The 57,671-nt window shown below is 64.2% G+C and carries 47 protein-coding genes (2 of these 47 cut by a window edge); 22 read left to right on the top strand and 25 right to left on the bottom strand.

All coding sequences use genetic code 11. The annotated features are described in order from the left end of the window. The 6 genes in view from ACMQ11_RS11665 to ACMQ11_RS11640 are tightly spaced (at most 17 nt apart) and all read left to right on the top strand, a layout consistent with a single transcriptional unit that may run on beyond the window. Positions 1-1,264 carry the 3' end of a hypothetical protein gene (locus ACMQ11_RS11665; RefSeq protein ID WP_418992949.1) on the top strand. It extends 1,517 nt beyond the left edge of the window, so the window shows 1,264 of its 2,781 coding nt (coding positions 1,518-2,781); the start codon falls outside the window, past its left edge; its stop codon occupies positions 1,262-1,264. Between the two features lie 3 nt (positions 1,265-1,267). Further along, the gene (locus tag ACMQ11_RS11660) at positions 1,268-2,938 is read left to right on the top strand and encodes a sodium:solute symporter family protein (protein WP_418992948.1); all 1,671 of its coding nucleotides are present in this window, start codon (positions 1,268-1,270) and stop codon (positions 2,936-2,938) included. After that, the gene (locus ACMQ11_RS11655) at positions 2,935-5,214 is read left to right on the top strand and encodes an FAD-dependent oxidoreductase (protein ID WP_418992947.1); all 2,280 of its coding nucleotides are present in this window, start codon (positions 2,935-2,937) and stop codon (positions 5,212-5,214) included. The genes ACMQ11_RS11660 and ACMQ11_RS11655 overlap by 4 nt, the downstream gene beginning before the upstream one ends. A gap of 17 nt (positions 5,215-5,231) precedes the next feature. Beyond that, a complete protein-coding gene (locus ACMQ11_RS11650) occupies positions 5,232-8,099 on the top strand; it encodes a hypothetical protein (protein ID WP_418992946.1) in 2,868 nt (955 codons plus the stop codon). An 11-nt stretch (positions 8,100-8,110) separates the two neighbouring features. After that, complete coding sequence (locus ACMQ11_RS11645) at positions 8,111-8,701, top strand: hypothetical protein (RefSeq protein ID WP_418992945.1); 591 nt, start codon at positions 8,111-8,113, stop codon at positions 8,699-8,701. Continuing rightward, positions 8,698-10,209, top strand: coding sequence for a family 43 glycosylhydrolase (locus tag ACMQ11_RS11640; protein ID WP_418992944.1), 1,512 nt, complete (start codon positions 8,698-8,700; stop codon positions 10,207-10,209). The genes ACMQ11_RS11645 and ACMQ11_RS11640 overlap by 4 nt, the downstream gene beginning before the upstream one ends. Positions 10,210-10,222: 13 nt before the next feature. On the opposite strand, the gene ACMQ11_RS11635 is transcribed toward ACMQ11_RS11640, so the two are convergent. After that, the gene (locus ACMQ11_RS11635; protein WP_418992943.1) at positions 10,223-10,390 is read right to left on the bottom strand and encodes a hypothetical protein; all 168 of its coding nucleotides are present in this window, start codon (positions 10,388-10,390) and stop codon (positions 10,223-10,225) included. Positions 10,391-10,906: 516 nt separating this feature from the next. Here ACMQ11_RS11635 and ACMQ11_RS11630 point away from each other — a divergent pair. After that, the gene (locus ACMQ11_RS11630) at positions 10,907-11,248 is read left to right on the top strand and encodes a hypothetical protein (protein WP_418992942.1); all 342 of its coding nucleotides are present in this window, start codon (positions 10,907-10,909) and stop codon (positions 11,246-11,248) included. Between the two features lie 108 nt (positions 11,249-11,356). Here the strand turns inward: ACMQ11_RS11630 and ACMQ11_RS11625 are convergent, their stop codons facing one another. Then, on the bottom strand, positions 11,357-11,830 hold the full coding sequence (locus ACMQ11_RS11625) for an Lrp/AsnC family transcriptional regulator (protein WP_418992941.1): 474 nt from the start codon (positions 11,828-11,830) through the stop codon (positions 11,357-11,359). A gap of 10 nt (positions 11,831-11,840) precedes the next feature. Then, positions 11,841-13,028 carry a glycine C-acetyltransferase gene (kbl, locus tag ACMQ11_RS11620; protein WP_418992940.1) on the bottom strand — a complete coding sequence of 396 codons (1,188 nt, stop codon included), beginning with the start codon at positions 13,026-13,028 and terminating at the stop codon, positions 11,841-11,843. A gap of 210 nt (positions 13,029-13,238) precedes the next feature. Between kbl and galE the strand changes: the two genes are divergently transcribed. The 3 genes from galE to pth all read left to right on the top strand — a co-directional run bounded on the left by galE (position 13,239) and on the right by pth (position 15,615). Further along, positions 13,239-14,267, top strand: a complete 1,029-nt coding sequence (galE, locus tag ACMQ11_RS11615; RefSeq protein ID WP_418992939.1) for a UDP-glucose 4-epimerase GalE — start codon at positions 13,239-13,241, stop codon at positions 14,265-14,267. 197 nt (positions 14,268-14,464) lie between these two features. Continuing rightward, the gene (locus tag ACMQ11_RS11610; RefSeq protein WP_418992938.1) at positions 14,465-15,040 is read left to right on the top strand and encodes a 50S ribosomal protein L25/general stress protein Ctc; all 576 of its coding nucleotides are present in this window, start codon (positions 14,465-14,467) and stop codon (positions 15,038-15,040) included. A gap of 11 nt (positions 15,041-15,051) precedes the next feature. Continuing rightward, entirely contained in the window at positions 15,052-15,615 is a 564-nt protein-coding gene (gene pth, locus ACMQ11_RS11605; protein WP_418992937.1) for an aminoacyl-tRNA hydrolase, read from the top strand. Between the two features lie 67 nt (positions 15,616-15,682). On the opposite strand, the gene ACMQ11_RS11600 is transcribed toward pth, so the two are convergent. The 8 genes from ACMQ11_RS11600 to rsmH form a co-directional block, all read right to left on the bottom strand. Beyond that, a complete protein-coding gene (locus ACMQ11_RS11600) occupies positions 15,683-16,066 on the bottom strand; it encodes an RNA-binding S4 domain-containing protein (protein ID WP_418992936.1) in 384 nt (127 codons plus the stop codon). A 50-nt stretch (positions 16,067-16,116) separates the two neighbouring features. Next, the gene (locus ACMQ11_RS11595; protein WP_418992935.1) at positions 16,117-17,517 is read right to left on the bottom strand and encodes an FtsW/RodA/SpoVE family cell cycle protein; all 1,401 of its coding nucleotides are present in this window, start codon (positions 17,515-17,517) and stop codon (positions 16,117-16,119) included. A 4-nt stretch (positions 17,518-17,521) separates the two neighbouring features. After that, positions 17,522-18,907, bottom strand: coding sequence for a UDP-N-acetylmuramoyl-L-alanine--D-glutamate ligase (murD, locus tag ACMQ11_RS11590; RefSeq protein WP_418992934.1), 1,386 nt, complete (start codon positions 18,905-18,907; stop codon positions 17,522-17,524). A 210-nt stretch (positions 18,908-19,117) separates the two neighbouring features. Beyond that, positions 19,118-20,362 carry a phospho-N-acetylmuramoyl-pentapeptide-transferase gene (gene mraY / locus ACMQ11_RS11585; RefSeq protein WP_418992933.1) on the bottom strand — a complete coding sequence of 415 codons (1,245 nt, stop codon included), beginning with the start codon at positions 20,360-20,362 and terminating at the stop codon, positions 19,118-19,120. A gap of 80 nt (positions 20,363-20,442) precedes the next feature. Beyond that, positions 20,443-21,918, bottom strand: a complete 1,476-nt coding sequence (locus tag ACMQ11_RS11580; RefSeq protein ID WP_418992932.1) for a UDP-N-acetylmuramoyl-L-alanyl-D-glutamate--2,6-diaminopimelate ligase — start codon at positions 21,916-21,918, stop codon at positions 20,443-20,445. Then, a complete protein-coding gene (locus ACMQ11_RS11575; RefSeq protein ID WP_418992931.1) occupies positions 21,919-24,168 on the bottom strand; it encodes a penicillin-binding protein in 2,250 nt (749 codons plus the stop codon). 5 nt (positions 24,169-24,173) lie between these two features. Then, on the bottom strand, positions 24,174-24,689 hold the full coding sequence (locus ACMQ11_RS11570; RefSeq protein ID WP_418992930.1) for an FtsL-like putative cell division protein: 516 nt from the start codon (positions 24,687-24,689) through the stop codon (positions 24,174-24,176). Positions 24,690-24,693: 4 nt separating this feature from the next. Further along, complete coding sequence (gene rsmH / locus ACMQ11_RS11565) at positions 24,694-25,608, bottom strand: 16S rRNA (cytosine(1402)-N(4))-methyltransferase RsmH (protein WP_418993037.1); 915 nt, start codon at positions 25,606-25,608, stop codon at positions 24,694-24,696. 94 nt (positions 25,609-25,702) lie between these two features. On the opposite strand from rsmH, the gene ACMQ11_RS11560 reads away from it, so the two are divergent. From ACMQ11_RS11560 to ACMQ11_RS11525, 8 genes are all read left to right on the top strand, one after another. Continuing rightward, positions 25,703-26,536 carry an acyltransferase gene (locus ACMQ11_RS11560; RefSeq protein WP_418992929.1) on the top strand — a complete coding sequence of 278 codons (834 nt, stop codon included), beginning with the start codon at positions 25,703-25,705 and terminating at the stop codon, positions 26,534-26,536. Between the two features lie 22 nt (positions 26,537-26,558). Further along, positions 26,559-27,563 (top strand): GNAT family N-acetyltransferase, encoded by a 1,005-nt coding sequence (locus ACMQ11_RS11555; protein ID WP_418992928.1) that lies wholly within the window; start codon positions 26,559-26,561, stop codon positions 27,561-27,563. Between the two features lie 114 nt (positions 27,564-27,677). Then, positions 27,678-29,171 carry a BACON domain-containing protein gene (locus ACMQ11_RS11550; protein ID WP_418992927.1) on the top strand — a complete coding sequence of 498 codons (1,494 nt, stop codon included), beginning with the start codon at positions 27,678-27,680 and terminating at the stop codon, positions 29,169-29,171. A 152-nt stretch (positions 29,172-29,323) separates the two neighbouring features. After that, positions 29,324-30,250 carry an ABC transporter ATP-binding protein gene (locus tag ACMQ11_RS11545; RefSeq protein ID WP_418992926.1) on the top strand — a complete coding sequence of 309 codons (927 nt, stop codon included), beginning with the start codon at positions 29,324-29,326 and terminating at the stop codon, positions 30,248-30,250. 86 nt (positions 30,251-30,336) lie between these two features. Then, positions 30,337-31,659 carry an ABC transporter permease gene (locus tag ACMQ11_RS11540; protein WP_418992925.1) on the top strand — a complete coding sequence of 441 codons (1,323 nt, stop codon included), beginning with the start codon at positions 30,337-30,339 and terminating at the stop codon, positions 31,657-31,659. Further along, positions 31,659-32,117, top strand: coding sequence for a hypothetical protein (locus ACMQ11_RS11535; protein ID WP_418992924.1), 459 nt, complete (start codon positions 31,659-31,661; stop codon positions 32,115-32,117). The genes ACMQ11_RS11540 and ACMQ11_RS11535 overlap by 1 nt, the downstream gene beginning before the upstream one ends. Positions 32,118-32,210: 93 nt before the next feature. Further along, positions 32,211-33,473, top strand: a complete 1,263-nt coding sequence (locus ACMQ11_RS11530) for a phosphoglycerate kinase (RefSeq protein ID WP_418992923.1) — start codon at positions 32,211-32,213, stop codon at positions 33,471-33,473. Positions 33,474-33,577: 104 nt separating this feature from the next. Then, positions 33,578-35,572, top strand: a complete 1,995-nt coding sequence (locus tag ACMQ11_RS11525) for a M13 family metallopeptidase (protein ID WP_418992922.1) — start codon at positions 33,578-33,580, stop codon at positions 35,570-35,572. 372 nt (positions 35,573-35,944) lie between these two features. Here ACMQ11_RS11525 and ACMQ11_RS11520 read toward each other — a convergent pair whose 3' ends face one another. From ACMQ11_RS11520 to ACMQ11_RS11465, 12 genes are all read right to left on the bottom strand, one after another. Continuing rightward, positions 35,945-36,490 (bottom strand): KdsC family phosphatase, encoded by a 546-nt coding sequence (locus ACMQ11_RS11520; RefSeq protein ID WP_418992921.1) that lies wholly within the window; start codon positions 36,488-36,490, stop codon positions 35,945-35,947. After that, positions 36,466-37,242, bottom strand: coding sequence for a Rossmann-like and DUF2520 domain-containing protein (locus tag ACMQ11_RS11515; protein WP_418992920.1), 777 nt, complete (start codon positions 37,240-37,242; stop codon positions 36,466-36,468). The genes ACMQ11_RS11520 and ACMQ11_RS11515 overlap by 25 nt, the downstream gene beginning before the upstream one ends. Before the next feature lie 106 nt (positions 37,243-37,348). Then, positions 37,349-38,653 carry a YihY/virulence factor BrkB family protein gene (locus ACMQ11_RS11510; RefSeq protein WP_418992919.1) on the bottom strand — a complete coding sequence of 435 codons (1,305 nt, stop codon included), beginning with the start codon at positions 38,651-38,653 and terminating at the stop codon, positions 37,349-37,351. A 41-nt stretch (positions 38,654-38,694) separates the two neighbouring features. Next, on the bottom strand, positions 38,695-39,846 hold the full coding sequence (locus tag ACMQ11_RS11505) for a THUMP-like domain-containing protein (protein ID WP_418992918.1): 1,152 nt from the start codon (positions 39,844-39,846) through the stop codon (positions 38,695-38,697). Then, entirely contained in the window at positions 39,843-41,303 is a 1,461-nt protein-coding gene (locus ACMQ11_RS11500; RefSeq protein WP_418992917.1) for a ComEC/Rec2 family competence protein, read from the bottom strand. The genes ACMQ11_RS11505 and ACMQ11_RS11500 overlap by 4 nt, the downstream gene beginning before the upstream one ends. Before the next feature lie 135 nt (positions 41,304-41,438). After that, positions 41,439-41,867 (bottom strand): phage holin family protein, encoded by a 429-nt coding sequence (locus ACMQ11_RS11495; RefSeq protein WP_418992916.1) that lies wholly within the window; start codon positions 41,865-41,867, stop codon positions 41,439-41,441. Then, a complete protein-coding gene (locus ACMQ11_RS11490; protein WP_418992915.1) occupies positions 41,842-42,315 on the bottom strand; it encodes a hypothetical protein in 474 nt (157 codons plus the stop codon). Before ACMQ11_RS11490 ends, ACMQ11_RS11495 begins: the two co-directional genes overlap by 26 nt. A gap of 82 nt (positions 42,316-42,397) precedes the next feature. Beyond that, positions 42,398-43,621, bottom strand: a complete 1,224-nt coding sequence (locus ACMQ11_RS11485; RefSeq protein ID WP_418992914.1) for a phage portal protein — start codon at positions 43,619-43,621, stop codon at positions 42,398-42,400. Between the two features lie 62 nt (positions 43,622-43,683). Continuing rightward, a complete protein-coding gene (locus ACMQ11_RS11480; RefSeq protein WP_418992913.1) occupies positions 43,684-44,661 on the bottom strand; it encodes a hypothetical protein in 978 nt (325 codons plus the stop codon). Between the two features lie 397 nt (positions 44,662-45,058). Next, positions 45,059-45,931: a Clp protease ClpP gene (locus ACMQ11_RS11475; RefSeq protein ID WP_418992912.1), complete on the bottom strand. Its 873-nt coding sequence runs from the start codon at positions 45,929-45,931 to the stop codon at positions 45,059-45,061. Positions 45,932-45,973: 42 nt separating this feature from the next. Beyond that, positions 45,974-48,334: a hypothetical protein gene (locus tag ACMQ11_RS11470; protein ID WP_418992911.1), complete on the bottom strand. Its 2,361-nt coding sequence runs from the start codon at positions 48,332-48,334 to the stop codon at positions 45,974-45,976. Further along, positions 48,325-49,797, bottom strand: coding sequence for a hypothetical protein (locus ACMQ11_RS11465; RefSeq protein ID WP_418992910.1), 1,473 nt, complete (start codon positions 49,795-49,797; stop codon positions 48,325-48,327). The genes ACMQ11_RS11470 and ACMQ11_RS11465 overlap by 10 nt, the downstream gene beginning before the upstream one ends. A 306-nt stretch (positions 49,798-50,103) precedes the next feature. On the opposite strand from ACMQ11_RS11465, the gene ACMQ11_RS11460 reads away from it, so the two are divergent. Beyond that, entirely contained in the window at positions 50,104-50,697 is a 594-nt protein-coding gene (locus tag ACMQ11_RS11460) for an ABC transporter substrate-binding protein (protein WP_418992909.1), read from the top strand. 69 nt (positions 50,698-50,766) lie between these two features. After that, on the top strand, positions 50,767-51,750 hold the full coding sequence (locus ACMQ11_RS11455; RefSeq protein ID WP_418992908.1) for a CorA family divalent cation transporter: 984 nt from the start codon (positions 50,767-50,769) through the stop codon (positions 51,748-51,750). A gap of 54 nt (positions 51,751-51,804) precedes the next feature. On the opposite strand, the gene ACMQ11_RS11450 is transcribed toward ACMQ11_RS11455, so the two are convergent. Both ACMQ11_RS11450 and ACMQ11_RS11445 read right to left on the bottom strand, forming a co-directional pair. Next, on the bottom strand, positions 51,805-55,647 hold the full coding sequence (locus ACMQ11_RS11450) for a tetratricopeptide repeat protein (protein WP_418992907.1): 3,843 nt from the start codon (positions 55,645-55,647) through the stop codon (positions 51,805-51,807). Between the two features lie 13 nt (positions 55,648-55,660). Then, positions 55,661-56,272, bottom strand: coding sequence for a hypothetical protein (locus tag ACMQ11_RS11445; protein WP_418992906.1), 612 nt, complete (start codon positions 56,270-56,272; stop codon positions 55,661-55,663). Between the two features lie 108 nt (positions 56,273-56,380). On the opposite strand from ACMQ11_RS11445, the gene ACMQ11_RS11440 reads away from it, so the two are divergent. Further along, complete coding sequence (locus tag ACMQ11_RS11440; RefSeq protein ID WP_418992905.1) at positions 56,381-57,517, top strand: CHASE2 domain-containing protein; 1,137 nt, start codon at positions 56,381-56,383, stop codon at positions 57,515-57,517. Then, positions 57,514-57,671 carry the beginning of a hypothetical protein gene (locus tag ACMQ11_RS11435; RefSeq protein ID WP_418992904.1) on the top strand. The gene runs 679 nt beyond the window's last position, so 158 of the gene's 837 nt are visible here — the first part of the coding sequence; it begins with the start codon at positions 57,514-57,516; its stop codon lies beyond the right edge, outside the window. The genes ACMQ11_RS11440 and ACMQ11_RS11435 overlap by 4 nt, the downstream gene beginning before the upstream one ends.

The following is a 57,671-nucleotide window of genomic DNA, read 5'->3' as shown; positions in this document are numbered from 1 at the left end:
CACCGGTGAGAAGCGATACCTCGAAGCGGCCCGCTACGGCGCCCGCCGCTACGCGCAGTTCATCTGGATGTGTCCGGCCATCCCCGAGGGGGAGGTGACGGTCAACGCCGGAGGCGTTGCGCCCAAGCAGAAACCGTGGGGCGAGCCGATGCGCGTCGAAGAAGAACGCGTCGCTGCGTGGCGGCTCTCCGAAATCGGCCTGCACGCCGAGTGCGGCTCGACCGCTTACAGCCACCGCGCCGTATTCCCGGCCCACCACGCGGCCCCGATGCGCCGCATCGCCGACAAGACCGACGACCGCTTCCTCGAACGCATCGCCAACTGGGCCGCCGTGGGCCGCTACGCCAATTTCCCGGGCTACCACATCAACACGGCCCGCACGACGGCCTACGAGAAGCCCGACTTTCCGCTGCGCACCCATGCGTCGATGAATGTCAATTCGATGCACTACAACCACGTGTGGCCCCACATTTCGATCGTGCTGGACTGGCTCGTCACCGACGTCGAGGTCCGCACGGGCGGCGCCGTCCGCTTCCCCGCCATTGCCGTGGAGGCCTTCGCCAACCTCGGCTGCCGCATCTACGGACACCGTCCGGGCACTTTCTACGGGCAAAAGGCGACGCTGTGGATGCCCCGCAGGCTCGCGGCCTGTTCCGATCCGCAGCTCAACTACCTCGCGGCCCGCTCGGGACGCGAGCGGCTCTACCTGGCCTTTGCGAATCAAAGTCCCGAAAAGGTCGTCGCGACCGTCCGGCTCGACGACCGTCGTGTCCGCATTCCCTCCGGCACCCGGGCCCGTCTGTGGCGCGACAACCGGCCGGCCGGCACGGTGACGGTGCGCGACGGCGAATTCGAGATCGAGGTCTCGGGCGACGGGGTGACGGCCCTTGCCGTCGAGGGCGCCGAGTTGCGCGTGGAATTCCAGGAGCAGCTGCTCGGACGCACCGAAGCGTGGGCGCACGACTATGCGAAAGGGCCTTGCGGCCGGGCCATGCTCCTCAATGCAGGCGCCCTGCAAAAACGCGTCTTCGCCTATGTGGCCTCCTCGGCCGGGCAGTACCGGCGCGCGGCCCTGCGCTACCGCATCGACGGCGGAGAGTGGAGCGACCGGCTGGACAGCTCGTTCCCGTTCGAATTTTCCGTTCCGCTGCCCGACGGAGCCTCCCGTTTCGAATACCGCTTTTTCCTGGTGGACGCGGACAGCCGCCAGATCGAGGGCCCGGTCCACACCCTGAGCCGGGAACCCCTATCCCCAAAACCCTGAACCATGCAGACACTCGATTACATTGCCATCTCGCTCTTCACCGCAGGCATCCTCTGCGCCGGGCTGCTCTTCGCCCGAAGCGGCCGGACGATGAAAAATTTCTTCTCGGCCGGCGGCGCCGTGCCGTGGGGCATGGCCGGGTTGTCGCTCTTCATGGGTTTCTTCTCGGCCGGAACGTTCGTCGTGTGGGGTTCGATCGCTTACTCCTCGGGCTGGGTGGCCGTCACGATCCAGTGGACGATGTGCGCGGCCGGGCTCATCGTGGGGCTTCTGATCGCCCCGCGCTGGCGTCGGACCGGGGCGCTCACAGCCGCCGAATACATTGCGGCCCGCCTCGGACTCGGGGTGCAGAAAACCTACACGCTGCTGTTCCTTGCCGTATCCCTGTTCACCACCGGATCGTTCCTCTACCCCGTAGGCAAAATCCTCGAAGTATCGACGAGCCTGCCGCTCGAGGCGTGCATCCTGCTCATCGGCGGCATCAGCATCCTCTACGTTACGGTGGGCGGTCTGAGGGCCGTGGTGGTAACCGACGTGCTGCAATTCGTCATCCTCTTCGCCGCGGTGGCGATCGTCGTGCCGCTGGCATTCGACGAGGTGGGCGGCGTGGCCGGATTTCAGGACAAGGTGCCCGACACCTTTTTCGACCTGACCAACGAGGAGTACTCCTGGGATTTCATGATCGCTTTCGGGATTTACAACACGATCTTTCTGGGCGGAAACTGGGCCTATGTCCAGCGCTACACGACCGTCCGGGACCCCCGCAGCGCCCGGAAAGCGGGTTGTCTGTTCGGAGCGCTCTACACCCTGAGCCCCGTTCTGTGGATGCTGCCCCCGATGATCTATTATGCGGTCGATCCCACGCTGAGCGGGCTGAACGACGAGGGCGCCTACCTGTTGATGTGCCGCGAGGCGCTGCCCGCGGGGCTGCTGGGGCTGATGCTCGGAGGCATGATCTTCGCCACGGCCAGTTCGCTCAATGCCACGCTCAACATTTCGGCGGCGGTCTTTACGAACGACATTTTCAAACGGCTCAGACCCCGATCGGGCGAGCGCACGCTGGTGCGGACGGCCCGCGCCTCGACCATCGCGTTCGGCGTGCTGGCCGTTGCGGTCGCGCTGCTGATTCCCCGGATGGGCGGCGTGGTGAACGTGGTCATCAGCGTCGGGGCGCTGACCGGAGTACCGCTCTACCTGCCCGTGGTCTGGTCGCTCTTCTCGCGCCGGCAGACGGGCCGCACGGTGCTCGGCGTGACGGGGCTGAGCCTTGCGGTCAACCTCTTCTTCAAGTTCGGCGCTCCCCCGCTCTTCGGCTTCTCGCTCACGCGGGCCGAAGAGATGATCCTCGGCGTCGGATTCCCGTTCGCGGCGCTGGCGCTCTGCGAACTGAGGGCGATCGGCCGGGGAAGCGTCTCGCAGCGGTACCTCGAATACCGAGCCGCCCGCCGGGATGCGCCCTGTGCCGACGCCACGCAACGCGCCGAATCGCAACGCGAGAACGCATACAGCCTGCGCGTGGCGGGTGCAGGTATCCTGCTGGCCGGAGCGGCCATCGTCGCGCTGGGCGCGGCCGCATCCTCGGGACAGGGGGTCGTATGCGGCACGGGAGCCGCACTGGCTGCGGCCGGAGCCGTGATATATTACAGGAACAAACCGAAACAAAACCGTTTATGATTATCGGAACAGCGGAAACGAAAGGCCGCGAGGTGCGCTGCGAACGGATCGACGCCGACCTGGTCGTCGTCGGGGGCGGCATGACGGGCGTCGCGGCGGCCATCACCGCGGCACGCGGCGGCACGCGGGTCGTACTGATCCAGGACCGGCCCGTGCTGGGCGGCAACGCATCGAGCGAGGTGCGGCTGTGGGTGCTCGGCGCCACCTCCCACATGGGAAACAACAATCGGTGGGCCCGCGAAGGGGGCGTGATCGACGAAATACTGGTCGAGAACATGTACCGCAACCGCGAGGGAAATCCCGTGTTGCTGGACGCCCTGCTGCTGGACAAGGTGCTCGCCGAGAAAAACATCCGGCTGCTGCTCAATACCGTCGTGACCGACGCGTGCAAATCGGACGGGCGCACGATCGCCTCGGTGGAGGCGTTCAACCCGCAGAATGCCACCCGCTACCGGGTCGCGGCGCCGCTCTTCTGCGACGCTTCGGGCGACGGGATCGTGGCCTACCTCTGCGGAGCCTCCTACCGCTTCGGCGCCGAGGACCGGCAACTCTTCGGCGAGGGATTTTCCCCCTCGGAGCAATACGGCGAACTGCTCGGCCACACCATCTATTTCTACACCCGGTTCACCGACCGGCCCGTGCGGTTCACGGCTCCGGACTTTGCGCTCAGGGAGATCTCCGTCATCCCCAAATACCGCAACATCCGCCCCGATCAGTGGGGCTGCAACTACTGGTGGTTCGAATACGGCGGCAAGCTCGACACCGTGCACGATACCGAGCGGATCAAATACGAGTTATGGCGCATCGTCTACGGGGCCTGGGACTATATCAAGAATTCGGGCAGGTACCCCGAAGCCGAAAACATGACCCTCGAGTGGGTCGGAACCATCCCCGGAAAGCGCGAAAGCCGCCGCTTCGAAGGGCTCTACATGCTCCGACAGCAGGACATCGTGGAGCAAACCCGGTTCGAGGACGCCGTCTCGTACGGCGGCTGGGCCGTCGATTTGCACCCCGCCGACGGGGTCTATTCCCCGCTGCCGAGCTGCAACCAGTACCACTCCAAAGGCATCTACTCCATACCCTACCGCTGTTTCGTGAGCCGCGACATCGACAACCTCTTCCTGGCGGGCCGTCTGATGAGCGCCTCGCACGTGGCATTCGGCTCCACGCGCGTGATGGCCACGGCCGCCCACGGCGGGCAGGCCGTCGGCATGGCCGCCTCGCTCTGCCGCACCCATCGCTGCCGCCCCGCCGACCTGCTCGAACCCCGCCGGATGCGGGAGTTGCAGCAGCGGCTCAACCTCGCGGGGCAGAGTATTCCGTTCGTGCCGATCTCCCGCAAAGGCAACCTGGCCGCCGAAGCCCGGATCGCCGCCTCGTCGTCCCTGTCGCTCGGTCTGATTCCTTTCTCCAGCCGTTGGATTCGCCTGGATCACTCCGCAGCCCAGCTGCTGCCCCTAAAAAAAGGGACTGCCTACTCGTTCCGGGTACTGCTGAAAGCCGACGCCCCCACGGAAATCGCCGCGGAACTTTACGTCGCACGCAACCCCCACAACTACACCCCGGATCGCCTCGTTCAGCGCCGCATCCTCCGGCTCTCGGAGGGGCGTCAACAGGTCGACATCGCTTTCGAGCGGAGCGTACCGGAAGATCAGTACGGCTTCGTCGTCTTCCGCTCGAACCCTGCGGTCGAGATCGGCGCCAGCGATTTCCGGTATACGGGGGTGCTCTCCCTCTTCAACCGCTTCAACCTCCAGGTCAACAACCACGGACGGCAAACCCCGCCCGCGGGGAGCGGCTTCGAGGAGTTCGAGTTCTGGTGTCCCGAGCGGCGGCCCGGGGGGCACAACATCGCCATGCGCATCGCCCCGGCCATCGAGGATTTCGGTCCCGAAAATCTCCTCAACGGCTATATCCGTCCCACCGTTTCGTCCAACGCCTGGGCTGCCGACCCAGCGGAGGAGGCCCCGGAGCTCACGCTCGTGTGGGACGCGCCCCGCACCGTGAAGCGGATCACGCTCTACCTGGACAACGACTACGATCATCCGATGGAGTCGTCGCAGTACGGCCATCCCGAGCACATCGTCCCCTTTTGCCTGCGCGAATTCCGCATCCTGGACCGGGAGGGGCACACCGTTGCGCACGTCGCGGACAACCACGCGACCGTGGTGCACTGCACACCCGAGCGGCCGCTGACGACCGATCGGCTGACCATCCGGGCCGTACGCCCCTCGACGGAGGTTCCGGCGGCGATCTTCGGCATCCACATCCGCTAACCCATAAACCGTCCGATATGAATCTGAAAATCCTTTCGCTCTTCCTCTTGTTGCTGCCGGCAGCCTGCTCTCACGCGCAGGAATACGTACTCGAACTGCACGGCACCACGGTCCGGATCCGCTCGGCCGACGGCGTCGTCGTGGAGTACAAACCCGAATTCACCGTATTGTCGTGCGACGAAAACCCCGATAAGCAACTGCGACGCGGCGATTTCGGCTACCGTCCGAGTGAGGGGCAGACCCAGGGGCTGCTCTACAATGTCCCTACCTGGGGCCGGCCCGACCGCTTCGTAGCCGACCCCGCGCAGCACGTTGAGGACGGCTACGACCCCGAAACGGACCGCGCCTATGGCCCGGACCGTACGGCCGACTATTTCCGGGCCGCGCCCTGCATCCGCCTCACGGCCCGCAGCGCCCGCAACGAGGGCGACCGCATCGTCTGGGAGTTCGAACCGCAGCCCCGGTTCACGCTCCGCACCACGCTCTCGGCCAGCCGCATGCCCCACGGTCTGCCAATGGTACGCATGGAGCTGACGCCGACCAGAGAGGGCTGGTACTCGGTGGGGTACACAGGGGCTCCGGCATATCCGCTCGACCAGACCGACGAGATCTGGCAGGCGCATATATGGAGCGAGAAGCGTTTTCCCAACCGGTCGTTCCTCTCCGAGGCGTTCCGTCTGTCGGTACCCGCCGTGATGGTGACGCGCCGGGGCATCACGACCGCCGTTGTGGCCGATCCGCGCTACATCCCTTTCACCGAAACCCCGCCCGACAGCCGCAGCTCGCAATTCGGCGTTACGGTCCGCAACCGCGAGGGCGACGCCCAGCCGATACTCTTCGCTCCGGTGCTGGGCAACCGAGACTCGCGGATGAGGGCGGGCGAAACTTTCGCATTCGAATTCTACCTCTACCAGCGCCGCGCCCCGCTGCTCGCCTGTTTCGAACAGATCGCCCGCGAGGTGTGCCATTTCAGCGACTTGCGCCGCAACACGGTCTGCAACCTCAACGCCACCATCGAGAACATGATCGACTACTGCCTGAGCCCCCACGCCATGTTCATCGATTCGCTGCGCGGCTGCAACTACTCGACCGACGTACCGGGTGCCGTAAAGAACATTTCGGGGCTCCATCCGCTCGAATCCGCCATCCTCACGGACGACGAGCATATCTTCCGCCGCATGGCCCGCCCGATGCTCGAATACGGACTTTCGCGCGAGCGGTTCCTCTTCTCGACCAACGACCGGGTAAAGGGGCAGGGCACCTCCAGCCGCCTGAACGGCCCCGGGGTTCCCGTGACGGACCTGCTGGCAGCCTACACCTACTCGGGCGACCGCTCGGATTACTTCCTCAGCGAAGCCCGACGGCTCTACGATGCCGGAGCCGTGCGCAGCCTGAACCTGGACTACCTCTCCTACGAGGATCGCTGGCTCAACTCGCTGGCCCTCTACTGCGCCACGGGCCGGCGGGAATACCTCGTCCGGGCGGTCCGCGACGCCGATCGCTACCTTGATGAGCGCGTGGCGCGCAGGCAGACCGATTACAGCGACCGCTTCTCGCTGGGATGGTTCTTCTGGACCTCGTTTACCAATCAGTGGATGGAGCTGCTGTGGATGTATGAACTGACGGGCCATCGGCGCTATCTGGATGCGGCGCACGAGGGGGCGCGCTACTATGCGCAGTTTTGCTGGATGACACCCGTGATCCCCGAGGGCACCGTCCGCGTCAATCGGGGCGGCGTGGTGCCCCGATACCGCCGCGATTCGACCAAGTACGTCTACATGCGCCTGCCCGAAGCGGACGTCGAGGCGTGGAAAGTGTCGGAGATCGGCCTGACGCCCGAATCCTCGGGCACGAGCGCCGGCCACCGGGCCATCTTCATGGCCCACCACGCGCCGTTCATGATGCGCATCGCGGCGCTGACAGGCGACCGCTTCCTGCACGACATCGCCCGCTCGGCCGTCGTGGGTCGCTACGCGGGATTTCCGGGATACCACATCAACGCGGGCCGTACCGATGCCTTCGAACGCGCGGATTTCGCCCTGCGCCCGCAGGCCGAGCTCAACGGCCACACCTCGATCCATTACAACCACCCCCTCTCGCACGTGGCGATGCTCTGGGACTACCTCTTTTCGGACGTCTACTACGCTTCGGGGCGGCGGATCGACTTTCCGGTCGAGTACTCCGAGGGGTATGCCTACTGCCGCAGCTTCATCTACGGCGCGCATCCGGGCACGTTCTACGGCGAAAAAGGGGTGCGGGCCTACATGCCGCGGGGGATGATCTGCTCGTCGGACGTGCAGGCCAACTACCTGGCCGCGTATGGAAACGGCAAACTCTGCGTGGCGCTGGTCAACCAGTCCGAAGAGGCCATCGAAACCACGCTCTCTTTCGACCCGGCCACCTCGTTCGTGGACCCGGCCGAAGTCTATCGTGTCCGGCTCTGGAAACAGAACCGCCCCGCCGGCAGCGCGACGCTGAGAGAGGGGCGCATCACCGTGCCCCTCGCCGGGCGGGGCATCACGGCGCTGGTGATCGAGGGGGTCGAGGTGCGGCCGCGCTTCCAGCACAAACTGCTCGCCGACTCCGGAAAGTGGCGCACGAACCACACCTCCGTCGGTTTCGAGAAGGACCGCGCCGTGGTGCTCGACTTCGGAGCGGGCCTGCGGAGCGTCTACCTATGGCACGAGGCCGACAACAGCCGTTTCGTCCGCACGCGCCTGCACTACGCCGTCGACGGCAAATGGTCTGTGACGGACAAGACGGGATACCCCTACGAATATACCGTGGAACTGCCCGACGACGCAAGCCGGTTCGAATACCGTTTCGAGGCCCTCCGCCCCGACGGCTCGGTCGCGCGGTCGGCCACGGGAACACTGCACAAATAACCTATAAAACCATGAAAAAGACACTGATCCTGCTGGCCGGCCTCCTTGCCGCCGCAGCACTCCACGCACAGAAGATTCCGAACAACGTTCGCGAGCGGCTCGACCCCATCCAGACGGTCGTAACCATCACTGAAGCGGAAAAGATGCAGTTGATCGAAGCCATCAGCGAATTCCAGACCCGCACGGCCGAAGCCCGCCGCGCCGGGGACAAGGCCGAAGCGGGCCGCATCGACAAGCGGTACCGGGCGCAGCTCGCCGAGATTCTGGGCGCGGAGCGTTACGCGGCCGTCGAGCGGGCCGAGCGGGCCGCCCGGGAGCTGCGGCTGGCCGAAAAGCGCCGGACCTCCGCCTCAAAAAGCGTCGCCCGTCGGCTCGACCCCATCCTTCGGGCCGTAACCGCAACCGATGCCGAGCGCGTGCAGCTTATCGAAGCAATCCGCGAGTTCCAGACCCGCACGGCCGAAGCCCGCCGCGCCGGGGACAAGGCCGAAGCGGTCCGCATCGACAAGCGGTACCGGGCGCGGCTCGCAGAGATTCTGGGCGCGGAGCGTTACGATGTCGTCAGAAAGGCCGAAAAAGCGGCCCGCGAGCAACAGCGATGAGAAGCGCCTGCCTGCTGGCCCTGCTCGTCTGTTGCGCTTTGACGGCATCGGCGCAGCATCGCCAGACGGGACCGCTCGCCCGAACCTTCGTCAACCCGCTGCCGCTGCCCGACTACCCGCTGGGCAACTGGACGCAGAAACCCTCCCCCTCCCCCTCGATGGACCGCTGGCTCAAGGGGCGCGTGCAGGATTTCCGCGAACTGGCCGATCCGTCGGTCCTCTTCCACAAGGGCCGGTGGATCATGTACCCCTCCGTGGCGATGGCCTATGTAAGCACGGATTTCACAAGCTGGACCCGGCACCGGATCACCCCCGAGCAGATCGGGGACGGATACGCTCCGACCGTGGCGGAACATGGCGGCAGGTTCTACCTCACGGGGTGCTTCGCACAACTGTACGTCGCCGACGACCCATTGGGACCGTTCCAGCCGTTGGGGCCCGTGCGAACGCTCGGCGGCGAGGCCATCGACGACCGGATTTTCGATCCGATGCTCTTTTCGGACGAAGGGCGTCTCTACCTCTACTACCATGTCCGGGGCAAACTGGTGGGCACGCGGCTTTGCGAGGAGGACCCGACGCGGATGGAGATCGCGCCCCGCGAGTTGGCGGCGGCCCGCACGGATCAGGAATGGGAACGCTACGGAGAGTACAACGAGGATCCGCGGCGCAGCTTTATGGAGGGGGTCTGGATGTTCCGGCACGGCGACCGCTACTACCTGACCTTCACCGGACCGGGGACCGCCAACGGGACCTATGCCTTGGGCGCCTATACGGGCGCCTCCCCGCTGGGGCCTTTCACCTACCAGGAGGCGAACCCCGTATTGCGCAAAACCACGGGCGTGGTGCCGGGCACGGGGCACGGCTGCATCGTCCGCGGACCCCGCAACACCCTCTGGGCATTCGTAACCTCGGTGGTGGGCAACTACCACGTTTTCGAGCGCCGCATCGGTCTCTATCCCGTCGGGATCGACAGCGCGGGACGGCTCTTCAGCTATCCGGCGCGCGATCTGCCGCAGCACGCTCCGGGCGTGCTGGCGCACCCCGAGCTGGGCAACGAGACCCGGTGGCTGCCCGTCAGCGTCCGCACCATCGCCCGGGCTTCGAGCTGCGAGCCGGGGCGCACGGCCGACTACGCCATCGACGACTACTGCCGCTCGTGGTGGCAGCCGTTGGCGGAAGATGCAGCTCCGACGCTTACGATCGACCTCAAAGCCACGTACGACGTGGCCGGAGTGCGTATCCTGTGGGCCGAGCCCAACCTCGACCACCGGGCGGGCATTCGGCCCGGCGCGGTGCGCTACCGGGTGCTGTATCAATCCCGCAAGGGCGGTCCGTGGCTCCCGGCGGTGGACTGCTCGGCCAACCGGACCGACCTATTGATCGACTACCGGACCTTTCGGGCCGTGCCCGCACGACGCCTGAGGCTGGAGATCGTCGGCGCGCCCCCGGGCGTACGGATCGGCGTCAGCGAGTTCACGGCGTTCGGCATGGCGCCCGAAAAGCGCTGAGCGCCAATCCGGATCAGCGCATTTGCAGGTGGAACAACGCCTTGGGACGCTCCATCGCTTGGGCATAGACCCGGCCGAAACGGTCGGTGACGGTGACGATCAGCGCCCAAGAGGGCTCCGAAGCCCGCACCCGGAACATGGTTTGCAGACACTCGGCGTTCCCCTCGGGAGTTTCCGCCACGGGTTTTCGGAAAGTGGTAGGAGATAGTGTAGAGCGGGTCTTCCAGCCGATTGCTGTTGCTCCTCTCGGTCGCGGTCGTTCAGACGACCGCGGTGCAGGAGTGCGACGCGAAATCGCCGCCATTCCCGACAAGGCGGGGGAGTCTACTACGTCTACCCGGAACGCCCGCCCTGTACACGCCCGTTCCCGAGGGCTACGCCCCGTTCAATATCAGCCATTACGGGCGCCACGGCTCCCGGTGGCTGCTCCACGACCGGGAAGACACCGATCTGCTGGACCTGTTCGACCGGGCCGTTGCCGCCGACGCTCTTTCCGCCCGACGAGCTCTACTGGCTGAGTGTGGCGACAACTATGAGTATAACGTCACGCGCGGTCCCTCGCCACTCAACCGCCGCTTTCCGCAATACGACGCCAAGGTGCTCGTCGAGGAGATGCTCGACCGGCCGACCGGGTCGTTGCAGGCGATGGACCCGCCGCCGATCTGCGCTTCGGACACGACGGCAACATCGTGGCCCTGTGCCGCTGCTCCGTTTCGAGGGTTACGACGGCCGGTACGAGGACCCGCAGCAGATCGCTGAGCGGTGGCCTGTCTTCCGTCTCTCGCCGATGGCGGCCAATATCCCGTTCGTCATCTACCGCCACGAAATGAGCGGCCGGGTGCAGGTGAAGATGTTGAACAACGTGGGCGAAACCCGCATTCCGATCCGGAGCGTTTCGGGTCCCATTACAGCTGGCCCGAGGTGCGGGCTTCTACCGTCGCGTGTGGACGAGCTGCCCGATCCCGCCCTTCGAATGAGCCATCCGGTCGGCGGGGCGCCGGAGCCGATCCGCTCGATAAGGCTGAAGAAAGCGCAGTAACTTTTTTTAAAAAAGTTACTGCGCTTTGGGTTTCCAATAAGAAAGGCAGGGGCGTTCCATTCGCCCCATTCGAGGGATGTGCGGAAATCGCCGCTTACAAATCGGGAATCACTCCTCGATAAAATCGATGTTCACCTGCCGCTGGAAAGCCTCCTGCAACGAGATGTTGGTCTCGGTGGTGGCGATGCCCTGGATGCGCAGGATGCCGTCGAAGATGGTGCGCATCAGGTGCTCGTTGTCCACGCAGTAGAGTTTGACCAGGATATTGCCCTTGCCCGTGATGAAATGCGCCTCGACGATCTCGGGAATCTCTTTGAGCTGCTCGATGGTTTGTTTGAGCAGCTGCGGGTCCTTGAGCGTGATGCTGATGTGGGCGCAGACGTCGAACCCCATCATCTTGGGGTCGACAATGAGGCGCGACCCGCGGATCACGCCCGACTCGTCGAGCTTGCGGATGCGCTGGTGGATGGCTGCGCCCGAGATGTTGCATTCGCGGGCGATCTCCAGAAAGGGCATGCGGGCGTTCTTGATAAGGAAACGGAGTATCTTGCGGTCGATGGAGTCCAGTGTGTTTTTAGCCATTTTTCGGGTATTATTTGATGACGTCGATTTTTTTTCCTACTTTCGTGAAAGCGGCGATGCAGCGGTCGAGTTGTTCGACGGTGTGGCCTGCCGAGACCTGCACGCGGATACGCGCCTGGCCCTTGGGGACCACGGGGTAGTAGAATCCCGTGACGAAGACGCCCTCGTCCTGGAGCTTGGCGGCGAACTCCTGCGAGAGGCGCGCGTCGTAGAGCATCACGGCGCAGATGGCCGACTGGGTGGGTTTGATGTCGAAGCCAGCGGAGAGCATCCCTTCGCGGAAATGGGCGACGTTGGCCACCAGGCGGTCGTGCAACTCGTGGCTCTCGGTGAGCATCCGGAACGTCTCGATCCCGGCGCCGACCACGGCGGGCGGCAGCGAGTTGGAGAAGAGGTAGGGACGCGAACGCTGGCGCAGCATCTCGATGATCTCGCGGCGGCCCGTCGTGAAGCCGCCCACGGCGCCGCCGAACGCCTTGCCCAGCGTGCCGGTCAGAATCTCCACCTGACCCCTGAGGTCATAGAGTTCGGTGATGCCGCGGCCCGTGCGGCCCAGCACACCCGCCGAGTGGCACTCGTCCACCATGACCAGGGCGTCGTACTTTTCGGCCAGCGCGCAGATTTTGTCCAGCGGCGCGGCGTTGCCGTCCATCGAAAATACGCCGTCGGTGCAGATGATGCGGAAGCGCTGTGCCTGCGCCTTTTTCAGACACTCCTCCAGGTCGTTCATGTCGGCGTTGGCGTAGCGGTAGCGCACGGCCTTGCACAAACGGACGCCGTCGATGATCGAGGCGTGGTTCAGCGCGTCGGAGATGATAGCGTCCTCCTCGGTGAAGAGCGGTTCGAAGACCCCGCCGTTGGCGTCGAAGCAGGCGGCGTAGAGGATCGTGTCCTCGGTGCCGAAATAGTCGGCGATAGCTTTTTCCAGCTCCTTGTGCAGGTCCTGGCAGCCGCAGATGAACCGCACGGACGACATGCCGTAACCGCGGGCGTCCATCGCGCGCTTCGCGGCTTCGATCAGCCGCGGATTATCCGACAGTCCCAGGTAGTTGTTGGCACAAAAATTCAGTACTTTGCGTCCGCCGACCTCGATCTCGGCCCGTTGGGGCGAGGTGATGATCCGCTCCCGCTTGTAAAGTCCCGCGGCTTCGATCTCCTGAAGCTCGTGTTGCAGGTGCGCTTTGATTTTCGTATACATATTTCGTTAATTTTTTGATGAATTTCCAGCTTGGATGTGTCAATCTGTTAGCAAATATACGATTTATTTCCGAAAACAGCCACTTTCCGCGTGATTTTTTCCGACAGGAGGTTACGATCTGTTATCCGCGCGGCGCGAACAGGCTGCGAAAAATTCGGTTAAAACCGATTTTTATCGCTATATTTGCAACTCAACATAAAAATCCGAACAATGAAAAAATCGTGTGTTTTGGTCAGCGGCGGAGCCGGTTACATCGGCTCGCATACGACCGTCGAACTCGTCGCGGCCGGTTACGACGTGGTCATCGCGGACAACTTGTCGAACAGCGACCTCTCGGCCGTCGAGGGCGTGCGCCGGATTACGGGTGCCCGGATTCCGTTCGTCGAGGTCGACTGCTGCGACCGCGAAGCGCTGCGCAAGGTCTTCGACGAGTACGCGTTCGACTCGGTGATCCATTTCGCTGCCTCGAAAGCCGTGGGCGAGTCGGTCGCAAAGCCGATGGAGTACTACCGCAACAACCTCCTTTCGTTCATGAACGTGATCGACCTGATGCGCGAATTCGGCCGGCCGAACATCGTCTTCTCCTCGTCGTGTACGGTCTACGGCGAGCCGGACAAGCAGCCCGTGACCGAACAGACGCCCCGCAAGCCCGCCGCCTCGCCCTACGGCAATACCAAGCAGATTTCGGAGGATATGCTGCGCGACGCGATTGCGGCTTGCGAGGGGCTGAAAGGGATCGCCCTGCGCTATTTCAATCCCATCGGCGCCCACCCCTCGGCCCTGATCGGCGAACTGCCGCGCGGCGTGCCGCAGAACCTGGTGCCCTACATCACGCAGACGGCCGCCGGCATCCGCGAATGCCTCTCGGTTTACGGAGACGACTACCCGACCCCCGACGGGTCGTGCATCCGCGACTACATCGACGTGGTGGACCTGGCCCGGGCCCACGTGGCCGCCATCGGCCGCATGGTCGAAAACCGGAACAAGCAGCCCTACGAGGTCTTCAATATCGGTACGGGACGCGGCGTCTCGGTGCTCGAACTGGTCCGCCGGTTCGAAGAGGTCAACGGCGTGAAACTCAACTACCGCATTGCCGATCGGCGCCCGGGCGACATCATCGCCATCTGGGCCGACCCGACCCGGGCCAACACCGAACTGGGCTGGCGGGCCGAGCGGTCGCTCGACGAGACCCTCGTTTCGGCCTGGGCGTGGGAGAAGCACCTGCGAAACAAAAATTAAAAATGAAAAATTAAGAGTTAAAAATTAGGATGGGGCTGGCTCCTCAATCCAGGTCCGACGCATTAATTTTTAATTTTTAATTCTTAATTCTTCATTTTTTCCTACCTTTGCCCCCGAAACAGGCGGAAATGGGATGCGGTCCGCAGAGGCCGCGTTGAGAACCGCCCGAGGTAACACTTATAAAACAAATTTTTACCATGAAAACAATCTCTGTAAAAGCCGTCGAGCGCAAGGAGTTCGGCAAAAAGGCAGCAAAGGCGGTCCGCCGCCAGGAGATGATCCCCTGCGTATTGTGCGGCAACGGCGAGACGGTCAGCTTCTCGGTCGACCCCCGCGAGATCAAATCCCTGATCTACACCCCTAACTCCTACATCGTCGAGCTCGATTTCGGCGGCAGGACCGAGAAAGCCGTGCTGCGCGAAGCGCAGTTCCACCCCATCCGCGAGCAGATCCTGCACCTCGATTTCTTCCGGGTTGTCGACGGAAAACCCGTTTCGATCGCCATTCCGGTACGCCTTTCGGGGAACGCCGAGGGTGTGAAAGTCGGCGGCAAGCTGACCCTTTCGGCACGTAAACTGACCGTGAGCGCGCTGGCCGAGAACCTGCCCGACGAACTGGTCGTCGACGTGACCGAGTTGGGTGTCGGCAAGACCATTTTCGTAGGCGATCTCCAGTTCGAAAACCTCAAATTCATCACGCCGGCTACGACGGCCGTCTGCGCCGTCCGTGTGACCCGTGCTTCGCGCGGCGCCGCCGACGCTGCCGCCAAATAAACGAGCGACGTATGAAATACCTCATTGTTGGTCTGGGCAACATCGGCACCGAATACGCCGGGACCCGACACAACATCGGATTCGCCGTGTTGGACGCCTTGGCAGAGGCGTCCAACACTGTTTTTACCACGGTCCGTTACGGCGACGTGGCCCAGCTGAAATACAAGGGACGCACGCTCGTGCTGCTCAAGCCTTCGACCTACATGAATCTGTCGGGGAAAGCCGTGCGCTACTGGATGGAGGCGGAGAAGATCCCGCACGAAAACCTGCTCGTCGTCTCGGACGACATCGCCCTGCCGTTCGGCACACTGCGCCTCAGGCCCAAAGGGAGCGCCGGGGGACACAACGGGCTGAAGAGTATCACGGAACTGCTCTCGACCGAGGAATACGCGCGTCTGCGTTTCGGCATCGGCGGCGACTTTCCCAAAGGGCATCAGGTCGAGTACGTCCTGGGCCGCTGGTCGGACGAGGAGCTGCGGGCCTTGCCCGAACGGCTCACGCTTTTCGGCGATGCCATCCGGTCGTTCGTCGCCATAGGCTGCGAGCGGACGATGAATTTCTTCAATAAAAAATAAGCGGCGGCAAAAGCCCTTGAGAACCGCGACACGGCGGAAATTGTGCGTTCGCTATCCCTAAAAATATTCAGTCGCGCAACTCCTCCATCATCTCGTCCAGCACGCGGCGCTCTTTCTTGGTGGGGCGGCCCGTGCCGCGGTCGCGCAGGATGAAGAGCGTTTCGCGCGGGACGTTGAGTTTGTCCAGCTCCTCCTGCGGGGTGATGTCGAGGCAGTAGAGGGGGACGTTCTTGGCCGGCTGGCGGCTCGAAACCAGTTCGAGCACCCGGTAGGAGTAGGTCACCTGCTGGCGGCGCACCGCGATCCGGTCGCCGATCCGCACCTCGCGCGAGGGTTTGACCGTGGCGTCGTTCACCGTCACCTTGTTGTTGCGGATGGCCTCCGCGGCGTCGCTGCGGGTCTTGAAAACCCGCACGGCCCAAAGGTATTTGTCCAGTCGAATGGGGTCCATGCAATTCAAATTTATATTTTCTGATTATTCGGACACGCTTCGTGCCGCGATCACCGCTCATAGAGCGTCTCGCCGCGGGGCCGTTCGTGCGACTGCTCGTCGTTCTGGCGGCTAACGCTGAGGATCATCCCCAGGGCGATGGTCGTGAAGAGCACCGACGAGCCGCCGCGCGAAATGAGCGGCAGGGTCTGGCCCGTCTCGGGAATGAGATTCACCGTGACCATGATATGCAGCAGGGCCTGGCACGTGATGAGCAGTGCCAACCCCAGCACCAGCAGCCCCGGAAAGGCCGTCCCGCAGCGCCGGAATATCTCGATGGCCCGGAAGAAGATCCAGAGGTAGAGCATCAGCAGCGCCACGGAGAGAATAATGCCGTACTCCTCGACGAAAAAGGCGTAGGCATAGTCGCTCTCGGGATGGATCATCTCCACGCGCATGGCGCTCTGTCCGGCCCCCTGGCCGAGGATGCCGCCGTTGTAGATGGCGATCATCGACCGCTCGGTGTCCGTAAGGTGCTCGATGGGTTTTTCGGTCTGCGAGCGGGTCCAGAGGTGTATCCAGGTCGAGACGCGCCCCTCGGCGGTCTCGCTGCGGCCCAGGTTGAGGGTCATGATGACGACGATACCCGCGGCGGCCAGTCCGAGGAGCTTCAGCAGTTCGCCGAAGCGCACCCGCCCGATGAGCATCATCACCCACGAAGCCAGAAAGACCAGCACGGCCGAGGAGGTGTGCGCCGGGAAGATCACCGCACACGCCGCGACGACGGGCATCAGGATGGGCCACGTGCCCTCGCGCCAGATCTTGCGCTGGGCGGCCGAGCGGCGCCAGCTCCAGAACTTCAGCGAGGGGACGATGCGTATCTTGTCGATCCGCGACTGCCGCGCGGCCAGCTGCTGGGCCAGAAAGAGCACCGTGGCGACCTTGAGCGCCTCGGAGGGCTGGAACTGGAATGGACCGAGCGGAATCCAGCGCGCCGCTCCGTTGGTCGTGGCGCCGATGAAATAGACTGCCACGGTGGCGAGCACCGAGAGGAGGTAGACGGGCCGGGCGAAATAGTTGTATATGCGGCAGTCGATCTTCTGCACGGCGACCATGATGACGAGGCTCACCACGAGGATCATCACCTGCTGGCGCAGGAAATGGGCCGTCGTGCGGGCCGTGTGGGCGTCGTAGGCCATCTTGGCCGTCGAGGAGTAGACCACCAGCACCGAGATCACGGCCAGTGCGGTGATGATGATCCACAGCACGCGGTCGCCGTTGAACAGACGCAGGCGGGGTTTTTCCGGGTTGTTTTCGCTGCCGGAATCGCTCCCGGAGTCGCCGGACTCCCCGTTTGCCTCGCCTCCCGTAAAGGGGTCGGCCTCCCGCCGTCGCGCCGTCGCGGCGTCGCGTGCCGTTCGGGCCGCCTGGTCGTCTTCGCCATATGCTGCGTATTGTTCGTCCCGCTCCATGGTCCTATGCGTTTTCCATCACCCAGCGGCGGAACTGCTCGCCGCGCTCCTCGTAGTTGCGGAAGAGGTCGAAACTGGCGCAGGCGGGCGAGAGCAGCACGGCGTCGCCCGGCCGCGCCGCCGAACGGGCCGCCGCGAGGGCCTCGTCGAGCGAGCCGGTCGAGACGACCTCGGGCACCACGCCCGAGAACTCGCGCACCAGCTTGGCGTTGTCCACACCCATGCAGACGAGCGTGTGGACTTTCTGGCGGGCAAACGCTTTCAGCGGGCCGTAGTCGTTGCCCTTGTCCGTACCTCCGGCGATCCAAACCACGGGGCGTTTCATGCTTTCGAGGGCGTACCACACCGAATCGACGTTGGTGGCTTTCGAGTCGTTGATCCACACGACGCCGTGCTTCTCGGCCACCGGTTCGAGCCGGTGCGCGACGGGTGCGAAAGCGTAGAGCGAGCGGCGGATCTGGTCGGGGTCGACTCCCGCCGCAAGGGCCGCCAGCGCAGCCGCCATGGCGTTGTAGGCGTTGTGCAAGCCGCCGACCCGCATCTTTGCGGTGTCGATCTCGACGGACGCCTTGCCCGCCGAGGCGGTGAAGACGCCGTCCATGAGGAATGCGTCGCCCTCCGAGCCGGCCACGGCGTTCCGGGCTGCGAATGGCAGCAGGCGGGCCCTGAGGTCGTATTTCGGCAGCTGCTCCCAGATCGCCTCGTCGTCGCCCGAGCAGATGAACCAGTCGCGCGAGGTCTGGTTCTGCGTAATGCGCATTTTGGCCGCCGCATAGTTGGCAAACGAATGGTCGTAGCGGTCGAGGTGGTCGGGGGTGATGTTCGTCAAAACGCCGATGTGCGCACGGAAACGGTACATGCCGTCCAGCTGAAACGAACTCAGCTCCAGCACGTACCAGTCGTAGTTGCCCGTGGCCACCGACCAGGCGAAGCTCTCGCCGATATTCCCCCCGAGGGCGACGTTGTAGCCCGCTTCGGAAAGGATGCGGTGGATCATCGAGGTCGTTGTCGTCTTGCCGTTCGATCCGGTGATGCAGATACATTTGGCCCGGCCCATGTAGCGGCCCGCGAACTCGATCTCCGAAATCACCGGAATGCCTCGCTCGCGGATGGCCCGCACCACGGGCGCCGTTTCGGGAATGCCGGGCGACTTGACCACCTCCGCGGCCGCGAGGATGCGCTCCATCGAGTGGCCGCCCTCCTCGTAGGGCACCTGCCACTCGTCGAGCCGCTCGCGGTAGCGGTCGGCGATGCGGCCGCTGTCCGAAAGCAGGACGTCGAAGCCCTCCTTGCGGGCCAGGATCGCCGAGCCGTAGCCGCTGATTCCGCCGCCCAGCACGACGATGAGTTTGTTCCGCCGCCGGGGGCGGACCGAGGATTCACAATTCATAATGCACAATTCAAAATTCTTAATTTTCCGAAGCAGTCCGTGCTGCTTATCACATTCCGCCTTTTTGCAGGCCACTGACAGCGGCAGGCGTAAGACGCCCGTTCTGAGGGCGGCAGACGGTCTTTCCGCTTTCAAGCCGGTTGTGCGCTCTCGATTTTACACTCCTCCGCCCTGGGTGGCCGGACTGCCGCCGCCCGAGGGCGACGTATTTTAGCGTATCTTGAGCGTTACGAGCGTAATGGCCGCCAGCAGCAGCGAGATGATCCAGAAGCGGGAGACGATCTTGGTTTCGAACAGCCCTTTCTTCTGATAGTGGTGGTGCATGGGCGACATCAGGAGGATGCGCCGGCCCTCGCCGTAGCGGCGTTTGGTGTATTTGAACCAGCTCACTTGCAGCATCACCGAGCAGCTTTCGACCAGAAAAACCCCGCACAGCAGCGGCAGCAGCAGCTCCTTGCGGATGCAGAGCGCGAAGACGGCGATGATGCCCCCGATCGAGAGCGACCCCGTGTCGCCCATGAATATCTGCGCCGGAAAGGAGTTGTACCACAGAAAGCCCACCAGCGCACCCACGAGCGCGGCGGCGAAGACCACCAGTTCGCCGCTCAGCGGGATGTACATGATGTTGAGGTAGTCGGCGTAGACGATATGTCCCGAGAGGTAGGCCAGGGCGCCCAGCACCGCGACGATCGGCACCGAGACCCCCGTGGCCAGGCCGTCGAGGCCGTCCGTGAGGTTGGCGCCGTTCGATACGGCCGTTACGACCAGAATCGCCACCACGACGTAGAGCAGCCACGTCAGCGGCGTGTTTCCGCCCGTGAGCCAGCCGTAGTCGAACTCGTTGTCCTTGATGAACGGAATGGTGGTCTGGGTTGTCTTGACCGCCTCGGAGCTGAGCAGCACGTTGCGCTGGACGCGTTCGACGACGGTGCCGTCCGCATCGACATACTGCGTCTCGACGGGGCGTGTCGATTTCTCGCGCACCACGATGTCGGGCGAGAGCCACATGGTCGTGCCGACGATAATGCCCAGACCGACCTGTCCGACGATCTTGAAACGCCCCTTGAGCCCCTCTTTCCGGTGTCGGAACACCTTGATGTAGTCGTCCAGCCCGCCGATGAGCCCCAGCCACACGGTCGAGACGAGCATCAGCTGGACGTAGACGTTGTCCAGCCGCCCGAACAGGAGCGTGGGGACCAGAATAGCCAGCAGGATGATGACCCCGCCCATGGTCGGCGTGCCGCGCTTGCAGAGCTGGCCGTCGAGCCCCAGGTCGCGGATCTCCTCGCCGATCTGCCGGCGGCGCAGAAAGTCGATGATCGGGCGGCCGAAGATGATGACGATCAACAGGGCCAGGATGATGGCCGCCGCCGCGCGGAACGAAATATACTGGAACATGCCCGAGCCGGGCAGGTCGTAGGCCTCGTCGAGGTAGCGGAAAAGATGGTACAGCATAAGTTAATTAAGAATTAAGAATTAAAAATTAAGAATTCGGGGCATTCAGATTTGGGGTGATTATACGTATTTCACCATTTTTAATTCTTGATTTTTAATTTTTCATGGCGGAATTCGAAATTTTTTCGGACCTCCTCCCTGTCGTCGAAATGCTGTTTCTCGTCCCCGACGATCTGGTAGGTTTCGTGTCCCTTGCCGGCCACGAGCAGCAGGTCGCCCGGGCGGGCCAGCATCACGGCCGTGCGGATCGCCTCGGCGCGGTCGGCGATCCTGAGGCACCGCGCCGCGGGGTCCAGCCCCGCGGTCATCTCGTCGAGGATCGCCTCGGGGGATTCGTGGCGGGGGTTGTCCGCCGTGAAGATCGCCGTTGAGGCGTACCGGACGGCGATGGCGGCCATTTCGGGGCGCTTGGTGCGGTCGCGGTTGCCGCCGCAGCCGCACACGACCACGAGCTGCCGGGACGGGGTGCGCAGCTCTTCGATGGTCCGCAGCACGTTCTCCAGCGCGTCGGGCGTGTGGGCGTAGTCGACCACGGCTGTCGTGCCGTCGGCGGCGCGGATCACCTCGAACCGCCCGCTCACGGGACGCAGCGTGCTCATCAGACGCAGCACCTCGCGGCGGTCGAGCCCCAGCAGCACGGCGGCTCCGTAGACGGAGAGCAGGTTGGCGGCGTTGAACCGTCCGGTGAGCGGGACCCACACCTCGTCCTGCCCGATGCGCAGCAGCATCCCGTCGAGGTGCGTCTCTACGATCCGGCAGCGGAAATCGGCCGGGGCCCGCAGCGAGCAGGTGCTCACCTCGGCCGCGGTGTTCTGCACCATCACCCGGCCGTTGCGGTCGTCGATGTTCACCAGCGCGAACGCCGTCGGGGGCAGGGCGTCGAAAAAGCGCTTCTTGGCCCGGAGGTACTCGGCGAAGGTCTTGTGGTAGTCGAGGTGGTCGTGCGTGAGGTTGGTGAAGATGCCGCCCGCGAAGCGGAGCCCCCGGATGCGGTCCTGGGCGATGGCGTGCGACGAGCACTCCATGAAGCAATAGGCGCACCCGGCGTCGGCCATTTCGCGCAGCAGGGCGTTGAGCCGGATCGGATCGGGGGTGGTGTGCGTGGCTTCCTCTTCGCGGCCGTCGACGAGGTAGACCACCGTTGAGATCAGCCCGGCCCGGTAGCCCAGCGCGCGCACCAGGTCGTAGAGGAGCGTGGCGGTGGTGGTCTTGCCGTTGGTGCCCGTCACGCCCACGAGCTTCAGCTCGCGGGAGGGGTGGTCGTAGAAAGCCGCCGAAAGGTCGGCCAGCGCGGCGTGGCTGTCGGGCACGACGACATAGGCCACGCCGGGCCGCAGCGCTGCGGGCAGTTCCTCGCAGACCACGGCCGCGGCGCCCCGGTCGAGGGCCGCGGGGATGAAGCGGTGGCCGTCGGCCGCCGTGCCTCGCACAGCGAAGAAGCATGTTCCGGGTCCCGCCGTGCGCGAATCGAACGTGAGCGCCGTGACCGGCACGTCGGCCGGCCCGTGCAACTCCCCGCAGGGGGTATTTTCCAAAAGTCGGGAAAGCGTTTTCATCTATCTGAGTGTTATCGTGACCGCCGAGCCCGGCGCGATGCGCGTTCCGGCGGCGATGCTTTGTTGTACGACGGCCCCCTGGCCCGTAAAGCGGACCGCGAGGCCGTGGCTTTCGAGCACGAAGAGGGCATCCTTGAGGCCCATGCCCCGTACGTCGGGCATCGTGCCCGGTTCGTCCGCGAGACCCGCTATCTCGACCCGCGAGAGGCTGTCCACCCGCGTGCGGCCCCAGCCCGTGCGGCGGTCGAACGAGACGCGGGGCGAGAGCCGGTCGGCCACGCGGCGCACCTGGGCGATGGCACCGCCCTTGATGCGGTCGGGGTAGCGGCGCGGGCCGTCGGTCTCGACGCGGCCGTACCAGTCGTGGCTGCGGGCGTAGATGTAGTCGACCAGGCGTTTGACCACGGGCCCGGCGAGCGGCCCGCCGTAGTAGGCCTTTCCGGGCTGCGCGCGGGTTTCGATCGAGGTCAGAACGGTGTAGCGCGGATTGTCGGCCGGGAAATAGGCCGCCATCGAACCCAGGTAGCGCCCTTTTTCGCCCGAGGTGATCTGCGCCGTGCCGGTCTTGGCCGCAACCCGCAGGCGCAGCGTGTCGCGGAAAAAGGCGCTTGCCGTTCCCGTCGAAGCCACCGCTTCGAGGCAGCGCCGCACCTCCTCGAGCGTCGACCGCGAGCAGATCGAACTTTTAAGCGTCTCGCATTCGAATCGCTCCTCGACCTCGTCGCCGCGTCTGAGCTCGCGCACCAGCACCGGAGAGATCATCCGCCCGCCGTTGGCGATTGCGTTGTAAAAGGTAATCATCTGGATCGGCGCCAGCTGCACGCGGTAGCCGTAAGCCATCTTGACGAGCATCACACCCGGGTCGGGAACTTTCCAGTCCGTGGTGATCGACGGTGCGCGTTCGCCCAGCTGCTCCAGCCCGACGGTCTGGCCCAGCCGCAGCTCGTTGTGCAAAAAATCGCTGTATTGCTGTTTTTTGCCCGTGATCCCGTAGCGGTCCCAGACCGCCTTGGCAAAGTAGACGTTCGACGACGAAGCCACGGCGCGGCGGAAATCGATCACTTTGTCCCCGCGGTGCGAGTCGCGGATATTGCGGGCCGGACCGACCGTCACCGGGTCGCCGTTGTGGGTGTCGTAGGTCACCTCGGGCGACATGCCGGCGTCGTCCAAAAGCGCCAGCATCGTGGCCAGCTTGAACGTCGATCCCGGCTCCATGCTGCGCCCCAAGGCGTAGTTCTCGCGCTCGATGTAGCTGCCGTCGGCCGTGCGGCCCAAATTGACCAAAGCCAGAATCTCGCCCGTCGCAACCTCCATGACGATCGTGGTGCCCCACGTGGCGTTTTGGGCCGCCAGCTGGCGGCGGAGCGCCTTGTCGGCGACGTCCTGCAAGTCCAGATCGAGGGTCGTGACCACGTTCAGCCCGTCCACGGGGTCCTCGTGGCCCCCCGCTACGCGGCCGTAGAAGCCGCGGGCGATGCGCTGGCGGACCGCCTTGCCGTCGCGTCCGGCCAGCTCGTCGCGGTAGGCCGCCTCGATGCCGTAGTTGCCCCGGTCGCCCGTCAGCCCGATCGTGCGGCGGCCCAGTTCGCCCTGGGGGTAGATGCGCTGGTCGCGCTCCGAGAGGCGGTAGACCATGCCCATGTTCCAGTTCAGCAGCGGGTAGCGGCGCAGCGTCTCCCACTCGGCGTAATCCACCTCGCGGGGGAAGATCCCGACGGGCGTGTGGTCGCGGATGGTGTCGTAGATGCGGCGCGTGGTGAACTCCTCGCCCCGCAGGCGGTCCATCAGGCGCGGGAACCACCCCTCGGAGTTGCGCAGCGTGGTGTCGCGCGGGTTGACCAGGCGGTAGCGGCGCGCGTGCTCCTGCCGCATGCGGCGGCTGTATTCCGAGGCGGGGCGGTCGCCGAAGAACGCCGCCAGCAATTTGGCGAGTGAGTCGGCCTGCTCGTGGAAAGTCTTCAGGGAGTCGAGCCCCGGCGCGGCGAAATCGAACAGGGGCTGGTAGCGGAAGATCGAGGCGGCCAGCGGTTCGCCTCCGCGCGCGAGGATGCTGCCCCGCTGGGCGGGTATGACCTCCTCGGTGAAGATGCGGCTTTCGAGCCGCCGGGCGTTGTAGGCTACCTCCGAACTGAAGAGCTGCACCCACACCAGCCGTGCCAGCACGACGGCGGCGGCCAGGAAGAAGAGCACGTAGAGCAGCCTCACGCGCAGCAGAATATCGCTTTTGATCTTCGAACGCTCTCGTTTCATGACGCTTAGTTTTCGATCACCTCGCCCGGCGCGAGCGGGTCGTAGAGTTCGATGCCGCGGCGGCGCAGCTCCTCCAGGACGGCCGAGTGGGTCGTGCGGCGGTAGCGCTGCTGCTCGAGCCGGATCGACCGTTCGCGCAGCTTCTGCACCTCGCGCTCGAGGCGCGTGTAGCGCATGTCGAGGTGCAGGGCCCAGAACATCACCACGATGCTCAGAAAGAACATGCCCGCGATGGTAAGCATATAGGGGTAGTAGCGCGACACGCCCTCGCGCACGAGGATCGTGCCCGAGACGAGCTGCCACAGCGTGCTCGACCGGCGGCGGCGTTCGCGCCGCGCGCGCTCCTCGGCTTCGGCCCGCTCCTCGGCCTCGCGTTCCAGATCGTCGCGGATCTCCTCGTCGGCCTCGCCCCGCTCGATGCGCAGCACCTCGCGCCGCACGCGGCGCGAGAACTCCTCCTCCTCGCGGCGGCGCGTCTCCTCTTCGGGGGTCAGGGGGTCGAATTCGTGGTCTCGGAGCATGCAGTTACAGTTTTACGGCAGCCCGGAGTTTGGCCGAGCGCGAACGGGGGTTACGCTCGAGCTCTTCGGGCGAGGGGACCACGGCCTTGCGGGTCAGCAGTTCGAAAGGCGTCTGGGACCGGCCGTAGAAATCCTTTTCGACCCGACCCGAGAAATTGCCGCTACGCAGGAAATTCTTGACCAGCCGGTCTTCGAGCGAGTGGTAGGAGATCACCACCAGCCGCCCGCCGGGTTTGAGAACTTTTAGGCTCTGCTCCAGCGCCATCTTGAGCGCCTCCATCTCGCCGTTGACCTCGATGCGCAGGGCCTGGAAGAGCTTGGTCAGGAATTTGGCCTCGTCCTTTTTCGGGGTGCAGGGCGCGACGGCCTCGACCAGCCGGACCGTGGTGTCGATCGGGGCGGCCTGGCGGGCGCGGACGATGCAGTTGGCCGCTTTCCACGGCGTATCGACCTCGCCCCAGTCGCCCAAAATGCGGGTCAGTTCGTCGGCCGGGTAGCCGTTCACCACCTCGGCGGCCGTCACGCGGCCCCGCTGGTTCATGCGCATGTCGAGCGGGGCGTCGCCGCGGAACGAGAATCCCCGTTCTACGGTGTCGAAATGGTGTGACGAGACGCCCAGGTCGGCCAGTATGCCGTCCACCTCCTCGACGCCCCGGAGGCGCAGCGCACCCCTGAGAAAGCGGAAATTGCTCTCCACGAAGACGAAGCGCGCGTCGTCGGGCCGGTTGGCCAGGGCGTCGGGGTCCTGATCGAAGCCGAAGAGCCGCCCTTCGGGTCCCAGGGACGCGAGGATGCGGCGCGAGTGGCCCCCGCCGCCGAACGTAAGGTCGGCGTAGGTGCCCGCGGGGTCGATACCGAGCAGCCCCACAGACTCTTCCAGCAGTACGGGCGTATGGTATGCGGTAGGATTTTGTGTCATATTCATTGCGGACAAGGGCCGATTTGGGGGTAAAGTTAGGGATTTTTCAAAAAAGAATATCTATATTTGCGGATATAATTTTTCGAACCGTACTATGCCTGAAATAGACATCGGAGCGGTGTTGCGGGAGAAAGCGCCCGGCGCGGCCCGCTGGGTCCCCGGGTTCGTCCTCGCCTGGCTGCGCCGCACGGTGCACGAAGCCGACATCAACCACATCCTCCGCAATTACTGGAACCTGCCGCCGCAGGAGTTCGTCCGCGCCTGCTTCCGCGACTGGGGCATCACCTACGCGGTCGAGGGGCTCGAACGGCTCGATCCGCGGGGCCGCTACCTCTTCGTGGCGAACCACCCGTTCGGCGGCATGGACGGCATGATGCTCGCCGACAAGCTGATAGACCGCTTCGGCGACGCCCGCGTGGTGGTCAACGACCTCTTGATGCACGTCGAACCGCTGCGCCCGCTGTGGATTCCGGTCAACAAGCACGGCACGCAGAACCTCCACTACGCCCGCAAGTTCGACGAGGAGTTCTTCGGCGAGCTGCCGATCCTGACGTTCCCGGCGGGGCTCTGTTCGCGCCGCATCGAGGGCCGCATCACCGACACGGAGTGGAAGACCAGTTTTCTGAAGAAAGCCTACCAGTCGCAGCGCGAGATCGTGCCGGTGTTCGTCGAGGGGCGGCTGTCCGATTTCTTCTACAACGTCGACCGCATCCGCAAAGGGCTGCGCATCAAATTCAACATCGAGATGCTGTGGCTGCCCCACGAAATGTTCTCGCAAAAGGGCAAGCATTTCCGCATCGTGGTGGGCGAACCCATCGCCGTGGCCGACCTGCAAGGGTTCGGTTCGCTGCGCGAACAGGCCGAGGAGGTACGCAGAAAGACTTATTTTTTGGAAAAAAGGCTGTGCGAATCGCCGATTAACGGGTAAAAACGGTATTTTTGCAGACGCAATGCAACAGAAAACCCCGAAACCCATCCTGCCGCCCGTGGAGCGCGACCTGCTCCTCGGGGAGTTGACGCCCGAGCGCAAGGCCCGCGACACGAACAAGGCCGGGAACGAAATCTACATCTTTTCAGCCGCGGAGTGTCCCGCCCTCATGCGCGAAATCGGGCGGCTGCGCGAGGAGGCGTTCCGCGGCGCCGGAGGCGGCACGGGGCAGGAGGTGGACATCGACGAGGAGGACCTGGCGGGCGACGGCTACTACCAGCTGATCGTCTGGGACCCCGCAGCCCACGAGATCGTCGGCGGCTACCGCTTCATCGTCTGCACCTCGTCCCACCCCCGCCACCTCTCGACCGAGCACTATTTCCGCTTCAGCGAGAAATTCCGCCGCAAATACCTCCCCCGGACCATCGAACTGGGCCGTTCGTTCGTGCAGCGGGCCTACCAGGCGCGCGCCAACGCCAAGAGCATCTATGCCTTGGACAACCTCTGGGACGGGCTGGGGGCGCTGATCGTGCTGAACCCAGAGGCGCGCTACCTCTTCGGCAAGGTGACCATGTACACCACCTACAAGGCCGTGGCGCGCAACGCCCTGATCTGGTTCCTGCGCCGCTATTTCCCCGACCGCGAGGGGCTCGTGGAGGGCATCCACCCGCTGACGCTCGATCTGGACGACCCTTACTACGAGCAGTTGTTCACCGGCGCGAACTACCAGGAAAACTACCGCATCCTGATCCAGAAGGTCCGCGAGTTCAACGAGAACATCCCCCCGCTCATCAACGCCTACATGAACCTCTCGCCCACCATGCGGGTCTTCGACACCGTTTCGAACCCCGATTTCGGCGGCGTCGAGGAGACGGGGATTCTCGTCACCATCCCCGACATCTACCCCGAGAAGCGCGAGCGCTACACCCGCTGGGACGGGTGGCGGCTCAACCTGCGTGCGCGCCGCGAGGCGTTCCGGCTGGGGCTGATCGATCACCTCGAGCGCATGAAAAAAAAGCGGGGCTGAGGCTCCGCACGATGCACGTCATAAAGCCGCAGGGAACACCTTGCGGTCTTTTTTTGCTCTCCTACGCAGTAAATCGGCCGTTTTTCCGTTCTCTAAGCGTATAAAGACGCGAAGATGAAAAAATGGATTCTGTTCGCTGCGCTCCTCGCCCTTGCAGCCGGAGGCGCAGCCTGTACGGAGGAGGAGAACCCCTCGAAAATCGTGGTCAACGGCGGCGAAAGCTCCCTCTCGCTCGATGCCCTCTCCCGCAGCGGCACGCTGACGGTCGCCTCCACCGGGCCGTGGCGCATCACCCGCGCGGCCGGAAGCGGCTGGATCGCCTGCACGCCCGATAGCGGCGAGGCGGGTGTGACGACCGTCGAGCTGGCTCTGGACGCCAACCCGGGCGCGGCCCGCAGCACCGTGGTGACTTTCGCCACGGGCGATGCAATCGCCTCGCTGCGCATCGCGCAGAGCGGCGCGCAGGCCGGCTACGACGAGACCGACTACAATTTCTACGTCACGTTCGGCACGCTGCCCACGCTCTATGCCGGGCTCTATCTGCTCTCCGCGGACAAGCCCTCCTGGGTCTTTTACGGCCGTTCGCAGACGTTCGATCCGGCCGCTTTCCCGGCCTGTGCCACGGTCCTTAGGGCCGCCGACCCAACGGCCAACGCCACCGACGCCGACATCGACCGCGTGGCGGCCGACCTCAGGCGCCGCATCCGCGAAATCGACAACTCCGACCCCACGGCCACGTTCGGACTCTATGTAGACGACCTGCGCTGCCGCATCGGCTACGACTGGTTCGTGGCCCAGGGAATCGACCCCTCGCGCGTGAAAGTTTCGCTGCTCTCCGACGGCACGGCGACCTACAACAATTTCTACGACTATTTCGGCGACCCGGCCACCGCCCGGACGAACTGGGAGCGTTACGCCTCCGAGGTTGAAGCCCTCGACTGGGACCACGGCGGCCGCTTCCCCGCAAGCCGTGCGGGGATGGCCGACCTCGACTCCCCGACCTGGGCCTACGCCCTTGCGACCCGCCCCGGCTACCGGCTCGTCTTGCAGGACGAAGCGCTGCTCGCACCCCGCGAGGGGTTCCTCGCGGAGAAGATCGCCCAGATGGAGACCGAAAGCGTGCAGCCCTACGCCATGCTCTCGGCGCTTCCCCAGTCCGCGCGGCAGCAGTTCTACCGCATGGCCGGCTTCGACTACGACCGTTTCGCGGCACTGTTCGACAGCTCGGACAAGAAAAACCTCGTCGTCATCGGCACCAGCCACTCCTCGGCCGCCAGCGAGCAAATCCAGCGCGACTACGTGGCCCGCATCGTCGAGCGGTACGGCGACGGGTACGACATTTTCTTCAAGCCCCATCCGGCCGACACCTCCTCGCGCAGCTACGAGACCGACTTTCCGGGGCTGACACTGCTGCCCGGACAGATGCCGTTCGAAATCTTCGTCTGGTCGCTTCTGGACAAGGTGGACGCGATCGGCGGCTACCCCTCGACGGTCTACCTCACGGTGCCCGTCGACAAGGTGCGGTTCCTCTTCGCGGCGGACGCCGCCTCGCTGGTACGCCCGCTCGACCTGCTCTTCCGCGACGCCGCCCACGTGGAGTGGATGTAGCGCTGCGCACAAGCACCCGAAGCGAGGTCCACGAAAAGGACTCCGCTTTTTTTTGCTTGAATTTATCGAAAAACGATAAATATTTTTTGATATTCAAAATTTGTTCCTATATTTGTCGCCACAACGAACCGATAAACCCAATTTGTTGCGACATGGATTTACTCACCGCTGAACACGTTTCCAAGCGTTACGCCAACCACACGGCGCTGGACGACGTCTCGCTGGCCATTCCGCGCGGCTCGGTCTACGGACTGCTGGGCCCCAACGGCGCCGGCAAGACCACCCTGATCCGCATCATCAACCGCATCACGGCGCCCGACAGCGGCCGCGTGCTGTTCGACGGCCGCCCGATCGCCCCCGCGGACATCTACCGCATCGGCTACCTGCCCGAAGAGCGGGGCCTCTACAAGAAGATGAAAGTGGGCGAGCAGGCCCTCTTCTTCGCCCGCCTCAAGGGCCTTTCGCGCCGCGAAGCCGTCCGGCGGCTCAAGCAGTGGTTCGTCCGCTTCGGTATCGAGGGGTGGTGGGACAAGAAAGTCGAGGAGCTCTCGAAAGGCATGGCCCAGAAAGTGCAGTTTATCGTCACGGTGCTGCACGAGCCCGAACTGCTGATCTTCGACGAGCCTTTCTCGGGCTTCGACCCCATCAACGCCAACATCCTCAAGGAGGAGATTCTGCGGCTGAGGGACCAGGGCGCCACGATCATCTTCTCGACGCACAACATGTCGTCCGTGGAGGAGATCTGCGACCACATCACGCTGATCGACCGCTCGCACAACATCCTCTCGGGCCGCGTGGACGACATCCGCCGCCGCCACGGTTCCGACATCTTCGAAATCGCCTGCCGCGGCGATGCCGCGGCGCTGCGCCGGCTCCTCGGAAGCCGCTGCGAAATCCTCCCCGGCTCCGAGGAGCAGGCTTCCTACCACACGCTCAGGCTTCGCATCACGGACCCGGCCGCCGTGCGGGAGGTGATCGCTCTGGTCAACGACGCCGTCCAGCTGCGCTCGTTCCGCGAGATCATCCCCTCGATGAACGATATTTTCATCCGGGCCGTAAACGGCACGCTTTCGAATTAAAAATGAAAAATTAAGAATTAAAAAATCGAGAACCCAACACCTTCATTCGGATCATTTTTTAATTCTCAATTCCTAATTTTACCGTCATGTCCAACATCTTCCTTATCGTCCGGCGCGAATTCAACGAGCGCGTCCGCAAAAAATCGTTCATCATCACCACGCTTTTGATGCCCGTGCTGATGATCGGCCTGATGGCCGCCCCGGCCCTCATCATGCGCTACTCGCGCGGCGACGTGAAGCGGATCGCCGTGATCGACGAGAGCGGCCTGGTGGCCCCGCGGCTCGAAAGCGACGGGCAGGTTCGGTTCCGACAGACAGACCTTTCGACCGACGAGGCCCGCAAGCAGCTCACCGACGATTTCGGGGTGCTCTACATCGGCGGCGACATCCTCGAAAACCCCGCGAATGTCAAGCTCTACGCCAACTCCTCCTCCTCGCTCACGCTCGAGGAGAACATCACCGGACAGATCGAGCGCATCCTCGAAGCCGAAAAATTGCGCGCCTACGACATCGACAACCTCCAGCAGATCCTCTCCGAGGTGAAGACCCGCGTCACGATGCAGACCTTCCGCAACGACGAGTCGCAGGAGGAGGAGTCGCACGCCCGCTCGTCGGTGATCGCCACGGCCGCGGGGTTCGTGCTTGGGATGATCCTTTACATGTTTCTGTTGATCTACGGCTCGATGGTCATGCAGTCGGTGATCGAGGAGAAGAACAACCGCGTGCTCGAGGTGATGGTCTCCTCGGTGCGGCCTTTCGACCTGATGCTCGGCAAGATTCTGGGCGTGGCCTCGGTCGCCGTGGTGCAGGTGGTGATCTGGGGCCTGTTGATCTGCGGCGTCGGGGCGCTCGTCATTCCCCAGCTGATGCCCGCAGATGTCCTGCAAAGCGCCCAGGCCATGCAGCAGGGAGTGCCCGATGCCGCCGCCGTCGCGGGCATGAGCCCCGAGATGCTGCAAGCCGTGGCCGCCGTGACCGACGTGGGCTACATCGTCCAGCTCTTCGGCTTCCTCCTCCTGTTTGTACTGGGCGGCTACCTGCTCTATTCGGCCATGTTCGCCGCCGTGGGTTCTGCCGTTGACAGCATCCAGGACGCGCAGCAGTTGCAGACGCCCATCACCATTCCGATCATCCTGGCGCTGCTGGTGATGATGACCGTCATGCAGGATCCCGATTCGCAGCTGGCATTCTGGTTCTCGATGATCCCCCTGACCTCGCCCGTGGTGATGATGGCCCGCATCCCCTACGGCATTCCGCTGTGGGAAATCGTGCTATCGCTCGTGATCCTTTACGCCTCGTTCGCGGGGATGGTGTGGTTCGCCGCGAAAATCTACCGCGTGGGTATCTTCATGTACGGCAAGAAACCCACGTTCAAGGAGTTGCTCAAGTGGGTGCGGTACAAATACTGATGCTCGTCCTGTGCGGTGCGGTCGGAATCTTTGCGCTCGTCGCCGCCCTCTTGGCCCTGCGCCGCGACCTGGGAAACGGCCGGGCCTGGAAGCGGGCCGAACCCGCCGTGTGCCGTGCCATCGCGGAGGTGACGGGGCAGGCCGTGGAGCACCGGATGATGCTCAACGGCAGCATGAGCGACGATTTCTCGCCCCGCAGCGTTTTCTGGCTCTTCGTCGCTTTCACGCGCGACTGCATCGTCCTCGTCCAGCGCGACTGGGAGGACGACGGAGGCGACACGGCTCCGCAGCGGCTGGGCGCACGCAGGGAGGCGAGGCTGCGCCGTACGGGAAAGCGCTTCGCCCAACTGACCCTCCCCGCCGAGGAGGGCGGCGAGCCGCTCACCGTGTGGCTCTGCGTCGCGGGGCGCCAGTTCGAGGAGCTCGCGCGCCGGGTGCCGCTCGCCCGGGAGTGGTAAAAACTGTTAGGCGAATAACACCATGTCGAAATATTTTCGTAAATTTGTGGCGGAAAATTCGAATTCAACAAAATAACTAAAAATCAAAGAGCTATGATTTCGATCGACAACTACGATTTCAAGGGCAAGCGCGCCATCATCCGCGTGGATTTCAACGTACCCCTCAACGAAAAGGGAGAGGTGACGGACGACACCCGCATCCGCGCCGCCATCCCCACCATCCGAAAGGTGCTCGACGAGGGCGGTTCGGTGATCCTCATGTCGCACATGGGACGCCCCAAGAAGAACCCCGATCCCAAATACTCGCTCGAGCAGATCGTTCCGGCCATCGAGAAAAACCTCGGCACCAAGGTGCTCTTCGCCGGCGACTGCATCGGCGGAAAAGCCGCCGAAATGGCCGCCGCTCTCAAGTCCGGCGAGGTGATGCTGCTCGAGAACCTGCGTTTCTACGCCGAGGAGGAGGGCAAACCGCGCGGTCTGAAAGAGGACGCCACCAAGGAGGAGAAAGAGGCCGCCAAGAAAGCGCTCAAGGAGGGTTCGCAAAAGGAGTTTGTCAAGAAGCTCGCCTCGCTGGCCGACTGCTACATCAACGACGCATTCGGCACGGCGCACCGCAAGCACGCCTCCACCTACCTGATCGCCAAGTGCTTCCCCAACGACAAGATGTTCGGCTACCTGATGGAGAAAGAGGTCAAGGCCATCTCGACCCTGATGCAGGCCCCGGCCCATCCGTTCTGCGCCATCATCGGCGGCTCGAAAGTCTCCTCGAAGATCGGCGTGATCAAGGCGCTGATCGAAAAGGTCGATTCGATCATCATCGGCGGCGGCATGACCTACACGTTCGCGGCCGCGCAGGGCGGCAAGGTCGGCGATTCGATCTGCGAACCGGACATGTTCCCCGTAGCCTTGGAAATCCTCGCGCTGGCCAGGGAGAAAGGGGTCGAGCTGGTCATGTCGCCCGACGCGCTGATCGCCGACGCATTCTCGGCCGACGCCAATACCAAGGAGGCTCCGGCCAACGACATTCCCGCCGGCTGGGAGGGCCTCGACATCGGTTCCGAGGGCAAAAAGGCGTTCCGCGACCACATCCTCGGCTGCAAGACGATCCTCTGGAACGGTCCGGTGGGCGTGTTCGAGATCGACAAGTTCGCAACCGGCTCCAAGGAGGTGGCGCTGGCCATCGCCGAGGCGACGAAGAACGGCGCTTTCTCGCTGATCGGCGGCGGCGACTCGGTGGCCTGCATCAACAAGTTCGGGCTGGCCGATCAGGTGTCGTACATCTCCACGGGCGGCGGCGCGCTCCTGGAATACATCGAGTTCGGCGACCTGCCGGGCGTAGCGGCTATCCGCGAGTAACGAATGAGCCGCTTCCCGCAAGAAGCGGCTTTTTCGAATTAAAAATGAAAAATCAAAAATTAAAAATTATGAGGCATATCATCATTTTAGCCGCAGTCGCTTGTATGGCAAGTTGTCAGAATACCCCCAAATCGCCGGCCATCGACCCGGCGAACATGGACCTCACGGTCGCCCCCAACGCCGACTTTTACCAGTACGCCACCGGCGGCTGGCAGGCCGCAAACCCGCTCAAACCCGAGTATTCGCGCTACGGTTCGTTCGACATCCTGCGCGACAACAACGAGACGCGCATCAACGAGCTGTTCACCTCCATGACCGCCGTCCGGGCCGAGCCGGGCAGCGTCGAGCAGAAAATCGCCGACCTCTACCGGATGGGACTCGACTCCGTGCGGCTGAACGCCGAGGGCGCCGAACCGATCCGCGCTGCCGTCGGGGAGATCCTCGCCATCGGCGACCGCGCGCAACTTACGCCCGTGATCGCCCGCATGCACGCCTCGGTGGCCAATCCGTTCTTCGGGATCGGGGTCGAGACCGACCTGATGAACAGCGATATGAACGCCCTCTACGCCTCGCAGCCGGGACTGATGATGGGCGACCGCGACTACTACCTCGATCCCGAGAACGAATCGTTCCGCGAAGCCTACAAGACCTACCTTGGGCGTATCTTCCGCCTTTCGGGCGTTCCCGAGGAGGAGATCGACCGCGCCGTCGAGGGCGTCATGACCGTCGAAACCCGCCTGGCGGAGAAGAACTGGTCGAACGTGCAGCTGCGCGACATTCCCGCCCAGTACAACCCCACGCCCAAGGCCGCGTTCGAGAAGACCTACGACGCCATCGACTGGCCGGCCTACTACGCCGGGACCGGGATCGGCGACTACGACCGGATCATCGTCACCACCCCCTCGGCTCTCGCCAACGCCAACGACCTGCTGAAAACGGCCCCGCTGGAGGACCTCCGCTACTACCTTGCGGCGCAGTACATCAACGCCGCGGCGCCCTACCTGAGCGACGATTTCGTCGAGGCGTCGTTCGACTTCTTCGGCCGCGCCATGTCGGGCCGCGAGGAGCAGAAACCCCGCTGGAAGCGCGCCATGTCGGTGCCCAACAACACCCTCTCGGAGGCAGTCGGCGAAATGTACGTGGCCAAGTATTTCCCCGAAAAGGACAAGACCCGCATGGTCGGCATGGTACGCAACCTCCAGCAGGCTCTTTCGGAGCACATCGCCGCGCTCGACTGGATGTCCGACGAAACCAAGGCCCGCGCCCAGGAGAAGCTCGCTGCTTTCACCGTGAAGATCGGCTATCCCGACAAGTGGAAGGACTACTCCACGCTGGCCGTCGACCCCGCGAAGAGCTACTGGGACAACATCGTCGCCGCAAGCACGTGGTACACGGCCGACAACATCTCGAAACTCGGCAAACCCGTCGACAAGGACGAGTGGCACATGTCGCCCCAGACGGTGAACGCCTACTACAACCCCACGACCAACGAAATCTGCTTCCCGGCCGCCATTCTCCAGCCGCCGTTCTACAACCCCGACGCGGACGATGCGGTCAACTACGGCGCCATCGGTGTGGTGATCGGCCACGAAATGACCCACGGATTCGACGACCAGGGCCGCAATTTCGACAAGGACGGCAACATGAACAACTGGTGGACCGAGGCCGACGCCGAGGCGTTCAAAACCAAGACCGACGTGCTCGTGAAGCAGTTCGACGCCATCGAGGTACTCCCGGCCAAGGACGACCAACCCGCTATCCACGCCAACGGCGCCCTCTCGCTGGGCGAAAACATCGCCGACCAGGGCGGTCTGCGCGTCTCCTGGACCGCCTACCAAAACTCGCTCGACGGCCAGCCCGCGCCCGCGCCGATCGACGGCTTCACCGACGCCCAGCGCTTCTACCTCGGTTACGCGACGCTCTGGGCCCAGAATATCCGCGACGCGGAGATCGCCCGTCTGACCAAACTCGATGTGCACTCGCTTGGCAAGTGGCGGGTGAACGCCACGCTGCGCAACCTCCAGTCGTTCTACGACGCTTTCGCAATCACCGACGGCGCCATGTTCCTCCCCGAAGAGGAGCGCGTCATCATCTGGTAACCCCCGCTTAAGAAGCGGGTTCTACGGGGCGATAGATGGATGAAACGCTAACGTGCCGGTTCCCGCTCCGCCCGCTTAAGCAGCGGGGGTTACGGGGCAACTCGAGGACCGAGTGCTTTCCATCTGTTTCCCGTCCCGCCCCCTTATGAAGCGGGACATAAGGGGCGATAGTCGGATGGGGGCTTTCGATCCAATTCCCGCCCCGGCTTAAGAAGCGGAGGTTACAGGCGATAGACGGCCACGACGCTCTCCGTCCGGTTTCCGCCCGGATACTATTTGACCCAAGGTCGAACCGTATGGTCCGACCTTGGGTCATTTCTTGCCATCAGGAACGGAATACCTTGTCCTGCGACCCTCGTCGAGTTCGGAGCTCTACCTCGACGCCGCCAGCGACGAGGGCGTGACCCCGTCCGAGTTGCGGGCCCAGTCGCCGCGGGCGCGCAGCACCTGCTCGACGATGTCGCGCACGGCGCCCGCGCCGCCGTCGAACTCCGAGACGTAGCGCGCCGCCTCGATCACCTCGGACGCCGCATCGGCCGGACAGACCGGAATGCCCACCTCGCGCATGCACTCCAGGTCGGGGATGTCGTCGCCCATGTAGATCACGTTCTGCGGGTCCAACCCCTCTTCCCGGATGTAGTTGCGCAGGACCGTGATCTTGTCCATGCAGTCGGTGTAGAAGCGGTCGATGCCCAGCATCCGGAGCCGGTTCTCGAGCGTTCGGCCGCGCCCGCCCGTGATGATGCAGATTTTGTAGCCCATCCGGATCGCATAGCCCAGCGCGTAGCCATCCTTGGCGTTGTAGCGGCGGATGAAATCCCCGTCGGGCGTGGGGACGATCCCGCCGTCGGTCATCACCCCGTCCACGTCGAAGACGAGGGCTTCGGTGCGGGCTATATCTTCTTTGAAATTTCCCATATGCTTTGACTTATAGTTGAATAGATAGTTTCCATCAGGGGTTCTCCGGCAAGCATCGCCTCGTGGCGCGCCTGCGTGGCAAGGTCGCCGCGCACGGCGGGTCCGGTCTGCACGTCGCGCGGAGAGCAGGCGTCGAGGGCTTTGGCCGCGGTCTCGGCGATCAGGGGTTTGAGTACGTCGAACCCGAGCCCCGCATCGCGGACGACGCTTTCTCCCAAGGCGTACATGTGGTTGGCGAAATTGCAGGCGAAGACGCCCGCGAGGTGAATCTTTGCCCGTTGTTCGGAGTCGGCCCAGCAGACCGTGTCGCTCAGCCGGAGCGCGAACGCCTCCAACTCGGAGCGCAGCGCTTCGGAGGAGCTCTCCAGGAAGATCGGTATGCGCCGGAAATCGACCTCGCGGCCCCGCGTAAAGGTCTGGAGCGGGTAGAACACGGCCCGCCGCGCGAATGTCGCCGGCAGCGCGTCGAGGGGCACGCTGCCCGCGGTGTGGGCCACGACGGCTTGCGGGGGGATGGGCAGCGCCGCCGCCACCTCGGCCACGGCCCGGTCGCTCACCGCCAGCAGGTAGAGGTCCGCCTCGGCCAATTCCTCCGCCCGGTCGGTCCACCGGGCGCCGGCCAGCCGGGCTACGAACTGCCCCCGTTCCGCGTTGCGGGCGAAGACCTGCACCAGTTCCGGTCCGCTCCGCGCAAGGGCGCGGGCCAACGCTTCGGCCAGGTTGCCGCTGCCGATAAGCACCACTGTTTTCATAATTGAAAATGAAAAAATAAAGTTAAAAATTGGGGATCTTCCGATCGTGATCAATAGGCTGTTGATTCATAAATTCTTAATTTTTAATTCTCAATTTTTAATTCCATCACAGCAAGTCCACCAGCTTCGTATTGTCCTGCGATTCGCGGGCCGCGAGCTTGAGTTGTTCCAGTTCGCGGTCGATGCGCGCCAGCTGGGGCGTGTGCGAGAGGTCGAACGCGGTCTGTCCCGCCCGTTCGACCGATTCCAGTACGCCGTAGACGGTCATCGTCGAGATGTCGTGCGCCGGGGCGAATGCCATGTCGCGGTCGCTGTCGTCGAGGCGCACGGCGATCAGCTGCCCGGCCTGCACCAGTTGGAACAGCACGTCGTTGATGATGCGCGTGGGCAGCTCCAGCTCTTCGCGGATCGCGTCGGCCGACAGGGCTCCGCCCCGGTTGCGGAACTGCCTGACGACCGTGAGCATCACCGCGAGCAGCACTTTGCGGCGCTGGTCGTAGCTGATGTGCAGCGACTCGCGCTCCTGACCGTAGCGCGAGGTGTTCTGGTAGGCGAACGACAGCTCGCCGCCGAAGAGCAGAATCTCCCACGAGGTCTGCAACCAGATCAGAAAGAGCGGCAGCGCGGCGAAACTGCCGTAGATGGCGTTGTAGGAGGTCATCCACCGCTGGATGTAGACGTAGCCCCACTGGAAGAGGAGGAAGATCGTGCCGGCGACGATTCCTGCCATCAGGGCGCTGCGAAAGTGCACCTTGGCGTTGGGAATGACCATGTAGAGGAACGTGAACATGATCCAGATCACCGCCATCGACGCCAGGTCCGAAAGCAGGTTGTAGAACCAGCTGCCGTCGAAGCCCAAGAGCTCCTCGGCATAGCTCCCCATTGCGTTGGCCACGATCCATAGGATCGGCACGATCATCACCACCGTGATATAGTCGGTCCACTGGCGGGCGATGCTGCGCTCGACCTTGACCTCCCAGATGTTGTTGAAAGCGCTCTCGATCGACCCGAAGACCCGGATCACGGCCCAGAAGAGCATTACCAGCGCCACGGCGGCCACCACGCCTCCCTGCGTGCGGGCGAGGGCTTTCTCGGCGAACTGGACCACGTAATCCACCACGTCGGGGTACTGGGGCACCAGGCGGTAGAGGTTGTCCACCAGCTTGTCGGCCAGCCCGAACCCCTTGACCACGGCGAAGACCACCGCGACGATCGGAACCAGCGACATGATCGTGTAGAACGTGAGGGCCGCCGAGCGGATGATGGTGCCGTGTTCGAGCAGGCCGCGGGCGGTGTAGAACAGCAGTTTGTACTGCTCGACGAACCACCTCACGACGGGGTTGTGCCACTCGCTGGCGTCGCGCCGGAAAATGGTGTCGGTGAAGAAAGTGAGTATGCTCTTGAATTTCATGCTTTCGTATTTGTGTCCCGTCCGGGCTGAAGAAGCGCCGTTTACCCGTGCAGCCTTATTGTCCAGTATTCGTTTCCGATGCGGGTAAAAGCGATCCGCTGTTCATTGCCCGCGCGAACGCCCAGCCGCCGCATCAGCGTCGGGGTGTCTATCGGAAAGTCGCGTTTGAGCAGCTCGACGCCCGCGCCGCTCAGCTCGCGCCGGAGCCGCCGGGGGTCGTAGGGTTCGATCTTCGAGACCGCGAATATCCTGCCAATCGCCTCCCGCGGCTCCTCCCGGGCGAATCCGTAGCCGTTTTCGCTCCAGCTGTCGGCCTGTCCCCAGAGGTGGCGTCGCGCCAGCCGGGTCTTCTGCAACGCCACATCGGGCTGTACGAGCCAGCGGTAGTGCCCGGCGTCGAAGCGTGCGGGCAGGGGCGGAGCCGGCGTGTCGGGCGGAGCCGAATAGGAGCCGCGGCCGAGCGCCGTGGCCGTGAGGAGCGGGCCCGCGCCGTCGGCGTAGATCACCACCTCCTTGCACTCGTCCCCGAGCGAAACCGCCTCGACGCGGCTGGCAGGAAAGAGCCTGAGCGCCTCGTCGACATCGAACAGGGGCGAACACTTGATGCACAGCCGCTCCGATGCCCGCTGCAAGAGGGGCATCAGGGCGCACAGGTCGGGCGACGAGGCTTCCAACCGGAGCTGCTTGCGCCCCTCGGCCGAGCGGCGGTCGGGGTCGGCGTAGATCCAGTCGAACTCCAGACCGGGGCGGCGGAGGTACTCCTCGGCCGGGGCGGTCACCACCTCGATGTTTCCCGCCCCGAGGCGCGCGAAATTTTCGCGGGCGACGGCGGCCACGACCGGGTCGCGTTCGAGCGTCACCACGCGCCGGAAGCGGCGGCTCAGGTACCAGGCGTCGACGCCCAGGCCGCATGTGAGGTCGAGCACCGTGTCGCCCTCGAGCATTTTGTGCGCCGCGCACGCTTCGCTCGACGCCTGCTCGAACGCCCGCGGGGGCAGGATGCACTGCGCGGCGGCGTATGCGGGGAGTTTCACGGTGGCGCGTGCGAGGTACTTGACCTGTGTGGCCACGATCCGCGCGTGGGGCACGCTGCGGTCGAGCGCCACCTCCAGCGGGTCGCGGCCGCGGTTAACGGCCACGGCACGCCGTACGGCGTCGCTGCACAGCAGCTCGTATTCGGCCTGGGTGATCATCGGGGCAAAGATACGCTTTTTTTCGGCTCGCGGCTCCATGCCGCCGCCGTGGCGAGGGCGAAAAAGAGGTAGAGCGCCGCCGTTGCAGCTGCCGGGAGCGTGTATTCGGCCGCACCGTTCGGGAGTGCCGCGACCCGTTCGGCCAGCGTGTTCAGCAGCGCCGCCACACCCACGGCTACCCCGCCCAGAGGCGGAAACAGCAGCGAGAGCAGCCCGCTCGCCACCACCACGGCCGCCAGCAGGATTACCGCGGGGTTGAGCACGACGCCCGCCAGCGGCACGATCCCGAACGTGTGGCTCACGAGGGGCGCCGTGGCCAGCGAGGCCGTCAGGCCGACAGCCAGGGTGTCGGTCACGAGGTTTAGCGCTTTGAACCGCGTGCGGCAGCGCCTGCAAAGCGGAACGCCCCACGCCAGAATCGCCGCCACGGCCACGAACGAGAGCTGGAAGCCGATGTCGCCGAGCCACGACGGGTTCCACAGCAGCATCCCCGCGGCCGCTGCGCCCAGGGCATTCAGCCCGGCGTATTCCGAGCCGGCGGCCAGCGCGAACTGGAGCAGCGTGCACATGACGGCGGCCCGGACGGCGCTGGGCGGATAACCCGCTGCGGCGACAAAGAGCCAGACCGCCGCGATGACCAGCACGTTGCGCATCACGTGGCCGCGCCGGAGGAGCGGCAGCCACCAGAGCGCGAGGTTCACCAAAAGAAAGACGATCCCCGTGTGCAGGCCCGAAACGGCCAACAGGTGCGACATGCCGCTGCGGGCGTAGGCCCGGCGCAGTTCGGGCGCGAGGCCGCTCCGGTCGCCCACGGTCATAGCCCGCACCACCGCACCCGCATCGCCCCCGAGACCCGCTCGGGCGAGCCGCTGCGCGGCGCTTCGGTGCAGGACCGGGGACTCTTCGGCCGCACGGTGGTAGATGCTCGTTTCCGAGAGGCGGAGCGTCCCGGCGAAGCAGCGCCGGAGCATCAGCCGGCGGTAGCTTTCCAGCTTGGATCGGAACGGGCGGATCGTGCCCCGCACGTAGAGCCGCTCGCCGCCCTCGAGGACCGTGAGGCTGTCGGCATAGACGACCACGCGGTCGCCGGCCGCATGCCACCTCCCGCCGGCGGGGTCGCGCCACGCCTCGGTGACGGCCTCGGCGCGCGTGTACCGGCCCCGGTCGGAGGGAATGCCCTCGATCCGCAGGGCGAAAAGGGTTCCGACATCGACGGGCACGGCGGGTTCCGTTCGGCGCAGTTGTGCGGCGGCGAAACCGGCGGTCACGAGCAGCGCCAGCAGCGCGGTCTGCGACCGGAAGAGCATGGCGACAATCCCCGTTACGACGAAAGCGGCCGCGAGCAGCCATGCGGGCGCCGAAGCGTACTCCGCCGACGCGATCCCCGCCGCGAGGGGCAGGGCGATCCGCAGCATCGGCATTCGCTGGAGCCGTTCGGTAAGTCGGGAAAGTCGCACGGAACAAATATAAGCAATTAAAAATTAAGAATTAAAAATCGGGAGTCCAGGCTTTCCGTGGGTATCGTTTGTCTGATGCCGTTGCGATACCTCTTCTCCGGCTGCGGAGGAAAATAGAAAGGTAATTCTTAATTTTTAATTCCTAATTTTTAATTCTGTAAAGATGCGCCTGCGCACGTAGCGCCTCAGCCAGCGGAAAAGCGGTGCGTCGGAGAGCTGCGCGGCGTTTTCGAGGAACGACCACAACTCCACGCCGCACGTGAACCCAGTGAAGAGCCGCGCGAGGTCGAGGTGCATGAAATCCAGCACGCAGTTCTCCAGCAGCCACGCCATGCCGATGGTCGTGATCGTCAGGCCGAGCTTGAGCACCGTGCGCCACGCCTGGCAGCTCTCGAAATACCACGCGCGGCCCGCCCGCAGCGCCACCGCCCGGCCGGCGGCTACGCCCGAGAGGAAATCGATGCCGATGAACGCCACGGCGCACGCCACCAGCGGCCCGATCGGAGCGAAGAGCGCGGCGATTCCCGCCGCCGCGCCGCTAACGAGTCTGTACAAGGCCTCCATCGGTCGTGCAGCGGTTGAGGATGTTGCATCGGGGGTCGTACACGGGGTAGTCGCCGGCGTGCGTTTCGAGATAGTCCGTGGCGCGGCGCAGCAGGGCGGTGGCTTGCTGGCGCAGCCGCTTTTGCAGGCGCGCGAGGGCGTCGGCGGGTGCCGGCTGCGCATCGTCGGGCCGTGGGGCCGTGGTACCGCAGCGGCCCGTGCGGATGTCGAGCCGCGGCTGTACGCTCAGCCGGGTGCAGAGCGCCGTGGGAGCTGCGAGGTAGCGCAGGCGCAGCTCCTCGCAGGCTCCGGAGAGCGTCTTCTCGTAAAGCGCCCGCCCGATCACGGGAACGATGCAGCGCTCCTCGGCTGCGGCGATGTCCGTTTCGGTGAGTGTTCCGGCCGGGAGGTACTCTCCGTCGGGAAATGCCAGGCAGATCGCCTGGGCGGGTGAGATCAGGGTGTTCATAGGTGAAAAGTGAAAGGTGAAAAGTAATCAATATTGTTATCCTTGCGGAGCATCATTGACAAAGAGAGCGTTCCGCACCCGCTCACTCGATGCTGCGGATGTTGTACTTGGCGATCTCCGACAGGAAAGCCTGTTGCCGGGGATCTGTGGGGTCGTAATCGAGTCCGTCGGCCTTGCGGGCTTCCCAGACTTTCATGTAGATGGGTTTGGAGCGGGTCGGCGGACGGTTGACGATGGCCAGCGACGAGGCGTCGATGCCCCGAACATCGGTGAGCAGCCTGCGGATGGGCTCCACCAGCTCGGCCTGCTCCGAGAGGATCACCGTATTGAGCGCCACCTCGTACTCGTTGAGGATGCGCTCGGCGCTGAACCCCGCGGCGTAGTCCAGGCCGCTCAGGGTCCGGAACCACGAGTGGGCCACGACGATGTCCGCGACGGCCTGCTCGTGCAGCTTGTACCAGTCGCCCTCGCTGCGCGAATCGATGGGGATGAAGCGCGAGGCGTCGCTGCCCTCGCCGCCGTCGCGCAGCACGAACATGACCTGCCCGGGGTTGCCGGCGAATTTCTGTTCGGCCAGCCGCACGATCCGCTCGGCCTCGGCCGGGCTGTCCGTCGTCGAGTCGAGCAACATGACGCCCGAGAGCTGGAACGAGTTGTCCAGCCGCGAAATGTTCCAGCGGTCGGTCTTCCAGGCGATGGCCGAGACGCCGAAGCCGGCGATGTAGGGCGGCACGCCGTAGTGCTCGAACGTGGGTTCGTAATCCTTGTAGTGGATCGCGGAGCGCAGGGTTCCGTCGCCCTGCTTCTCGAAAAGGGGGTAAAGGGGCAGCGTCCGCGCCTCGGAGGGTTTGAAAGCGGTCCAGTCGTGGTGCAGCAGGATGTGCTGCGAGTCGCGGGCCACGCGGCAGCGCGAAGCGTCCTGGTGGTAGAGTGCCAGCAGACTGTGCTGCGGGTCGGTCACGACCTCCAGAAAAGCATTGCCGAAGAGCGCCTTGTCGAAAGCCAGTTTGCCGACCACCTCCCTGAGGCTCTCGTCGGCGCCGTTCACGCGGGCGAGGAACGCGTCCAGCTCGGGCTGCCGCTCGCGGTCGCAAGCGAACCCCTTGCCGGCGATGTAGTCTGCCTTGTCGTTGATGATCCGGCGGTGGGTGGTCGAACGGCGGGCCATCAGCGCCAGCGCCGTCGGAAAGAGGTTGTCGTCGCCCCAGCGCCAGAAGCGGTCGTTATGGACCTTTCCCGCACCGAGGGTCATGTAGGGGTCGGTGCGGTTCGAAACTCCGATGGCGGTTGTCTTGTACTTTTTCATGGTTGTTCGGTTATTCGTGAAAAAACCCGCGGGAGGGTTGCGGCTCCCGCGGGAGGTGGGCGTCAGGCCTGGTAGGCGTAGGTTACGAGGTTCTCATCCAGCACGTCGCATCCGGCCATGAACACCGCGCGCTGGCGGTTCTCCATCTGGTCGGGGTTGTACCACATGCGAACCTCGTTGCCCGGGAAATCGGCCGTGTTGACGGCCAGCACGAGGTTGCGGCGGTCGGTCAAGAGGCAGAACGACTGGTGGAGCGCCGTCCCCGGGAGGTAGTTCTGAAGCCGCACGTCGACGACCGGAATGCCGTGGTAGGCCAGCCCCGGCCGCCCCTCGACTGCACCCGAATAGGCCGCGTCGGCGCCTTTCGAGTCGAGGTATTTCTCGTAGAGGTAGTAGAGGTCCGAGGTGACGAAATAAGCCAGCTGGCCCCCGGCTTTCATGTCCTGAACGCGGCTGTCGGCGTTTTGCCACAACTCGTCGAACACCACGACCGGGAATTCGGGGTTGTCGAGCTGCGACGCCTGGTAGGGGAGGTTGAAGAGCTTTTCTTCGGACGCGGCGGCGACGATGGTCTTCAGAAAACCGTCGAACGTGTTGTAGCCCGTCGAGGCCGTGGTGTCGCCGACCCACATCGTGGCGCGGATGTTCTCGGCCACGGCCTGCTTGAAGAGCGCCGTTTCGGCCTGCTCGAGTTCCGAGCCGGTCAGGTCGTCCATGTTGACGTCGGCGCGGGCCGCGATCTTTTCGAAGACCAGCGAGAAATAGTCGGCCGCGGAGAATCCCAGCTCGGCCTTGACGCGGCTCAGCGAGAGCGTTTTCTGGTACTTGGTGGCTGCTTGGCCCCCTTTCCACCCGGCCGTGGCGTATTTGTGGAGGATGTTGCGCTGTCCGTCCCAGAGCTGGATGGTCGTCGGAACGGGCATGTTGTAGAGTACCCTCACGCCCAGCTCCTGAGCCGACGGGCCCGTGAGCATGGGGCGGAAAAAGATGGTTTCCAGCTCGTTGCCGGTGTACTGTTTTGCGTTTTCTAAAAATGACATGGCTTGTAAGAATTAAAAATGAAAAATTGAGAATTGAAAACGGGGAGATGATGGAAAGCTCCTCCGAATGAATTTCGGTCCGAAGCGATTTTCGTATACCCCGATTCCCTCCCCGGGGGCAGACGACGGGTCGCTAACAAATTGCAAGGTGAAAAGGGAAAGGTGAAAGGTTTCGCCGCCAACGGCGGCAGTCCGCAGCCACTCCGGGCGGAAGAGTGCAAAATCGGGAGCGCAGCACCGGCTCGAAAGCGTCCGAACCGCCTGCCGCCCACAGAGCGGGCGTCTTACGGCCGCCGCTGGCTGCGGTCCGCAGATAGAGAGAAAATGACCCCCCCCCTCGATAAACTGGGGAACCGCTGTCGGACAAGACCGCCGGTCGTGTGTCGACATTCGATAATTATGAATTGCGGAAGAGCCGTGCATCGGCGGCATAGGCCGCTTCGTTGGGCGTCGGCGCCGGATCGCTGACCGAGGGGTCCTCGCAGGGGCGTGTGCGGGTAGGTGCGATCTGCCGGAGCGTCTGCTGCGCGGCGGCGAGCGCACGGCGGCGGGAGTGCTCCTCCTCCTGGAAATGCAGGATATTGCGGTCGGTCGGCAGTTCTTCGCCCGGTCGGAGTCCTACGCGGGCGAGCAGCCGCTCCCAGCCGCGCACGAGGTTCCGCGTCAGGGCCGGGGCCGGGAGTTCGGGGGCCTCGATCACCCGGTCGGCAAGCCCCGCCGCCACGGCCTCCTCGGGCGAGAGCCAGCGGCCGCAGCCGTTGTTCTCCGCCATCAAGGCCTCGAACTCCCCGGCCTCGCGGCCCGAGCGGGCGGCATAGACGGCGGCGATGCGCCGGTCGGTCGAGCGGAGCAGTTCGATCTTGGCGGAGAACTCCGAGGCATTGCCCTCGGCGGCACAGACCGAGTTGTGGATCAGGTAGAGGGCATTCGAGGAGATTTCGCGGCACCCCTCCGAGGCGGCCTGCGCGATGAGCGTGGCCGCCGAGGCGGTGTAGCCGTAGCAGCGGGTGGTGATGCGGGCGCCCGACTGGCGCAGAGCGTCGTGGATCAGCAGGGCGTCGTTCACGTCGCCGCCTGTCGAGCGGATCGAGACCTCGATTTCGGCGGCTTCGATCTGCCCGATGCGGCGCACGGTGTCGCGGAACTTTTCGTAGGTCGCCACGCGCGCCTGCGGCTCGTCGAACTGCCACTCTTCGGGGACGCCGATGATGCCCTCGATGTCGATGCGGCACACCTCGGCCGAGTTGGTGATTTGAATGCTGGATTTCATGTCGTTCGGTTTTAAAGATTTTGGTTTGTAATGATTTGCCGTTCAATCTTCGCAGGCGCGGTCGAACGTGCAGCGGATGGAAGCTGCTTCGGGGTCGTAGTCGCCGACGGTGCAGAGCGTGGCGCGGACGCAGCCGGCTCCGGTGTCGATGCAAAAGGCCGAGCGGATGTCGGGCGCTCCGGTCCCGGGAGCGAGGAGGGCTTCGAACTCGTGAGGAGCCAGGCGCAGTGCGAGTTCGATGCGGCCGCGCGACTCCTCCTGCCGCACCTGGCGGTCGTAGAAGCGGTGAAGCCCCCGGGCGCCGTCGCGGTCCTCGAAGCAGAGCGTGAATGGCTCCGCATGGGCATCCCCGGCGAAATGGAACGCCGCGAGCGGATACTCCGATCCGTCGGAGGGGTAGCCCCAGCGCTCGCCCCGGGGCAGGGGGTGCATCCCCAGGTAGCGGACGATGCGGGGCGTGAACCCGGCGCCCTCCTCCTCGGCAGCGTCGCGGTCGCCGACCTGCATGATGCAGGCCGAGGGGGCGTTCAGGTAGTGACCCGCCGCGCTGAGGGTGGGAGAAAAGAGGGAGTTGAGCCGCGTTTTTTCGCCCAGCCGCGCCGCTGCGGAGGCGGTCGGGTGGCTCCACGCACCCAGCCGGCAGTCGTTCCGGGCTTCGAAGCGCCTGACGGCGCCGTCGCCCTCCTGATAGCCCCACGTACGGAGTTCGTGGACCTCCGCTGCGGTGTCGACCAGGAGCGCAGGCTGCGAGAGGTCGCTCTTTTCGCGCCAGTCGGCGGCGGCTCCCGCGCCTGCGAAATCGTCTGCCGGTTCGATCCGCACGGTGCGGGTCGCCTCCTCGGTGTAAAAACGCAGGTTGAAGAGGTGGGCCGCGGCTTCGAGCAGCTCCGACTGCCGCATGCGGTGGCGCGCCACGTCGGCAAAGACGATCCGCGAACCGAAGCCCGGACCGGGTAGGAAGCGCGGTCGCAGCGAACACTCCTTGTGGAGGGTAAGCCGCATTCCGGGGCCGGCCCCCGCGAAATAGATCGAGTGGAATGTTTTGGGGTTGTCCGCCGAGACGGTTTCGGCGGGCGTGCGGACCCTGAGCTCGACCGTCGTGCGTCCCGTTTCGCCGATGTAGCCGTCGTAGAGCGCCCAGTCGCCGGCGTAATCGGCCCAGCCGCCGGACCCGGCGACTTGCAGCACCGGGTCCGAGACGCTTCCTCCGGCGGGCGAGGCGACCTGCGCCGTACGGGCGGCGAACGCGGTCCAGAGGCTTCCGGCAGCACCGTCGAGGGTGCAGGTCAGGCGGTACTGCGCCCCCTCGCGGTGGTCGAAAACGATCGCCAGGTAGCTGCGGTTCGGTGCCAGCTCTTCGCGCCGGTCCGCGTAGCGGTTGGCCAGCGAGAAAGGCATTTCGCCGCCCGGACCGAGGTAGAGGGTATCGAACCCCTCGAGCCGCGTGCGGCTGAGGATGCGGTGGTCGGTGGTGTAGCGGAGGTAGTACTCGAACCCCGCGTTCACCTCGGTCGGGGGCCGGAAGAGGATGCGCCCCTGCTCGATGCGGAAGCAGTTGCCGTTGTTGCAGAGTTCTGGGATCGGTTCGCCGTCCGCATCGACCGACGGGGGCGTGGCCGTTTCGAGGAGATTTCCCACCGAATTTTCGGTCGTTGCCGGGTCGGCGTAGACGCGGCCCGCCTGGTCGGCCGTGGCCGAGACTGCTCCCAGCCTGCGGGCGAAGAACCCCATCCGGGCTTGTATGGCCGTCGTGTCGTGCGAAGCGTAGGCCCCGCTGATGTAGAGCGAACGGAAGAACTCCGACCGGAAAAAGCGGCTCTCGATGCGGTAGTCCGCTTCGCGGAAGAGAGTTTCGATGAGCGTCGCAAGGTGCAGAAAAGGGTGGTAGTCGTCCACCGAGAGCAGCCGCTCGGCGGGCAGCAGGTCTTCGGGGGCGTTTCGCCCGGGGTAAGCGTCGCGATGGATGGGAAAGAATTTCACGGGCGTCGAGTCGGTCCAGCTGCGGAAGATGGTCAGCGGGGTCAGCTCCGCCTCGTATTCCACCCCGAGGGTATTGAGCATCCGCCGGGCCGCCTGCTGCGCCCAGCCGGCACCGCCGGAGCGGATTTCGAGCGCGTAGCCGGCCTCGGAAGCGGCAAGCAGCCGCACCGTGCCGCGCAGCAGAGTGGCCCCCTCGGCTTTGAGTTCCGCCCGGTGGACCGTGGAATTGAAGCGCACGGCGGCGTGCGGATCGCGGGCGAAAGCCAAAAGGGCGTCGTTGCGCGCCGTGGCGGGGATTGTGAGCCGCAGCGAACGCCCCTCGCGGCAGGCGTCGATGTCGGCGCATTTCGCCGCGTCGTAGCCCGGAACGGCGATCGTCCCCTCGCCCAGATCGCAGGGCCGGTTGTCGATGGTCAGTTCCATGGCGTTCGGGTTTTGCTGCGGAGGACGATCTCCAGAAAGCTCATTGCGCCGTGGCGCTGGACGGTCGCCTGGTCGCTTGCGACCTCCACCGGGGTGTAACTGCCGTTTTGCAGGAGCCAGACCTGCGGAGCCGAGAGGATTTCCGAGAGGGGTTCGAGCACCTCGCGTACCTCGTAGGCCGAGCGGAGCGTCGTCGTACGCTCTTTCCAGCGGGCGGCTCCCCCGGTGCTCGTGGCGCGCTGCCGGACCACGCGGACCGTCGTGTCGAGCACTACCGGAAAGGTGTAGTGCTCGATGGAGCCGGCTTGGCTGCGCCAGGCCAGGCGGCACGCTCCCTCGGGCGGCGGCACGACGGTGTAGCATACCGTTCCGCACGCTTCGGCCTCGACCGTAAGGGTTTCGGCGTCGGGGAAATCCCCGAGGTCGACCCGGAAGAGGTGGAGCCCCGCCGACTGGATGCGGTGTACCTCGGCCGTGTCGGAGTAGGGGCTTCGGGCCGTGACCGCCACCCGGATCGGACCGGCGGTCAGCAGCGTCAGTTCGTCGCATTCCGCCGGGCCGATCATCCGGCAGAGGGGGATGGTCGTCAGCAGCGCCGGCGCAGCAACCGGGGTCTCGCATGCCAGAAAGGTGCGCTGCGGGGCGGTTGTCAGCAGGTGCCAGCCGTCCGGTTCCGCACGGGCCGCAAGGGCGGTGACCGACCCGCTTTTCGCCGTGTCGCTTTCGGTATTGCTCTGCTGGAAGGTCGCAGCAATACTTTCCGTCTTGCGCTCCTCCCCGTGCTCCTCTTCGCTCACCGTCCCGCTTTCCGCCTTGCTCCTCGCTGCATGTGACGCAGCGCTTCGCAACGCGCTTTCGCTGTGGCTCTCCGCGGTCCCCTCCGAAACACGGTCCTCGTTCGCCTCCCCGCCGTCCGTTTCCGCCGGAGTGCTATCCAGTTCGTCCGGGATTGTCTTTGGAGCGGTGCTTCCGTGTCCGTTCGGAGCCGCTTTCGCCGCCTCGCCGCCCGCTTCCGCCGGGGCGCTCTCTACTCTGTTCGTGATTGTCTTTGGAGCGGTGCTTTCCAGCCCCTCCGGTCTGCTCTTTGTGACCGCTGCTCTATCCGGGTCGTGCACCGCGTCGCCGGGGAGTTCGTCGGCATCGGAACTTGCCTCCTCCATGACTGCCGCCGTACTTTCCTGCTCGCTCCGCTCCCCGGCCTCCGCCGTGGCCGTTACCGTGCGGCCTGTGGCCGCCACCGGCCCCGTGCCGCCCGCGACGGGTGTGAATCGGACAATGCGGCGCAGGTAGGGCGCCAGGTCGAACCGCGCTTCGGCCACGCCCGCAAAGCGCTTGGCGCCCAGCAGCTCCCCCGAGTCGCTGCGGATACGGACCTCGAACGTCTGCGCCCGGTCGCTTCCGACGGCGTAGTACAGTGCATCACCCAGCGGCGCATGCTGGGGCGGAATCTCTCTGAATGTCATGTCGTGAGGTTTTGCGTTTTCAAACAGCGCGGACGACGCAAGGGCCCGTTGCGGCCGAATTGTTGAAAACAGGTCAAGAAAATGTTGATAAACGGTGAAAACAATTCACAAAAGACTGAGAATCAGTCTGCGATAGTTGTCGATAACTGGCGTGCGGTACATCGCACGGTGTGAATTGCGAGGCAAATATACAACATCGCATACCCCCTTGTCAAGACCCCGGAGCGTTTTTTTTGAAAATTGTGGAAAAAACACCGATTTTTGTGTAACTTTGCCCTACGAACCAGTAGTTTTTATCCCCTATGGATGATGGTCACAGTTCCCCGTATAGCCGCCGTGTCGTATCTCGATACGGTACCGTTCCTCTACGGTGTGCAGCACGAAAGTAGTTTCCGTGCCGAACTGTCCCTGTCCGATTTCCCCGCCGTCACCGAGCAGTTTCTTCGTCACGAGGCCGACCTGGCCCTCGTACCGGTCCACGTCGTGCCGACGCTGGCGGACGTGCGCCTGGTGACCGGCTACTGCCTGAGCCTGGCGGGGCGCGGGGCGGTCGATTTCCTCCTGGAGCACGAACCCGGTTCGCCCGCCGGGCCGCTCTTTGCAGGGGAGGATGCGCCCCTCGCGGTGCTGCTGGAGACGAAGAAGCCCGTGCCGTATGCCGTCTGGGTCGCCCGTGCCGAGACCGATCCCGACCTGTCCGAATGGTTGCAGCATGCGCTCACCTACGGGCTCGAACACGTGTGGGAAGCGGTCGTCGAATACGGTTACGACCGGAGGCCGTTCGACGCTTATGGCCACCTGACGGCCATCGACTGCATTTTCGACAACCAGAAGCGCCGGGCGCTCCAAAAGTTCTGGGACTCGGGTCTGAAGGTCTCCCCGAGGGCCAATCCCGGCTGAAGAGGTTAGCGGACCGCCGGTCCGCCTCTCTATCGCAAACGGATTACGAACCACACAGAGAGCCTTTTCATGATTACGATTTACCTCAAGCAATACAACAAGATCATCCGCAATGCCGACACCAAGCTCTTCGACGAACTGGGCTACGACGACATCCTGTGGATCGACATGCTGCTGCCCACGATCAAGGAGCAGAAAGCCGTCGAAAACTTTATGGAGATCAGCCTCCAGACCAAACAGCAGGTCGAGGAGATCGAGTCCACCTCGAAATACTCCGAGAACGAGAACGCCATCATCTCCAACTCCAATTTCTTCGTCCCGACGGGCGACTCGTTCATCGTCGAGCCCGTATCGTTCATCATTTCGAACGAGGGCGTGCTGGTTTCGGTGCGCAGCGCCGAGTTCCGCACGTTCCGCGAGACGGAGAAGCGCCTGCAGATGAACTACCGCAGCTACTCCACGGGCTACCACGTCTTCATCTCGCTCCTGGAGGTGCGGATCGATTTCGACGCCGACCTGGTGGAGCTGATCGCCAAGCAGGTCGCGGCCCTGTCGAAAGACATCAACTCCGAGGACTCGATCGACAAGGAGGTGCTGCACCGCATCAGCGCCCTGCAGGAGTCCACGATGTCGCTGCGCGAAAACATCTTCGACCGCCAGCGCGTCCTCTCGGGCATCCTGCGCTCGGAGCGCTTCCCCAACGACATCTACCCGCGGCTGCAACTGATGATCAAGGACGTCAACTCGCTGATCAACCACGCCGATTTCAGCTTCCAGCGCCTCGACTACATCCAGGACGCCGCGCTGGGCCTGATCAACATCGAGCAGAACGAGATCGTCAAGATCTTCTCGGTGGCCGCCGTGATCTTCATGCCCGCGACGCTCATCGCCTCGATCTACGGGATGAATTTCAAGTACATGCCCGAGTTGGACTGGCATTTCACGCTTCCCAACGGCTGGGTCGTCCCCGCCGGCTACCTCTTCGCCATCTCCCTGATGCTCTTCTGCTCGGGGCTGACGATCTGGTATTTCAAGTACAAAAAGTGGTTATAAACTCCATCCGCAGGGTTGCCCCTGCGGTGCTTTGCGGATCGGCTTGGCCGCGGGTCAGTCGAGCAGGATGAACGATGCCCAGAAATAGGGGTCCTCGCCGCTGCACCTCTTTCCCTCCTTGAGAAACGACTGTTCCCGGACCGCCTGCTGTGCCGCCCGGAATGCTTCCCGTTTGGAAAGCCCCTGGCCTAACCGCTCGTAGAAAGCGGTCATCATGGTGCTGGTGGCCTGGTCGCTTACCTCCCACAGACTCATCACAAGGGTCTGCACGCCGGCTTTCTTGAAAGCGCGTTGCAGGCCGAACACCCCCTCGCCCGTCACCTCGCCCAATCCGGTCTGGCAGGCGGAGAGGACCACCAGGTCGGCGCCCCGCAGGTCGAGCTGCGCAATCTCCGCGGCTGTGAGGATGCCGTCGTCGATCTCGTCCGACAGCCGGGCGCGCCCGAGCCATGCGTTGTTCGCTCCGGCGAACAAAAGCCCCGCGCGGCGGAGCGCACGCTGCTCCTCTTCGGGCTCCGGTCGGCCGCCGGCGGCCGCCGGGCGCTCCGCGGGGAGGTAGAAGCCGTGTGTGGCAATGTGAATCAACCCAGTCCGGCTGCCCGTGAGGGCCTTGAAGCGCTCCTCCACGCCCTCGTCGCCGGTGATGAGCGCGGTGGCGTAGCCGCGCTCGGTAAGCGGCCGTTCGATCTGCTCCACCTCGCGGCGCGTGCCGCCCAGGTAGCTCCAGACCGTTCCGCGGGTGCCGGGTGTTCGGAACCGGTCGCCGCTGCCGCGCGTGCCGCTGGCTGCGGCGTAGAGCTCCATCTCGTCGACGGGCGTATTGTAGTTCAGACCCCCGAACAGCGCGGCCGAGCGCTTGGCCGGGGCGGGGCTTCGTCGCACCAGTTCGCGGGTCGACGAGAGCCGGACCAGGTCGTAGCGGTCGCCGATCCGCACCGAATCGTCGAGCGGCAGGTACTCGATTCCCACATTGTACAGTTCGCCCGAGGGGGCAAAGTAGACCGAGCCGTTCGCCGAGAGGTAGGGTTCGAGCGGTTTCCAGAGGCGGGCCGTGAGCAGGGCCGGATCGTCGTAGAGCCGCATGTCGGCTGTCGAAATGCCCCGGTCGCGCAGTTCGTCTTTCGAAAAGAGTCGCACGTGGCGCGGCGCTTTCCACCCCTTGCGCAGCACGACGGCGTCATAAAGCGTATCCGTCACGTATCCGTAGCTGACGATCTCCACGGCCGTATCGTCGGGGCCGAGCCGGTCGCGCACTTGCTGCCAGCCGAGCACCGTGTGGGCCGTGTAGTCGCCGTAAGCCTGCGAGCGGGCCTGCATGGCGCGCTCGAGCGACGCGATCATCTGCTGGAGCGAGTCCGCAGCCGCAACCGTTCCGCCTGCCGCCCCGTCCGAAACGCGCTCTTCAGCCGCAGCCCGCAGTCGGGCGAGCCGGGCATGGAGCCGCCCGAGCTCTTCGAACCGGGCCGTCAGTTCGGGGTCGTTCGCCTCGCGCACGATGCGCTCCAGTTCGAGGCTGGTCGTGAGCAGCAGCCCCTTGTTCAGCAGCGAAGCGTCGTAGATCAATTTTGCGGTTCCGCCGTCCACCTCTCCGGCTCCGAGCGCGAAGACATTGCCGATCGTGGTTTGCTGCTGGTGCCAGTAGCCGGCCCTTTCGCGTCCGGTCAGGAAAGCGAAATCGCTGCGCATGTTGGCCCGCGTGGCCTCGAAGACCGACTCCATACACTCCCTGGCCCGCTTGTAATCGCCAGCCGCAAAGGCCGTCTGGGCGATGTTGTTGCAGGCCGTGAGGTAGCTGGGGTGGTGCGGCCCGAGCAGTCGGCCGTAAGCGGCGGCGCTGCGCTCGTACAGGTTCGTCGCCTGCTGCGTCTCGCCCCGCAAGGCGTGGTTGTAAGCCAGGTTGTTCAGTGCCGAGGCGTAGAGCGAGGTCGTTTGCAGCGAATTTTTCTCACATATTTCCAGCGCGCGCCGCAGCAGCGCTTCGCCCTGCTGCGGGTTTTGCGTCTCGTTGTACATGCTTCCGGCATTGTTCAGCAAGTTCGCGTACTGCCGATGGTTCTCCCCCAGCGCTTGCCGCACGATGTCGAGGGCCTGGCGGTAGTATTCGACGGCCCGGTCGAATTCGTTTTTTCGGACGCAAAGATCGGCCAGATTGCCGAGCACTTGGGCGTAGTCGGGGTGTTCCGCGCCCTGGATGCGTCGGCGGAGGTCGGCGCATTGCGTGTAGTACTTTTCGGCTTCACTCCAGTCTCCGATCTGCTCGCAGAGGTTGCCGATATTGCCCAGCGTAGCGGCATGGAGGGCCGTCTCCCCGTGGCCGGAGGTGCGCTGAAGCTCCTCGCTGCGGTGGAGGTACTCGAATGCCTGCCGGTAGTCGCCCATCGAAGCGTAGGTGCTTCCCAGGTTGTTGAGCGTCAGAAAAAAGTCGGGGTGTTGTTCGCCGTAGACCTTTCGGATGATGTCGAGCCGCTGTCGCTGGCATTTCACGGCCTGGGCGTAATCCCCCTCGTCGGCGTAGATCGCCGCCAGGTTGTTGAGCGTGACCAGATAGAGAGGGTGTTCGGTGTTTCGCGCGCGGCTCAAAAGGTCGCCTGCCTGCGTGAAGAGCCGTTTGGCTTCGTCCAGTTCGCCCAACCGATGGTGCACGGTGGCGATGTTGTTCAGACAAACTGCGTAATCGGGGTGTCGTTCGCCCAGCGAGCCGGCATAGACTTTCAGGGAGCGCCGGTAGGTTTCGAGCGCCCGGGCGTAGTCGCCCTTGTCGGAGTAGACCGAAGCGAGGTTGTCGAGCGCCGTAGCGTACTCGGGGTGGTTCTCGCCGAGCAGGCGGGCATACAACGCGGCCGCTTCCCCGCCGTATGCGAGCGCCCGGTCGTATTGGCCCGCCGCATCGCAGGTCGCTCCGAGATTGCCCAGCGTCCGGGCGTATTCGACCGTCTCGCGTCCGCTTTGCTTTTCGTAAATCGTTCGTGCGCGCTCGAAACAGGCGATGGCTCCCTCGTAATCGCCCTCCTCTTTCGAGAGCGTGCCCAGGTTGCTCAGCGTCACCGCGTATTCGGGGTGCATCTCCCCGAAAAGCCGCTTTTTGAGCCCGAGACTTTCGGTCAGGCATCTTCGCGCATGGCGATAATCGCCCAGCGCCTGATAGGAAAGGCCCATGTTGTTCATCAGGTTGGCATAGGGCAGCCCCTCCCGGTTGAGCGTTCCCGCCTCCTGCATGGCCGCAAGCGCCTCTTCGTAACAGCGCAGCGCCTCGCGGTCGTCGCCCTTTTTATGTAGGATCGTGGCGATGTTCGTAAGCCCGACGGCGTATTTGTGTCCCCGCCCGTCGAAGCGTTCGATGTGCCGGAGGTGCTTGCGGTAGGTCTCGAGGGCCCCTGGATAGTCGCCCGTCTGATCAAGGAGGTCGGCCAGTTCGTCGAACGCTTTCGAAACGTCCGCGCTCCATCTCACGCTGTCGCGCTCGAAGAGCGCGATGCAGGCGCCGAAATTGTTGGCCGCTTCCGTGCGGTTCCCGGCCTTGCGGTGCAGGGTCCCCAGCCGGAGGTAGGTACGGGTAGGGTTGCGCGTCGCGCAGCGGGCATAGAGCCCGAGGTGTTCGAGCGCCCCCCTGAGATCGCCCGCTTTCTCGCAGGCGTCCGCCAGGCCGTATATGGCTTCGAGGTACCGTTTGTCCTGCGGACCGTTCTGCGCCTTGTAGATCGCGGCCGCCTCCTCGAACGAGCGCCGCGCCCCGGCATAGTCGCGTTTGAGCATCAGCTGCTCGTAGGCCATGCTGACCAGATCGCCCGCCCTCCGCAGTGCGGATTGGGGATCGGTCTGGGCCCGCAGCGGCCCTAAGCAAAGAAGCGCCCAGGCGGCGAGCAGCAGGCGTGCGGATTTTCGCAGACGTACGTTCATCGGCGGCGGAGTTTTACTCGTAATAGGTGATTTTGCGGTGGATGGCGCAGGCGGTTCCGTTCGCAGTTTGGATGCACTCGACGGGGTTGCCCGCTTCGTCCTCCTCCGTATATTCGTTGGTGGCTTTTCCCGCGACTTTCCCGTTCACCATTATTTCGAACGTGGTGCAGCGGTACGGATCGTCCGGTTCGTACAGGGCCCGCAGACCGCCCTGCTGCCCGTTCTTGCTGGAGATGATCCGATCGACCGTGCCGTTGTCGTTGAACAGAAATTCGATGGTTCCCATTTTGCCCCCGTCGATGAATAGCCGCCCGGGCTCCTCCGCATAGTCCATTTCGAGCGTGTTCAGCTTGTTCCCGGCATCGTCGCACACCGTCAGGACGATTTTCGATTCGGTCCAGCGGTAATTGAACGTGTAGTCGTACTTGTCGAGCTTCTCCGAGACGATGCGGCCTGCCGTGTCGAACTCTGTGATGCAGACCCCCTGTCCCTCGGCGATTTCGATCAGCGTCCGGGGTTTGCCGTGGTAGATCGTGGCGATTTTCGTGTTGTAGTTGGTGATGTGCTGCGCCGGGGCCGTGCCGGCGAGCAGCAATCCCGAAAGCAGGAGCAGAATTCTCTTCATGGGGGATGTTTTGTTGGGTCAGTAAAGATATGAATTTCGTCCTTTTTATCCAAATAAATCGCTATATTTGTCCCGGTAACAGTGCATCCGGTGGTTAAGATCAAAGATATGAAATGGCCTGTCGGCCGGGTGTCCACGGCCGTGGGCATCACCGTCCTGGCCTTTCTGATCTCGTTCGCCGTCGCGTACGACATCTCCTCGATCTCCTATTTCGCACCGATGGAAAAGGCGAGCGATTTCCGCATTTCGGATTTCTACCAGATCGTGGCCGACGGCCGGGGCGTAAGGGAGCTGGACCGTCGGATCGTGGTGGTGGCCATCGACGACTGTTCGCGCGAAGAGATCGCCGAGGTGGTCGAACAGGTCGATTTCTGCGCTCCGCGGGCCGTCGGGCTCGACGTGTTTTTCGACTACCCGATGGGCGAAAGCGACGAGCGGCTCGTCGGGGCGATCCGCGCGTGCGAACGGCTGGTCCTGCCGCTCGATCTGCGCTACGAGGCCGAGGCGGATCGGTTCGCTTCCGGCAAGGGGTCGTTCTTCTACGACCGGGTCTCTTCGGCCGAATTCGGTGCCGTCAACCTGGCCGGCAGCGACACACGCAGTGCGATCCGCGAATTCCGGCCGTTGTTCCCCCGTGCACAGGACACGGTGCTCAATTTCGTCGCCGTGCTCGCCCGGCAGGCCGATCCGGCCGCATTCGACCGCCTCGCCGCCCGCGGCAATGCCTACGAAACGATCGCCTACCCCTCGCGCGAATTCGAGGTGGTCGAAGCCGGGGAAGTGCTCGCGTGCCGCGAACTGCTGCACGACCGAATCGTGTTGATCGGTACGGTCCGCGACCTGCACGACCGGCACATGACCCCGACCGATGCGCGCATGCCCGGCGTGCTGCTCCATGCGCATGCGCTTTCGACGATTCTTCGCGGCGACTACATCCGCGAAACGGGCAATGGATTTGACTGGACGGTGGCCATCGCGCTCTGCTTTCTGATGGTGCTGGCCGATGTGCTGCTGCGCGACAAGAATGTCGGCGAACTGGTGATCCGGCTGCTTCAGTTGCTGCTGCTCTACCTGGTGGTGCTGTGCGGCTGCCACCTCTTCATCTCGCACCGGATCTGCATCAATTTCGCCAAGCCCCTGCTGATGGTTGCCCTCGGGCTGTTGGCGTCGGACATCTGGTTCGGCATGGTGGGCGCCGGCGAGTGGTTTCGTAAAATGTGGAGACGTAAATTCAAAAGCATATGAAAAAGTTTTTTGTTCTTCTTGCCTGCTCGCTTTTCGCCGCAGCGGCGGTAGCCCAGGGGCGCTATGCCGTCTACAAGATCGAAGGCACCGTGGAGCTGAAGACCCCGCAGGGGTGGACCGCCGCCGCGAAGCGCGCCGGCATTTCGGCCATCGA

The organism is Alistipes sp. (genome assembly GCF_048465575.1).
Classification (GTDB): Bacteria; Bacteroidota; Bacteroidia; order Bacteroidales; family Rikenellaceae; genus Alistipes.
Note: the sequence above shows the minus strand (reverse complement) of the source record. Positions and strands in the feature narration are given on the sequence as shown.

What these genes read in the sequence shown, in the direction of transcription:
- ACMQ11_RS11580 (WP_418992932.1), bottom strand. Translation starts at nt 21,918, where the DNA reads ATGAAAACGCTTTCCCGACTTTTGGAAAATACCCCCTGCGGGGAGTTG.
- ACMQ11_RS11485 (WP_418992914.1), bottom strand. Translation starts at nt 43,621, where the DNA reads ATGAAAAAGTACAAGACAACCGCCATCGGAGTTTCGAACCGCACCGAC.
- ACMQ11_RS11645 (WP_418992945.1), top strand. Translation starts at nt 8,111, where the DNA reads ATGAAAAAGACACTGATCCTGCTGGCCGGCCTCCTTGCCGCCGCAGCA.
- ACMQ11_RS11570 (WP_418992930.1), bottom strand. Translation starts at nt 24,689, where the DNA reads ATGCTCCGAGACCACGAATTCGACCCCCTGACCCCCGAAGAGGAGACG.
- ACMQ11_RS11545 (WP_418992926.1), top strand. Translation starts at nt 29,324, where the DNA reads ATGGATTTACTCACCGCTGAACACGTTTCCAAGCGTTACGCCAACCAC.
- murD (WP_418992934.1), bottom strand. Translation starts at nt 18,907, where the DNA reads ATGAATTGTGAATCCTCGGTCCGCCCCCGGCGGCGGAACAAACTCATC.
- ACMQ11_RS11490 (WP_418992915.1), bottom strand. Translation starts at nt 42,315, where the DNA reads ATGAACACCCTGATCTCACCCGCCCAGGCGATCTGCCTGGCATTTCCC.
- ACMQ11_RS11475 (WP_418992912.1), bottom strand. Translation starts at nt 45,931, where the DNA reads ATGAAATCCAGCATTCAAATCACCAACTCGGCCGAGGTGTGCCGCATC.
- ACMQ11_RS11535 (WP_418992924.1), top strand. Translation starts at nt 31,659, where the DNA reads ATGCTCGTCCTGTGCGGTGCGGTCGGAATCTTTGCGCTCGTCGCCGCC.
- ACMQ11_RS11640 (WP_418992944.1), top strand. Translation starts at nt 8,698, where the DNA reads ATGAGAAGCGCCTGCCTGCTGGCCCTGCTCGTCTGTTGCGCTTTGACG.
- ACMQ11_RS11560 (WP_418992929.1), top strand. Translation starts at nt 25,703, where the DNA reads ATGCCTGAAATAGACATCGGAGCGGTGTTGCGGGAGAAAGCGCCCGGC.
- ACMQ11_RS11465 (WP_418992910.1), bottom strand. Translation starts at nt 49,797, where the DNA reads ATGACATTCAGAGAGATTCCGCCCCAGCATGCGCCGCTGGGTGATGCA.
- mraY (WP_418992933.1), bottom strand. Translation starts at nt 20,362, where the DNA reads ATGCTGTACCATCTTTTCCGCTACCTCGACGAGGCCTACGACCTGCCC.
- ACMQ11_RS11660 (WP_418992948.1), top strand. Translation starts at nt 1,268, where the DNA reads ATGCAGACACTCGATTACATTGCCATCTCGCTCTTCACCGCAGGCATC.
- ACMQ11_RS11480 (WP_418992913.1), bottom strand. Translation starts at nt 44,661, where the DNA reads ATGTCATTTTTAGAAAACGCAAAACAGTACACCGGCAACGAGCTGGAA.
- ACMQ11_RS11600 (WP_418992936.1), bottom strand. Translation starts at nt 16,066, where the DNA reads ATGGACCCCATTCGACTGGACAAATACCTTTGGGCCGTGCGGGTTTTC.
- ACMQ11_RS11610 (WP_418992938.1), top strand. Translation starts at nt 14,465, where the DNA reads ATGAAAACAATCTCTGTAAAAGCCGTCGAGCGCAAGGAGTTCGGCAAA.
- ACMQ11_RS11595 (WP_418992935.1), bottom strand. Translation starts at nt 17,517, where the DNA reads ATGGAGCGGGACGAACAATACGCAGCATATGGCGAAGACGACCAGGCG.
- ACMQ11_RS11445 (WP_418992906.1), bottom strand. Translation starts at nt 56,272, where the DNA reads ATGAAGAGAATTCTGCTCCTGCTTTCGGGATTGCTGCTCGCCGGCACG.
- ACMQ11_RS11460 (WP_418992909.1), top strand. Translation starts at nt 50,104, where the DNA reads ATGATGGTCACAGTTCCCCGTATAGCCGCCGTGTCGTATCTCGATACG.
- ACMQ11_RS11650 (WP_418992946.1), top strand. Translation starts at nt 5,232, where the DNA reads ATGAATCTGAAAATCCTTTCGCTCTTCCTCTTGTTGCTGCCGGCAGCC.
- ACMQ11_RS11450 (WP_418992907.1), bottom strand. Translation starts at nt 55,647, where the DNA reads ATGAACGTACGTCTGCGAAAATCCGCACGCCTGCTGCTCGCCGCCTGG.
- ACMQ11_RS11505 (WP_418992918.1), bottom strand. Translation starts at nt 39,846, where the DNA reads ATGATCACCCAGGCCGAATACGAGCTGCTGTGCAGCGACGCCGTACGG.
- ACMQ11_RS11575 (WP_418992931.1), bottom strand. Translation starts at nt 24,168, where the DNA reads ATGAAACGAGAGCGTTCGAAGATCAAAAGCGATATTCTGCTGCGCGTG.
- ACMQ11_RS11470 (WP_418992911.1), bottom strand. Translation starts at nt 48,334, where the DNA reads ATGGAACTGACCATCGACAACCGGCCCTGCGATCTGGGCGAGGGGACG.
- ACMQ11_RS11515 (WP_418992920.1), bottom strand. Translation starts at nt 37,242, where the DNA reads ATGAAAACAGTGGTGCTTATCGGCAGCGGCAACCTGGCCGAAGCGTTG.
- kbl (WP_418992940.1), bottom strand. Translation starts at nt 13,028, where the DNA reads ATGTATACGAAAATCAAAGCGCACCTGCAACACGAGCTTCAGGAGATC.
- ACMQ11_RS11495 (WP_418992916.1), bottom strand. Translation starts at nt 41,867, where the DNA reads ATGGAGGCCTTGTACAGACTCGTTAGCGGCGCGGCGGCGGGAATCGCC.
- ACMQ11_RS11540 (WP_418992925.1), top strand. Translation starts at nt 30,337, where the DNA reads ATGTCCAACATCTTCCTTATCGTCCGGCGCGAATTCAACGAGCGCGTC.
- pth (WP_418992937.1), top strand. Translation starts at nt 15,052, where the DNA reads ATGAAATACCTCATTGTTGGTCTGGGCAACATCGGCACCGAATACGCC.
- ACMQ11_RS11625 (WP_418992941.1), bottom strand. Translation starts at nt 11,830, where the DNA reads ATGGCTAAAAACACACTGGACTCCATCGACCGCAAGATACTCCGTTTC.
- ACMQ11_RS11655 (WP_418992947.1), top strand. Translation starts at nt 2,935, where the DNA reads ATGATTATCGGAACAGCGGAAACGAAAGGCCGCGAGGTGCGCTGCGAA.
- rsmH (WP_418993037.1), bottom strand. Translation starts at nt 25,608, where the DNA reads ATGACACAAAATCCTACCGCATACCATACGCCCGTACTGCTGGAAGAG.
- ACMQ11_RS11520 (WP_418992921.1), bottom strand. Translation starts at nt 36,490, where the DNA reads ATGGGAAATTTCAAAGAAGATATAGCCCGCACCGAAGCCCTCGTCTTC.
- ACMQ11_RS11525 (WP_418992922.1), top strand. Translation starts at nt 33,578, where the DNA reads ATGGCAAGTTGTCAGAATACCCCCAAATCGCCGGCCATCGACCCGGCG.
- ACMQ11_RS11555 (WP_418992928.1), top strand. Translation starts at nt 26,559, where the DNA reads ATGCAACAGAAAACCCCGAAACCCATCCTGCCGCCCGTGGAGCGCGAC.
- ACMQ11_RS11455 (WP_418992908.1), top strand. Translation starts at nt 50,767, where the DNA reads ATGATTACGATTTACCTCAAGCAATACAACAAGATCATCCGCAATGCC.
- ACMQ11_RS11440 (WP_418992905.1), top strand. Translation starts at nt 56,381, where the DNA reads ATGAAATGGCCTGTCGGCCGGGTGTCCACGGCCGTGGGCATCACCGTC.
- galE (WP_418992939.1), top strand. Translation starts at nt 13,239, where the DNA reads ATGAAAAAATCGTGTGTTTTGGTCAGCGGCGGAGCCGGTTACATCGGC.
- ACMQ11_RS11550 (WP_418992927.1), top strand. Translation starts at nt 27,678, where the DNA reads ATGAAAAAATGGATTCTGTTCGCTGCGCTCCTCGCCCTTGCAGCCGGA.
- ACMQ11_RS11530 (WP_418992923.1), top strand. Translation starts at nt 32,211, where the DNA reads ATGATTTCGATCGACAACTACGATTTCAAGGGCAAGCGCGCCATCATC.
- ACMQ11_RS11510 (WP_418992919.1), bottom strand. Translation starts at nt 38,653, where the DNA reads ATGAAATTCAAGAGCATACTCACTTTCTTCACCGACACCATTTTCCGG.